This window comes from Halomonas lysinitropha, from assembly GCF_902500215.1.
Lineage (GTDB): Bacteria > Pseudomonadota > Gammaproteobacteria > Pseudomonadales > Halomonadaceae > Halomonas > Halomonas lysinitropha.
Genome location: NZ_CABVOU010000036.1, coordinates 1 through 57,671, shown reverse-complemented (window position 1 = coordinate 57,671; position 57,671 = coordinate 1). Strand labels below are relative to the sequence as shown.

The 57,671-nt window shown below is 64.4% G+C and carries 48 protein-coding genes and 5 tRNA genes (1 of these 53 running past the window's edge); 22 read left to right on the top strand and 31 right to left on the bottom strand.

Features of this window, described 5'->3' with window-relative positions; translation table 11 throughout:
* From HALO32_RS10790 to HALO32_RS10750, 9 genes are all read right to left on the bottom strand, one after another.
* The coding region annotated (locus HALO32_RS10790; protein ID WP_151443878.1) for a DUF444 family protein crosses the window boundary (this coding region is incomplete at its 3' end): on the bottom strand, positions 1–226 show 226 of its 306 nt. 80 nt of the annotated region lie to the left of the window's left edge.
* Positions 227–256: 30 nt separating this feature from the next.
* The gene (locus HALO32_RS10785) at positions 257–2,179 is read right to left on the bottom strand and encodes a PrkA family serine protein kinase (protein WP_151443877.1); all 1,923 of its coding nucleotides are present in this window, start codon (positions 2,177–2,179) and stop codon (positions 257–259) included.
* A 266-nt stretch (positions 2,180–2,445) separates the two neighbouring features.
* Positions 2,446–4,458, bottom strand: a complete 2,013-nt coding sequence (locus tag HALO32_RS10780; protein ID WP_151443876.1) for an NADPH-dependent 2,4-dienoyl-CoA reductase — start codon at positions 4,456–4,458, stop codon at positions 2,446–2,448.
* A gap of 182 nt (positions 4,459–4,640) precedes the next feature.
* A tRNA-Asp gene (locus HALO32_RS10775) sits at positions 4,641–4,717 on the bottom strand.
* A 3-nt stretch (positions 4,718–4,720) separates the two neighbouring features.
* Positions 4,721–4,797, bottom strand: a tRNA-Val gene (locus tag HALO32_RS10770).
* A 39-nt stretch (positions 4,798–4,836) separates the two neighbouring features.
* A tRNA-Asp gene (locus HALO32_RS10765) sits at positions 4,837–4,913 on the bottom strand.
* A gap of 27 nt (positions 4,914–4,940) precedes the next feature.
* Positions 4,941–5,017, bottom strand: a tRNA-Asp gene (locus tag HALO32_RS10760).
* Between the two features lie 46 nt (positions 5,018–5,063).
* Positions 5,064–5,139 (bottom strand) — tRNA-Val (locus HALO32_RS10755).
* 137 nt (positions 5,140–5,276) lie between these two features.
* Positions 5,277–5,966: an alpha/beta family hydrolase gene (locus HALO32_RS10750; protein WP_192576488.1), complete on the bottom strand. Its 690-nt coding sequence runs from the start codon at positions 5,964–5,966 to the stop codon at positions 5,277–5,279.
* Between the two features lie 196 nt (positions 5,967–6,162).
* On the opposite strand from HALO32_RS10750, the gene ccoN reads away from it, so the two are divergent.
* The 11 genes from ccoN (at position 6,163) to fnr (ending at position 17,180) form a co-directional block, all read left to right on the top strand.
* Complete coding sequence (gene ccoN, locus HALO32_RS10745; RefSeq protein WP_151443875.1) at positions 6,163–7,587, top strand: cytochrome-c oxidase, cbb3-type subunit I; 1,425 nt, start codon at positions 6,163–6,165, stop codon at positions 7,585–7,587.
* Between the two features lie 23 nt (positions 7,588–7,610).
* On the top strand, positions 7,611–8,219 hold the full coding sequence (gene ccoO / locus HALO32_RS10740; RefSeq protein WP_151443874.1) for a cytochrome-c oxidase, cbb3-type subunit II: 609 nt from the start codon (positions 7,611–7,613) through the stop codon (positions 8,217–8,219).
* Between the two features lie 2 nt (positions 8,220–8,221).
* Positions 8,222–8,437: a cbb3-type cytochrome oxidase subunit 3 gene (locus HALO32_RS10735; protein ID WP_151443873.1), complete on the top strand. Its 216-nt coding sequence runs from the start codon at positions 8,222–8,224 to the stop codon at positions 8,435–8,437.
* The gene (ccoP, locus tag HALO32_RS10730; RefSeq protein WP_151443872.1) at positions 8,434–9,363 is read left to right on the top strand and encodes a cytochrome-c oxidase, cbb3-type subunit III; all 930 of its coding nucleotides are present in this window, start codon (positions 8,434–8,436) and stop codon (positions 9,361–9,363) included. The genes HALO32_RS10735 and ccoP overlap by 4 nt, the downstream gene beginning before the upstream one ends.
* Before the next feature lie 139 nt (positions 9,364–9,502).
* Positions 9,503–10,936, top strand: a complete 1,434-nt coding sequence (gene ccoG / locus HALO32_RS10725) for a cytochrome c oxidase accessory protein CcoG (protein ID WP_225809941.1) — start codon at positions 9,503–9,505, stop codon at positions 10,934–10,936.
* Positions 10,936–11,448: a FixH family protein gene (locus HALO32_RS10720; RefSeq protein ID WP_151443871.1), complete on the top strand. Its 513-nt coding sequence runs from the start codon at positions 10,936–10,938 to the stop codon at positions 11,446–11,448. The genes ccoG and HALO32_RS10720 overlap by 1 nt, the downstream gene beginning before the upstream one ends.
* A 3-nt stretch (positions 11,449–11,451) precedes the next feature.
* Positions 11,452–13,938 (top strand): heavy metal translocating P-type ATPase, encoded by a 2,487-nt coding sequence (locus HALO32_RS10715; RefSeq protein ID WP_151443870.1) that lies wholly within the window; start codon positions 11,452–11,454, stop codon positions 13,936–13,938.
* On the top strand, positions 13,935–14,150 hold the full coding sequence (ccoS, locus tag HALO32_RS10710) for a cbb3-type cytochrome oxidase assembly protein CcoS (protein ID WP_151443869.1): 216 nt from the start codon (positions 13,935–13,937) through the stop codon (positions 14,148–14,150). Before HALO32_RS10715 ends, ccoS begins: the two co-directional genes overlap by 4 nt.
* Positions 14,150–14,848: a sulfite exporter TauE/SafE family protein gene (locus HALO32_RS10705; protein ID WP_151443868.1), complete on the top strand. Its 699-nt coding sequence runs from the start codon at positions 14,150–14,152 to the stop codon at positions 14,846–14,848. Before ccoS ends, HALO32_RS10705 begins: the two co-directional genes overlap by 1 nt.
* Before the next feature lie 96 nt (positions 14,849–14,944).
* Entirely contained in the window at positions 14,945–16,321 is a 1,377-nt protein-coding gene (gene hemN / locus HALO32_RS10700) for an oxygen-independent coproporphyrinogen III oxidase (RefSeq protein ID WP_151443867.1), read from the top strand.
* 115 nt (positions 16,322–16,436) lie between these two features.
* On the top strand, positions 16,437–17,180 hold the full coding sequence (gene fnr / locus HALO32_RS10695; RefSeq protein ID WP_151443866.1) for a fumarate/nitrate reduction transcriptional regulator Fnr: 744 nt from the start codon (positions 16,437–16,439) through the stop codon (positions 17,178–17,180).
* A gap of 135 nt (positions 17,181–17,315) precedes the next feature.
* Here fnr and ttcA read toward each other — a convergent pair whose 3' ends face one another.
* The 3 genes from ttcA to HALO32_RS10680 form a co-directional block, all read right to left on the bottom strand.
* Positions 17,316–18,236: a tRNA 2-thiocytidine(32) synthetase TtcA gene (ttcA, locus tag HALO32_RS10690; protein WP_151443865.1), complete on the bottom strand. Its 921-nt coding sequence runs from the start codon at positions 18,234–18,236 to the stop codon at positions 17,316–17,318.
* Between the two features lie 81 nt (positions 18,237–18,317).
* Positions 18,318–18,944 (bottom strand): 3'-5' exonuclease, encoded by a 627-nt coding sequence (locus HALO32_RS10685; protein ID WP_151443864.1) that lies wholly within the window; start codon positions 18,942–18,944, stop codon positions 18,318–18,320.
* Between the two features lie 42 nt (positions 18,945–18,986).
* Positions 18,987–20,810, bottom strand: a complete 1,824-nt coding sequence (locus HALO32_RS10680) for a putative nucleotidyltransferase substrate binding domain-containing protein (RefSeq protein WP_151443863.1) — start codon at positions 20,808–20,810, stop codon at positions 18,987–18,989.
* 530 nt (positions 20,811–21,340) lie between these two features.
* On the opposite strand from HALO32_RS10680, the gene HALO32_RS10675 reads away from it, so the two are divergent.
* From HALO32_RS10675 to HALO32_RS10660, 4 genes are all read left to right on the top strand, one after another.
* On the top strand, positions 21,341–21,601 hold the full coding sequence (locus HALO32_RS10675; protein WP_040185430.1) for a DUF4212 domain-containing protein: 261 nt from the start codon (positions 21,341–21,343) through the stop codon (positions 21,599–21,601).
* A 6-nt stretch (positions 21,602–21,607) separates the two neighbouring features.
* Positions 21,608–23,404 (top strand): sodium:solute symporter family protein, encoded by a 1,797-nt coding sequence (locus tag HALO32_RS10670; RefSeq protein ID WP_151443862.1) that lies wholly within the window; start codon positions 21,608–21,610, stop codon positions 23,402–23,404.
* Positions 23,405–23,501: 97 nt separating this feature from the next.
* Positions 23,502–24,017, top strand: coding sequence for a hypothetical protein (locus HALO32_RS10665; RefSeq protein WP_151443861.1), 516 nt, complete (start codon positions 23,502–23,504; stop codon positions 24,015–24,017).
* A 92-nt stretch (positions 24,018–24,109) separates the two neighbouring features.
* Positions 24,110–28,051 carry a hybrid sensor histidine kinase/response regulator gene (locus tag HALO32_RS10660; RefSeq protein ID WP_151443860.1) on the top strand — a complete coding sequence of 1,314 codons (3,942 nt, stop codon included), beginning with the start codon at positions 24,110–24,112 and terminating at the stop codon, positions 28,049–28,051.
* Positions 28,052–28,310: 259 nt separating this feature from the next.
* On the opposite strand, the gene HALO32_RS10655 is transcribed toward HALO32_RS10660, so the two are convergent.
* The 3 genes from HALO32_RS10655 to HALO32_RS10645 form a co-directional block, all read right to left on the bottom strand.
* A complete protein-coding gene (locus tag HALO32_RS10655; protein WP_151443859.1) occupies positions 28,311–28,973 on the bottom strand; it encodes a LuxR C-terminal-related transcriptional regulator in 663 nt (220 codons plus the stop codon).
* A gap of 227 nt (positions 28,974–29,200) precedes the next feature.
* Positions 29,201–31,150: an acetate--CoA ligase gene (gene acs / locus HALO32_RS10650; protein WP_151443858.1), complete on the bottom strand. Its 1,950-nt coding sequence runs from the start codon at positions 31,148–31,150 to the stop codon at positions 29,201–29,203.
* A 176-nt stretch (positions 31,151–31,326) separates the two neighbouring features.
* Entirely contained in the window at positions 31,327–31,875 is a 549-nt protein-coding gene (locus tag HALO32_RS10645) for a SprT family zinc-dependent metalloprotease (RefSeq protein WP_151443857.1), read from the bottom strand.
* A 76-nt stretch (positions 31,876–31,951) separates the two neighbouring features.
* On the opposite strand from HALO32_RS10645, the gene HALO32_RS10640 reads away from it, so the two are divergent.
* A complete protein-coding gene (locus tag HALO32_RS10640; protein WP_151443856.1) occupies positions 31,952–32,602 on the top strand; it encodes a YecA/YgfB family protein in 651 nt (216 codons plus the stop codon).
* 106 nt (positions 32,603–32,708) lie between these two features.
* Here HALO32_RS10640 and HALO32_RS10635 read toward each other — a convergent pair whose 3' ends face one another.
* Positions 32,709–33,830 (bottom strand): phospholipase D-like domain-containing protein, encoded by a 1,122-nt coding sequence (locus tag HALO32_RS10635; RefSeq protein ID WP_151443855.1) that lies wholly within the window; start codon positions 33,828–33,830, stop codon positions 32,709–32,711.
* A gap of 128 nt (positions 33,831–33,958) precedes the next feature.
* On the opposite strand from HALO32_RS10635, the gene plsB reads away from it, so the two are divergent.
* Positions 33,959–36,412: a glycerol-3-phosphate 1-O-acyltransferase PlsB gene (gene plsB, locus HALO32_RS10630; RefSeq protein WP_225809937.1), complete on the top strand. Its 2,454-nt coding sequence runs from the start codon at positions 33,959–33,961 to the stop codon at positions 36,410–36,412.
* Positions 36,413–36,414: 2 nt separating this feature from the next.
* On the opposite strand, the gene HALO32_RS10625 is transcribed toward plsB, so the two are convergent.
* The 6 genes from HALO32_RS10625 to ampD form a co-directional block, all read right to left on the bottom strand.
* Complete coding sequence (locus HALO32_RS10625; RefSeq protein WP_151443854.1) at positions 36,415–37,173, bottom strand: class I SAM-dependent methyltransferase; 759 nt, start codon at positions 37,171–37,173, stop codon at positions 36,415–36,417.
* Entirely contained in the window at positions 37,170–37,874 is a 705-nt protein-coding gene (tsaB, locus tag HALO32_RS10620; protein ID WP_151443853.1) for a tRNA (adenosine(37)-N6)-threonylcarbamoyltransferase complex dimerization subunit type 1 TsaB, read from the bottom strand. The genes HALO32_RS10625 and tsaB overlap by 4 nt, the downstream gene beginning before the upstream one ends.
* 105 nt (positions 37,875–37,979) lie before the next feature.
* Entirely contained in the window at positions 37,980–38,636 is a 657-nt protein-coding gene (adk, locus tag HALO32_RS10615; protein WP_151443852.1) for an adenylate kinase, read from the bottom strand.
* A 236-nt stretch (positions 38,637–38,872) separates the two neighbouring features.
* Positions 38,873–40,879, bottom strand: coding sequence for a pyruvate dehydrogenase complex dihydrolipoyllysine-residue acetyltransferase (gene aceF / locus HALO32_RS10610; RefSeq protein WP_151443851.1), 2,007 nt, complete (start codon positions 40,877–40,879; stop codon positions 38,873–38,875).
* Between the two features lie 76 nt (positions 40,880–40,955).
* Positions 40,956–43,628: a pyruvate dehydrogenase (acetyl-transferring), homodimeric type gene (gene aceE, locus HALO32_RS10605; protein WP_151443850.1), complete on the bottom strand. Its 2,673-nt coding sequence runs from the start codon at positions 43,626–43,628 to the stop codon at positions 40,956–40,958.
* Positions 43,629–43,962: 334 nt separating this feature from the next.
* Positions 43,963–44,526: a 1,6-anhydro-N-acetylmuramyl-L-alanine amidase AmpD gene (gene ampD, locus HALO32_RS10600; RefSeq protein ID WP_151443849.1), complete on the bottom strand. Its 564-nt coding sequence runs from the start codon at positions 44,524–44,526 to the stop codon at positions 43,963–43,965.
* Positions 44,527–44,602: 76 nt separating this feature from the next.
* On the opposite strand from ampD, the gene nadC reads away from it, so the two are divergent.
* On the top strand, positions 44,603–45,454 hold the full coding sequence (gene nadC / locus HALO32_RS10595) for a carboxylating nicotinate-nucleotide diphosphorylase (protein ID WP_151443848.1): 852 nt from the start codon (positions 44,603–44,605) through the stop codon (positions 45,452–45,454).
* A gap of 9 nt (positions 45,455–45,463) precedes the next feature.
* Here nadC and HALO32_RS10590 read toward each other — a convergent pair whose 3' ends face one another.
* Positions 45,464–46,021 carry a GNAT family N-acetyltransferase gene (locus tag HALO32_RS10590; protein WP_151443847.1) on the bottom strand — a complete coding sequence of 186 codons (558 nt, stop codon included), beginning with the start codon at positions 46,019–46,021 and terminating at the stop codon, positions 45,464–45,466.
* Between the two features lie 93 nt (positions 46,022–46,114).
* On the opposite strand from HALO32_RS10590, the gene tsaA reads away from it, so the two are divergent.
* Positions 46,115–46,861: a tRNA (N6-threonylcarbamoyladenosine(37)-N6)-methyltransferase TrmO gene (tsaA, locus tag HALO32_RS10585; protein ID WP_151443846.1), complete on the top strand. Its 747-nt coding sequence runs from the start codon at positions 46,115–46,117 to the stop codon at positions 46,859–46,861.
* A gap of 42 nt (positions 46,862–46,903) precedes the next feature.
* Here tsaA and purC read toward each other — a convergent pair whose 3' ends face one another.
* The 4 genes from purC to dapA are packed head-to-tail and all read right to left on the bottom strand — an operon-like array spanning position 46,904 to position 50,352.
* Positions 46,904–47,617, bottom strand: coding sequence for a phosphoribosylaminoimidazolesuccinocarboxamide synthase (gene purC, locus HALO32_RS10580; protein ID WP_151443845.1), 714 nt, complete (start codon positions 47,615–47,617; stop codon positions 46,904–46,906).
* 41 nt (positions 47,618–47,658) lie between these two features.
* Positions 47,659–48,441: an MBL fold metallo-hydrolase gene (locus HALO32_RS10575; RefSeq protein ID WP_225809935.1), complete on the bottom strand. Its 783-nt coding sequence runs from the start codon at positions 48,439–48,441 to the stop codon at positions 47,659–47,661.
* 11 nt (positions 48,442–48,452) lie between these two features.
* Positions 48,453–49,421: an outer membrane protein assembly factor BamC gene (locus HALO32_RS10570; RefSeq protein ID WP_225809934.1), complete on the bottom strand. Its 969-nt coding sequence runs from the start codon at positions 49,419–49,421 to the stop codon at positions 48,453–48,455.
* Positions 49,422–49,467: 46 nt separating this feature from the next.
* The gene (dapA, locus tag HALO32_RS10565) at positions 49,468–50,352 is read right to left on the bottom strand and encodes a 4-hydroxy-tetrahydrodipicolinate synthase (protein WP_151443843.1); all 885 of its coding nucleotides are present in this window, start codon (positions 50,350–50,352) and stop codon (positions 49,468–49,470) included.
* Positions 50,353–50,541: 189 nt separating this feature from the next.
* On the opposite strand from dapA, the gene HALO32_RS10560 reads away from it, so the two are divergent.
* Positions 50,542–51,015, top strand: a complete 474-nt coding sequence (locus tag HALO32_RS10560; protein ID WP_151443842.1) for a peroxiredoxin — start codon at positions 50,542–50,544, stop codon at positions 51,013–51,015.
* 55 nt (positions 51,016–51,070) lie between these two features.
* On the opposite strand, the gene HALO32_RS10555 is transcribed toward HALO32_RS10560, so the two are convergent.
* Together HALO32_RS10555 and HALO32_RS10550 are read right to left on the bottom strand one after the other, a co-directional pair.
* Positions 51,071–52,171: an AI-2E family transporter gene (locus tag HALO32_RS10555; protein WP_151443841.1), complete on the bottom strand. Its 1,101-nt coding sequence runs from the start codon at positions 52,169–52,171 to the stop codon at positions 51,071–51,073.
* Entirely contained in the window at positions 52,168–52,416 is a 249-nt protein-coding gene (locus HALO32_RS10550; RefSeq protein ID WP_151443840.1) for a sulfurtransferase TusA family protein, read from the bottom strand. The genes HALO32_RS10555 and HALO32_RS10550 overlap by 4 nt, the downstream gene beginning before the upstream one ends.
* Before the next feature lie 144 nt (positions 52,417–52,560).
* Between HALO32_RS10550 and HALO32_RS10545 the strand changes: the two genes are divergently transcribed.
* The gene (locus HALO32_RS10545) at positions 52,561–54,066 is read left to right on the top strand and encodes a M48 family metalloprotease (protein WP_407646848.1); all 1,506 of its coding nucleotides are present in this window, start codon (positions 52,561–52,563) and stop codon (positions 54,064–54,066) included.
* A 124-nt stretch (positions 54,067–54,190) separates the two neighbouring features.
* On the opposite strand, the gene nadA is transcribed toward HALO32_RS10545, so the two are convergent.
* Positions 54,191–55,219 carry a quinolinate synthase NadA gene (nadA, locus tag HALO32_RS10540; RefSeq protein ID WP_151443838.1) on the bottom strand — a complete coding sequence of 343 codons (1,029 nt, stop codon included), beginning with the start codon at positions 55,217–55,219 and terminating at the stop codon, positions 54,191–54,193.
* Between the two features lie 353 nt (positions 55,220–55,572).
* On the opposite strand from nadA, the gene HALO32_RS10535 reads away from it, so the two are divergent.
* Positions 55,573–55,818 carry a hypothetical protein gene (locus HALO32_RS10535; RefSeq protein ID WP_151443837.1) on the top strand — a complete coding sequence of 82 codons (246 nt, stop codon included), beginning with the start codon at positions 55,573–55,575 and terminating at the stop codon, positions 55,816–55,818.
* Between the two features lie 40 nt (positions 55,819–55,858).
* On the opposite strand, the gene HALO32_RS10530 is transcribed toward HALO32_RS10535, so the two are convergent.
* Positions 55,859–56,998: an AI-2E family transporter gene (locus HALO32_RS10530; RefSeq protein ID WP_225809932.1), complete on the bottom strand. Its 1,140-nt coding sequence runs from the start codon at positions 56,996–56,998 to the stop codon at positions 55,859–55,861.
* Positions 56,999–57,671 lie beyond the last annotated feature (673 nt).

Sequence of the window (57,671 nt, the reverse complement as noted above, 5' to 3'; positions counted from 1 at the left end):
CGACGATGGCGCGCCTGCCCCCCGGGCCATGCTGGAAGACCGGCTCGGAGATATCCCGGGCGGGAATCGAGACCTTCTCGCCACGCTCCATGTCGGTGATCGAACGGCGGTTGACCGCCTCCTCGACCGACCGCTTGATATGGGTGCGGTAGCGGTCGAGGAAGCGCTGGCGGTTGACCGCGCTCTTGTGCTTGGCATTGGCTCGGCGATCGATGAAATAGGTCATGCAGACCTCCCGGCTCTTGGCAAAGCCTCGTCACTGCGACTTGCGAACCCGCAGGTACCATTCGGAGAGCAGGCGCACCTGCTTCTCGGTGTAGCCGCGGTCGACCATGCGCGCCACGAAGTCCTCGTGCTTCTTCTGGTCCGCCGTCGAAGCCTTGGCGTTGAAGGAGATCACCGGGAGCAGCTCCTCGGTATTGGCGAACATCTTATGCTCGATCACCCCACGCAGCTTCTCGTAGGACTGCCAGCTGGGGTTCATGCCGTTGTTCTGGGCCCGCGCCCTCAGCACGAAGTTGACCACCTCGTGGCGGAAGTCCTTGGGGTTGGAGATGCCGGCCGGCTTCTCGATCTTCTCCAGCTCCTCGTTGAGGGCCTGGCGGTCGAGAAACTCGCCGGTCTCGGGATCCCGGTACTCCTGATCCTGGATCCAGAAGTCGGCGTAGGTGACATAGCGGTCGAAGATGTTCTGGCCGTACTCGGAATAGGACTCTAGGTAGGCGGTCTGGATCTCCTTGCCGATGAAGTCGACGTAGCGCGGGGCCAGGAACTCCTTGATGAAGCGCAGGTAGCGCTCGAAGGTCTCCCGCGGGAGCTGCTCCTGTTCCAGGCGCTGCTCGAGCACGTAGAGCAGGTGGACCGGGTTGGCCGCCACCTCATGGTTGTCGAAGTTGAAGACCTTGGAGAGGATCTTGAAGGCAAAGCGCGTCGACAGCCCCTCCATGCCCTCGTCGACCCCGGCGGCATCGCGATACTCCTGGATCGACTTGGCCTTGGGATCGGTGTCCTTGAGGTTCTCGCCGTCATAGACCCGCATCTTGGAGTAGATGCTCGAGTTTTCCGGCTCCTTGAGGCGTGAGAGCACCGAGAACTGGGCGAGCATGCGCAGGGTATCCGGCGCGCAGGGCGCCTCGGCCAGCGAGGAGTGCTCGAGCAGCTTCTTGTAGATGTTGATCTCCTCGGTGACCCGCAGGCAGTAGGGCACCTTGACGATGTAGACCCGGTCGAGGAAAGCCTCGTTGTTGCGGTTGTTGCGGAAGGTCTGCCATTCGCTCTCGTTGGAGTGAGCCAGCACCACGCCGTCGAAGGGGATCGCCCCCATGCCCTCGGTGGGGTTGTAGTTGCCCTCCTGGGTCGCCGTCAGCAGCGGATGCAGCACCTTGATCGGCGCCTTGAACATCTCGACGAACTCCATCAGCCCCTGGTTGGCCCGGCACAGTCCGCCTGAGAAACTGTAGGCGTCCGGGTCATCCTGGGAATAGAGCTCGAGCTGGCGGATGTCCACCTTGCCCACCAGCGAGGAGATGTCCTGGTTGTTCTCGTCGCCGGGCTCGGTCTTGGAGATGGCGACCTGGTTGAGCCGCGAGGGGTAGAGGCGCACCACCCGGAACTGGGAGATATCGCCGCCGTACTCCTTGAGACGCTTGGCGGCCCAGGGTGACATCACGCTCTTGAGGTAGCGCTGGGGAATGCCGTACTCCTCCTCCAGCAGTTCACCGTCCTCCTCCGGGGAGAACAAGCCCAGCGGCGACTCGTAGACCGGGGAGTCCTTGATGGCATAGAAGGGGACCTTCTCCATCAGCAGCTTGAGCCGCTCGGCCAGGGATGACTTGCCGCCACCCACCGGGCCGAGCAGGTAGAGGATCTGCTTGCGCTCTTCGAGGCCCTGGGCGGCATGACGGAAGTAGGCCACGATCTGCTCGATGGCCTCTTCCATGCCGTAGAACTCGGCGAAGGCCGGATAGCGGCGGATCACCTTGTTGGAAAAGATGCGGGACAGCCGCGGATCCTTCGCGGTATCGATCACCTCTGGCTCGCCGATGGCCTCCAGCATCCGCTCGGCCGCCGAGGCATAGGCCACGGGCTCCCGACGGCAGAGTTCCAGATATTCCTGCAGGCTCATCTCTTCCTGCTGGACGCGAGCGAAGCGGTTCTGCACATGATCGAAGATGCTCATCGGTGCCTCCTGTATGCCCGAATCCCCGGCCACTCGACATGGCAGTGACAGGCCAGGGTGGGGTCTCATCAGCGTAGACAGCATCAGCGGATAACGGTTTGCCTTATCAATCAACGCACCCGAGCCCTCACCTGATAAGAGTTCGGCGAACGTCACTCGGTTCATAAGGAATCACGAAGGATTAAACGCTAACACAACGCCGCCCCAACGGAGCAGGATAGCGAGTCGTCAGCGGCAGCAAGGCGCAAGTGATCGAGCCACGGACCTCAGAGACCTGCGGCCACCCGAGTTCCCTGCTCGATGGCCCGACGGGCATCGAGTTCTGCCGCCTCGTCGGCACCGCCGATGACATGAACGGCGGTACCGGCTGCCTGGAGCGGCGCAAGCAGCTCACGGATTGACTCCTGGCCGGCGCAGACCACGATGGTATCGACTGCGAGACAGCGCGGCTCGCCATCGAGGCGGATATGCAGCCCCTCGTCGTCGATGCCGAGATACTCGCAGCCGACCAGCGTCTCGACTCCGCGGTGCCTGAGTGAAGCCCGGTGCACCCAGCCGGTGGTCTTGCCGAGCCCCTTGCCCGGCTTGCTGGCCTTGCGCTGCAGCAGGGTGACCTGCCGGGGGCTCACGGGGCGCTCGACCGCCTTGAGGCCGCCACGCTGCGCCACCCCCAGGTCCACTCCCCACTCGTCGCACCAGGTCGCGACCGACGGGGCGGCGTCGCCGGCATGGGTCAGGAGTTCTGCCACGTCGAAGCCGATGCCCCCGGCGCCGATGATCGCCACTCGCCGGCCGACCCGCTCGGGATGGGTGATCGCCGTCGGGTAGCCGATGACCTTCGGATGGTCGATGCCCGGCAGCGCGAGCCGGCGCGGCCGCACGCCGGTGGCCAGCACCACCGCATCGAAGTCGCGCAGGGCCTGGACATCCGCCTCGGCCCCCAGGCGCAGCGTGACGCCCAGCCTGTCGAGTCTCACCCGGTAGTAGCGCAGCGTCTCCTCGAACTCCTCCTTGCCGGGAATCCGCCGAGCATGGTTGAACTGGCCGCCCAGTTCGTTGCCGCGCTCGAACAGGGTCACGGCATGACCGCACTCGGCCGCGGTGACCGCGGCCGCAAGGCCGGCTGGGCCGCCCCCTACCACCGCGATGACCTTCGGCTCAGCGGCTGGAGCGATCTCCAGTTCCGTCTCGTGACAGGCCCGGGGATTGACCAGACAGGAAGACACCTGCCCCTGGAAGATCTGGTCCAGACACGCCTGATTGCAGGCGATGCAGGTATTGATCTCCTTGCTGCGTCCTTCCGCTGCCTTGCTCACCCAGGACGGATCGGCCAGGAAAGGGCGTGCCATGGACACCATGTCGGCGTGCCCCTCGGCGAGCACCCGCTCCGCGACCTCCGGCATGTTGATCCGGTTGGTGGTGATTAGAGGGACCGAGAGTTCGGCCTTCATCCGCCGAGTGACCTCGGTGAAGGCGGCCCGCGGCACACTGGTGACGATCGTGGGGACCCGCGCCTCATGCCAGCCGATGCCGGTGTTGATCATGTCCACGCCGGCAGCCTCGAGGGCTCGACCCAGGGTGACGACCTCCTCGAAGGTGCTGCCCTCCTCCACCAGGTCGATCATCGACAGCCTGAAAATAAGCAGGAAATCGTCTCCCACTGCCTCACGGATGCGCCGCACGATCTCCACCGGGAAGCGAAGGCGGTTCTCTAGACTGCCGCCCCAGCCATCGTCGCGATGGTTAGTGCGAGGACAGATGAACTGGTTGATCAGATAGCCCTCCGATCCCATCACTTCGACGCCGTCGTAGCCGGCCTCCCGGGCGAGTTTTGCGCAGCGCACGTAAACCTCGATGCGTTCCTCGACCTCGTCGCCGGCGAGTTTCCGAGGCGTAAAGGGATTGATAGGGGCCTGGAGCGCCGAGGGTGCCACCAGCTCCGGCGTATAGGCGTAGCGCCCGGCGTGCAGAATCTGCAGGCAGATGCGACCGCCGGCCTCATGCACGGCCTCGACCACGCCACGATGATCCGCTACCTGTTCGGGTCGCTCCAGCGTCGCCGCCCCCTGGAACACGGCGCCCTCGGGATGGGGCGCGATGCCGCCGGTGACGATCAACCCGACCCCTTCCCGGGCCCGCTCGGCGTAGAAGGCCGCCAGCCGTTCAAAACCGCCCGGCGCCTCCTCGAGATTGGTGTGCATCGAGCCCATCAGCACCCGGTTGGGCAGTGTCAGGTGGCCGACCCTCAGGGGTCGAAACAGCTGGGGATAAGCACTCACGGCAGGCTCCTCACGGTCGGAACGGCGGTCGATTCAAACAACTGTATGATAATCGCACCGGATGATGCAAAGCATCATCGACCAAGTCCAAGAATAGCGGAGAGCGCGCAAGGAAAAGCCTGGAACCAACGAGACAACCCCGAGACCTGGAAGGCCTCGGGGCTGAAGAATTCTTGTGCAGATGGCGGACCGGACGGGACTCGAACCCGCGACCTCCGGCGTGACAGGCCGGCATTCTAACCAACTGAACTACCGGTCCGCGTGGTGGGTGATACCGGACTCGAACCAGTGACCCCCAGCATGTGAGGCTGGTGCTCTAACCAACTGAGCTAATCACCCACGCGTTACTGCTGTTTAGCTGCTGTCGTGCTGCCATCATGGCGGACCGGACGGGACTCGAACCCGCGACCTCCGGCGTGACAGGCCGGCATTCTAACCAACTGAACTACCGGTCCGCAAGATGACCTGCGACGAGAAGATGTTGGCGGACCGGACGGGACTCGAACCCGCGACCTCCGGCGTGACAGGCCGGCATTCTAACCAACTGAACTACCGGTCCGCTGCTATCTTCTTTCCTGCGACATGATCGGACATCGCCGAAGCGATGGTGGGTGGTACAGGGTTCGAACCTGTGACCCCCAGCTTGTAAGGCTGGTGCTCTCCCAGCTGAGCTAACCACCCTCGGTCACGTGGCGCTGCATTCTACAGGGGCCCGGATCAATGTCAACGCTTTTCATATCGACGCGAAGCGAGATCCCTGAGCAAAGAACCGCCGCCCTTTCATCGACTTGCTCGCATCAGCCGCATGAGGGGGGGGGTCAGGAGTGGGCCGTCATGAAGTCGGCGATCACCGCCGCTCCCTCGTCGATCAGTTGCGGCTGGGTCTTGCCCGAGGCGCGACGCGGCTTCCAGTCGTGGTCGCCATCCTCGAGCCAGTGCAGCCGTGCCGAAACGGGAAGCTCGTAACTCGCCACTTCGTCAAGCGTCCCGAAGGGATCTCGGCTGCCCTGCACCACCAGGGTCGGGCACTCCAGCAAGGGCCAATGACTGAGCCGCAGGCTTTCGGGTTTGCCGGGAGGATGGAAGGGATAGCCGCATAGCACCAGGCCCGGCGCACCGTCGCGAGCCGCCAGCAGACTGGCGACACGCCCGCCCATCGACTTTCCCCCGAGCCAGAGTGGCGAAAGGTCGCGATGCGACATGCCGTCGCACCAGCGAGCCATCTCATCGACCAGACGCTCGACCCTTGGCGGCGGTCGTCGCCGCCCTTCAGAACGCATCTGCTGGAGATAAGTGAACTCGATGGCCAGCGTCTGGACACCCCTCTCAGCCAGTGCATCACGCAACCGTTGCAGAAAGGTTGAATCCTGCCCCACACCGGCACCGTGGGCCATAAGTAGCCGTCCCACCCGGCACTTTCCACGCACTTCCAGGGGGCCGAGCCCCTCGATATTCCAGCAGCCCGAATCACCATCCCGCAGCAATCGATGCAGGATATCGCGCCCCATGGAAGGCAAAACCTGATGAAAATAGTCTGACAATTTCAGCCGCTCCGCGTTCATGAATCAACACTTTGGAGTGTTCAGCTTGTCGCACGCCTGCGCTAGAATCATGATTGGTTAAAGACCTGCATCATCCTGCGGAGGTCACCCCGAGGCAGAATGCCGCGGGACACCCCCTAACCGCGTTCGATGGGAACCTGACATGAGCACAGCACTTGAACACCCGACCTACAACTACAAGGTAGTTCGGCAGTTCGCGATCATGACGGTGGTGTGGGGCATCGTGGGCATGGCCCTCGGTGTCATCCTCGCTGCGCAGCTGGTATGGCCGGAACTGAACCTGGGACTGCCGTGGACGAGCTTCGGCCGCCTGCGCCCCCTTCACACCAACGCCGTCATCTTCGCCTTCGGCGGTTCGGCACTGTTTGCCACCTCCTACTACGTGGTGCAGCGAACCTGCCAGACCCGGCTGTTCGGCGACAAGCTGGCGGCCTTCACCTTCTGGGGCTGGCAGGCAGTGATCGTCTCCGCGGTGATCTCCCTGCCGCTGGGCATGACGACCACCAAGGAGTACGCCGAGCTGGAGTGGCCGATCAACATCCTGATCGCCGTGGTCTGGGTCAGCTACGCCATCGTTTTCCTGATGACCCTGAAACAGCGCAAGACCTCCCACATCTACGTGGCCAACTGGTTCTTCGCCGCCTTCATCCTGACCGTGGCAGTGCTGCATATCGTCAACAACGCCGCCATACCGGTCACTGCCATGTACTCCACCTCCATCTATGCCGGCACCATCGACGCCATGGTGCAGTGGTGGTATGGCCACAACGCGGTGGGCTTCTTCCTGACCGCCGGCTTCCTGGGGATGATGTACTACTTCGTGCCCAAGCAGGCCGAACGTCCGGTCTACTCCTACCGCCTGTCCATCGTCCACTTCTGGGCGCTGATCATGGTCTACATGTGGGCCGGCCCGCACCACCTGCACTACACCGCCCTGCCCAACTGGGCCCAGTCGCTGGGCATGATCATGTCGATCATCCTGCTGGCCCCCTCCTGGGGCGGCATGATCAACGGCATGATGACGCTCTCCGGCGCCTGGCATAAGCTGCGCACCGACCCGACCCTGCGCTTTCTGGTGGTGGCCCTCTCCTTCTACGGCATGTCCACCTTCGAGGGGCCGATGATGGCCGTCAAGACCGTCAATGCCCTCTCCCACTATACCGACTGGACCATCGGCCACGTGCATGCCGGCGCCCTGGGCTGGGTGGCCATGATCACCATCGGCTCCATGTACCATCTGATCCCGCGCCTGTTCGGCCGCACCGAGATGCACTCGGTAAACCTGATTGCCGTGCACTTCTGGCTTGCCACCATCGGTACCGTGCTCTACATCGCCTCCATGTGGGTCAATGGCATCCTGCAGGGCCTGATGTGGCGCGCCATCAACCCGGACGGCACCCTGATGTACACCTTCGTGGAATCCGTGGAGGCCAGCGGCCCGGGCTACATCGTGCGCCTGATCGGCGGCCTGTGCTGGGTGGCTGGCATGCTGATCATGGCCTTCAACGTCTACATGACCGTCCGGCGCGGCGAAGGCGCCCGTCAGCCGATTCCGCAGACTGCCTGAGCTAACCGGGGAAACCGACACCAATGAGACACGAGATCGTCGAAAAGAACGTCGGCCTGCTTGCCGTACTGATCCTGGTGGTGATCAGTTTCGGCGGCCTGGCCGAGGTCGTGCCGCTGTTCTTTCAGAAGCAGACAACCGAACCCGTCGAGGGACTCGAGCCGCTCTCCGCGCTGGAACTGGAAGGCCGAGGCATCTACCGTCGCGAGGGGTGCGTCGGCTGCCATTCGCAGATGGTCCGCCCGTTCCGCGCCGAGACGGAGCGCTATGGCCACTACAGCGTGGCCGGTGAATCGGTCTACGACCACAACTTCCTGTGGGGCTCCAAGCGCACCGGGCCGGACCTGGCCCGCGTCGGCGGCCGTTACAGCGACGACTGGCATCGCGCGCACATGTACAACCCGCGTGACGTGGTGCCGGAGTCGATCATGCCTGCTTATCCGTGGTTGTTCGAGAACACCCTGGATGGCGAGGACACGCCGAAGAAGATGCGCGCCCTTCGGGCCCTGGGCGTGCCCTATACCGACGAGCAGATCGAGAACGCTGGCAGCGAGGTGCGCGGCGAGCAGGAGATCACGGCACTGGTCGCCTATCTGCAACAGCTTGGCACCGTGCTCGAGGGCACACGCTGACTATGGATACCGGAACCTTTCGCGGCATCATCACGGGCATCCTGATCATCGCCTTCATCGGGCTCACTCTGTGGGCCTACTCGAAGCGACGCCACAAGGACTTCGAGGAAGCGAAGAATCTGCCCTTCGCCGACGAGGATGATGCAGCGGCGAACCGTGACACGAGCGCCTCGCGCGAGACCGATTCCCGCCATGACAGGGGAGACAGAAACACATGAATAATCTTTGGGGTGACTCCCTTTCCGGCTTCTGGAGTGCCTGGATCATCGTCATCACGCTGGGCTCCATCGGGATTGCCTTCTGGCTGCTCTATGCCAACCGCAAGACCGACAAGACCCCGGATGCCGAGGGCAACGTCGAAACCACCGGCCATGCGGCGGACGAGATCGAGGAGTACGACAACCCGCTGCCACGCTGGTGGTTGCAGCTATATGTCGGCACCATCATCTTTTCGCTCGGCTATCTGCTGCTCTACCCCGGACTCGGCAACTTCGCCGGCCTGCTGGGCTGGACCCAGGAAGGCCAGTGGGAAGAGGAGGTAGCGCGTGCCGAGGAGCGCTTTGCGCCGATCTTCGCCCAGTACGAGGAGATACCCATTCCGGAGCTGGCCAAGGACGGCGAGGCCATGCAGGTCGCCGAGCGCATCTACCTCAACAACTGCGCGGTGTGTCACGGTTCGGGCGCCCAGGGCGGTTACGGCTTCCCCAACCTGACAGACGACGCCTGGCTGTATGGAAACGAGCCCGAGCAGATCGTTCACAGCATTGCCAACGGCCGCAATGGCCTGATGCCCTCCTGGCAGCAGTTGGGCGGCGAGAACATCGAGAACGTGACCCAGTTCGTGCTCTCGCTCTCCGGTCTCGAGCATGATGCCGACAGAGCCGAGAGCGGTGCTGCCACCTACGCATCGGTGTGTGCCGCCTGCCATATGCCCGACGGCACCGGCAACCAGGGGCTCGGGGCACCCAACCTGACCGACGATGCCTGGCTCTACCAGGCGCCAGGCCAGAGCGTGGCCGACTCCGTGCGCCAGACCCTGCGCAACGGCCGTAACGGTCACATGCCGGCCCAGGCCGCCTATATTGGTGAGAACAAGGTCCACCTCGTTGCCGCCTATGTCTACGGCCTGAGCCAGGAAGACTGAGGCGACGACCTGCGGTATGACTAAGGGTGCGGCCTCCGGTCGCACCCTTTCTCGTTATGTGGCCACACCGATACAATAGACGCATCACCAAGCGGCCCCTATACCGGCCCTGACCCTCCTTGCCAGCCGTGAGCCTGCCATGAGCGAGAAGATCCCGACCCACGATGTCACCCCGGATCCCGTGGAGCATCACACGCCGCAGGAAGCGGTCACCCAGCACATGTACGCCAGCCGAAGGCACATCTACGTGCGGGAGATCAAGGGCTTCTTCCAGCGCCTGCGGCGTGCCTCCAACTGGGCCCTGATGCTGGGCTTCTTCCTGCTGCCCTGGGTGCCCTGGGGAGACCGGCCGGCCATCTGGTTCGACCTCCCCGGCCGGGAGTTCCATATCTTCTCGGCGACCTTCTACCCCCAGGAATTCATGCTGCTCTCCTGGCTGCTGATCATCTGCGCCTTCGGCCTGTTCTTCATCACGGTGTTCGCCGGTCGCGTCTGGTGCGGCTATACCTGCCCGCAGAGCGTCTGGACCTTCCTCTTCATCTGGGTCGAGCACCGCCTTGAGGGGTCGCGGAACCGCCGCATCAAGCTCGACAAGCAGCCGATGACCACCGACAAGTTGAGACGCAAGTCGGCCAAACATGCCATCTGGCTGCTGATTGCGCTGGCCACCGGAGTCACCTTCGTCGGCTATTTCACCCCGATCCGCGACCTTGTGATGGAACTGCCCACCCTCCAGGCTCACGGCTGGTCCTACTTCTGGGTCGGCTTCTTTACTGTCTTCACCTACCTCAACGCCGGCTGGCTGCGCGAGCAAGTGTGCATCTACATGTGCCCCTATGCGCGCTTCCAGTCGGTAATGTTCGACCGCGACACCCTGATCGTCTCCTATGATGCGGCACGCGGCGAGCCACGGGGCCCGAGGAAGAAGAATCTCAGTCACGAAGAAGCGCGTGCCGCCGGCTACGGCGACTGCATCGACTGCGATCTCTGCGTGCAGGTATGCCCCACCGGCATCGACATCCGGGACGGCCTGCAGTACGAGTGCATCACCTGCGCGGCCTGCATCGACGCCTGCGACAGCGTAATGGACAAGATGGGCTATCCCCGCGGCCTGATCCGCTACACTACCGAGAACGCCCTGGAGGGCAAGCCGACCCATATCCTGCGACCCCGCCTGATGGGCTACCTGGCTGCCCTGGTGGTGATGATCGGTGTCTTCGCCTGGACGGTGGCGGACCGCACGCCTCTGGATTTTGACGTGGAACGTGATCGCAATCGGATGTTCCAGACGAGCGCCGACGGACGCATCAGCAACGTCTATACCCTGACGGTGCGCAACCTCGACAACCAGGCGCATGTTTACCGCCTGGAGGCTTCCGGCCTACCCGGTCTGATCCTGGACACCCGTGAAGTCAGCGTGCCCGCCAGCGACTCTCGCCAACTGGTGATCCGGGTCAGCGTACCTCCCGAGTCCATCGACCGGCCCAGCGCCGAGATCATCATGCGACTGGAAGCGCAGAACTCCGATATCGCCGTCGAACGCGATATCCGTTTCATAGGAGAGACCCGCTGATGAATGCGGAACACGAAAGTATCCCGCCCTGGTACAAGCAATTCTGGCCCTGGTTCCTGATCGGCCTGCTGGCCTCCTCGATCATCTTCAGCCTGGTCTATCTGACGCTTTCGATCCGCTACTACGACGGCTCGGTGGGCAGTGACTACTACGAGCAGGGCCTGGCCATCAACGAGCAGTTGGCCAAGCAGGAGCACGCGCAGGCGCTGGGCCTCGAGGCGGTCATGCGCGCCGACACCCGCACCGGTGACATCGTCGTCGACCTGCAGGGCGAGCGCCGTCCTGAACGCCTCCACCTGGCCCTTATCTTTCCCACCGACAGCGACCGTGACCGCTCGCTTACCCTGGAGCATGTCCGGGAAGGTCGCTACGTGGGGATGGTCGACGAGCGGCTGAACTACCGGTGGTACCTGCAACTGCAACCCGCTGAGGGTCAGGATGCCGAATGGCGCCTCACCGGCGAGGCCCACTTCCCCAGCGACGATGAGATCGCTCTGGTTCCCGGGCTCTAAGGTTTGCCAACGAGACCCCACGAGCCAGCGTCCACGGTCGCACCCGGCTGCTATCACTGTGGCAGCAGGGTGCCGGCAGAGGCCCCCTGGTCGATCACCCTCGACGAAGCACGCCACCCCCTCTGCTGCCCTGGCTGCGAGGCCGTGGCCCATGCCATCGTCGATGGCGGCCTGGCGAGCTACTACCGTTTCCGCACCGAATTACCCGAGCGGCCGGACGACCGCCAGACTGCCCGCGCCGAGACCTGGGCGGTCTTCGATGACCCCGGCCTGCAGGCACGCTTCGTGCACCCCGGAGACGACGGAACGGTGCATGTCACCCTGGCCGTGGACGGCATCACCTGTGCGGCCTGTGCCTGGCTGATCGAGCATCGACTCAATGCCCTGGACGGGATCGCGACCAGCGCCGTCAATCTCTCCCACCATCGCCTGCGGGTCAGCTGGGACCCCGAACGGGTCTCTCTGTCGCGGATCCTGGCCGAAATGGCCGCCATCGGCTATCCGGCCCAGCCCTGGGAGCCCGATGAAGCCCAGCAGCGACTGCAGCACGAGGAACGCATGAACGTGCGCCGCCTGATCGTCGCCGCCGTGGGCATGATGCAGGTACTGATGTTCTCCATCCCCATCTACGTGTCCGGCCCCGATGACATCAGCGCCGACTTCCTCGCCCTCTTCCACTGGCTCTCCTTTGCCCTGGCAACCCCCGTGGTGCTCTTCTCGGCCCTGCCTTTCTTTCGCAACGCCCTGCGCGACCTGCAGACCCGGGTGCTGGGCATGGACGTGACGGTGTCGCTGGCCATCGGCGGCGCCTACCTGGCCAGCGGCTATGCGGTGATCGCCGGCCATGGCGACGTCTATTTCGACTCGGTGGCCATGTTCACCTTCTTCCTGCTCTTCGGCCGCTACGTGGAGGGACGCGCCCGGCGCCGCAGCGGGCACAGCGGCAACGCCCTTGCCGGGGCCCTGCCCCTCTCGGCGACCCGCCTCACCGAGGCAGGCGAGGAGCGCATCCTCCCCGCCAGCGAGCTCAATGTCGGCGACCGGGTGCTGGTCAAGCCCGGTCATGGCGTGCCGGCCGACGGAGTGATCGAGTCCGGCGAGTCGAGCCTCGACGAGTCCATGCTCACCGGGGAGTACCTGCCGGTGACCCGCGGGGTCGGCGAGCGCGTGACCGGCGGCAGTCAGAACATCGAGAGCCCCTTGACGGTGCAGGTCACCCATGCCGGTTCCGATGCCCGGGTGGCCAGCATCGTCGACCTCACCGACCGTGCCTTTGCCAGCCGACCACGCGTCGCCCAACTGGCGGCGCGCATGGCTCATCACTTTGTGCTGCAGGTACTGCTGATCTCTCTCGGTGTCGCCGTCGCCTGGTGGTTCATCGACCCCGACAGGATGCTCTGGGTCACCCTTTCGGTGCTGGTGGTCACCTGTCCCTGTGCCCTGGCACTGGCCACACCCACGGCTCTCACCGCCGGCCATGGCCGCCTGCATCGCCGTGGCGTGCTGATCACCCGCGCCGATGCCATGGAAACGCTGTCGCAGCTCGATCGGGTGATCTTCGACAAGACCGGCACCCTGACCAGCGGGGAGATGAGCCTGGTCGAGACCCGCGCGATCGGCAACCCGGAAGACGCCCTCGCTGAGGATCGCGCACGCAATGTGGCGGCCGCCCTGGAAGCCCAGTCAGAACATCCCATTGCGCGGGCCTTCCGCCCCTATCGCGACACCACCCTGACGGCCAGCGAAGTGCTCAGCCGACCCGGCCAGGGCCTGGAGGGCCGGATCGACGGTCGCCGCTGGCGGCTCGGCAGGCCCGAGTTTGCCGCCCCCGAAGCGCCACCGGCACTGCCCGGCGAAGGGCAGTGGCTACTGCTGACCGAGGCGGGCCAGCCGCGGGCCTGGTTCTCTCTCCACGATCGCCTCCGAGGGGATGCCCGAGAGACCGTCATTGCCCTGCAGGAACGGGGCCTGGCGGTAGAACTGCTTTCCGGCGACACCGCTTCCGCAGTCGCGGAGATGGCCCGGCGCCTGGGAATCGATACCTGGCAGGCGGCAGCCACCCCCGAGGACAAGCTGGAACGACTCCAGGCCCTGCAGGCCCGCGGGGAGCGGGTGGCGATGGTCGGTGACGGCATCAACGACGTGCCGGTCCTGGCCGGCGCCGACGTGGCCATCGCCATGAACGGGGCCACCGACCTGGCGCGCACGCGGGCCGACGCCGTCTTGCTCAGCCCACGCCTGGGGCGTATCGTCGAAGCCATCGAGACCGGTCGGGCCACCCGGCGGATCATCCGCCAGAATCTGACCTGGTCGCTGATCTACAATATCTCGGCACTGCCCCTGGCCGCCATGGGCTTCGTGCCGCCCTGGCTGGCGGCCATCGGCATGTCGGCGAGCTCCCTGGTCGTCGTCGGCAATGCCCTGCGTCTGACCCGCGACACTCCCTCACGGCAGACCGATCGCGACGCGCCACGGCTGGTGAACGCATGAGCATCCTCTACCTGCTGATTCCCCTCTCGCTGATCCTGCTGGGGCTGGCTGTCTGGGCCTTTTTCTGGGCCGTCAAGCACGACCAGTTCGAGGACCTGGAGGGGCCCGCCTATCGCATCCTCTTCGACGAGGACGACAACGACCGCCCGAAGCAAGACCGGCAAGCCGCTGAGCACGATGCTCCCTCCGACGACGAAGAACGCCGCGGCTGATGGACCCTACCGGCCTCGACCTGCCGCCTCTAGCCGCCGCCTTCATCTTCGGACTGCTCGGCGGCGCCCACTGCATCGGCATGTGCGGCGGCATCATGAGTGCCCTGACCTTCGCCGTTCCGCCCAGCATGCGCAACCCGGCGCGGCTTTCGGGGCTGCTGCTGGGGTATAACCTGGGGCGGATCGCCAGCTACATGGTGGCGGGCGCCCTGGTAGCGGGCCTCGGTACCCTGGTCGCCATCACGCCCCAGGTACGCCTGGCCCTCCAGGCCCTCGCCGCGGTGATGCTGATCCTGATGGCCCTCTATATTGCCGACTGGTGGAAGGGACTGCTGCGCGTCGAGGCCGTGGGCCGCCGGCTCTGGAAGCACCTCGAGCCGCTGGGCAGGCGCCTGATGCCGGTGGTAAACCTCCCCCAGGCGGTAGCCTTGGGGGCGATCTGGGGGTGGCTGCCCTGCGGCCTCGTCTACTCGATGCTCGCCTGGAGCCTGGCCATTGCCGAGCCCTGGCGCGGCGCTGCCCTGATGGGCGCCTTTGGTCTCGGCACCCTGCCGGCACTGCTGGCCACCGGATTCGCGGCTCGTCAGCTCGGTGCCCTGATCCGCCACCCGGCGACTCGGACGCTGGCCGCACTGTCGATCATTGCCTTTGCTCTATGGCAACTGTGGGCGCTGCTACCCGTTTCGGCAGGCCACTGACCCCCGGGCGAATTTCACTTCGTTTGACGCAGCTCAACGCGGTCACCGGCGCTCACCGCTAGCATGAAGGCACGTTAAACCTCCGGAGTGCCGTTCATGACTGCTCGAGCCATCATCGACGACCATCCTCAGGGCATCGCCTTGATCCGCGATGCGGGGTTGCTGCGCCGATATGGTTCCGGCTCGCGCTATGCGAGCTACCCCACCGCCGAAAGCCTCACGACAGGCTTCTCCGATACTGAACTCGCGACAGCTCTGGCGCACAGCAACGCCAGCGGGCGGGACCTGTCAGTCTATATGCACCTGCCCTTCTGCCGCCAAAACTGCCACCACTGTGCCAATAGCCGAATCACCGCGTCGAACCCTCGTCGCGTCGAACCCTACATTTCGCGGCTCGACCGGGAAATGGTCCTTGTCTCGCGCCACCTGGATAGCAAGCGAGAAATTTCGCAACTCCACTGGGGCGGAACGCCGACCTTCCTGACCCTGGGCCAGATGAGCGACCTGATCGACCGGCTCGACGCGCGCTTCGGTCTCTCGAACTCGCGCCACCGGGACTACAGCATCAAGATCGATCCCCGGGAAGCCGATGTCTTTACCCTGCGCCACCTCCAGGCGCTGGGCTTCAACCGGCTAAGCCTGTCGGTACTGGAGCTGGATCCGCGGGTCCAACGCGCCATCAATCGCTACCAGCCTCAAGTACTCACTGAACAGCTTGTCGACGAAGCCCACCGGCTGGGCTTCCACTCGCTGGGGCTGGAATTGATGCATGGCCTTCCCGGTCAGACGCGCGAGAGCTTTGCCGAAACCCTCGAGCAGGTGATTGCCATGGCGCCGGCCCGCCTGTCGTTATTCCACTATACGCACCAACCCGAGCGCTTCACGGCTCAGCGGCGGATTCGGGCCGAGGATCTACCGCAAGCCGATGAGCAACTCGCCATCCTCAACACCGCCCTTGCGATGCTTGCCGATGCCGGCTATGTCCATATCGGCATGGAAGTCTTCGCCCGGCCCGAGGATCCACTGGCCATTGCTCAGGCCCGAGGCAAGCTGTCGCGCTGCCTGAACGGCTACAGCGCATTCCCGCCATGCGACCATCTGGGCTTGGGCGTCGGGGCCCTTAGCCGACTGGGTGACAGCGTCACCCGCAATCCCATGACACTCGGCGAGTACGAGGCACGCCTGGATGCCGGCCGACTTCCCGTGGAACGAGGCCTGCGACTGACCGACGACGACCACCTGCGGGCTCGCGCCATCGAGCGCCTGATGTGCGACATGTGTCTGGACCTGACCACCCTCGGGCAGGAATTCGGGCTGGATGCCGGCAGACACTTGGGCGATGCCCTCGCACGGCTGGCACCGGCCGAGCGTGACGGCCTGGTGCGGCGACGCGAACAGCGTATCGAGGTCACGCCGACGGGGAGACTGCTGATCCACCGCCTGGCAGCGGTCTTCGATGCTCGTGCCGGCTGACCAGACGGACACACGGCATCTCAAATGTGCGCAGAGAGGTACCTCCTAAGAGATGCTTTGCCGGTAGTCGACTATCCTCCATACTGTCTCCGAGACATCATCGATGGAGGAGAGCATGCCCGATACCGCGACCGGCAGGCGCCGAACACTGCTGAACGAGACCCGCTGCCAGACATGCAGTCTGAGTTCGCTTTGCCTGCCCCTCGCGCTCGAGGTTCAGGACATGGACCAGTTCGACGCCATCATCCGGCGTCGGGCGCCGCTCAAGAAGGGCGAGTCGCTGTTCCGCCAGGGCAGTCCCTTCACCTGCGTTTTCGCGGTACGCTCCGGCAGCCTGAAGCAGGTGACCACCGAGGGCAGCGGCGAGGACCAGCTGACCAACTTCTACCTGCCCAGCGAGCTGGTGGGACTGGACGGTATCGACGGGGAGCGCTATCCCGGCACGGTCATCGCCCTGGAGACCACCACGGTGTGCGAGATCCCCTTCGACCGCCTCGACACCCTCTCCGAGTCACTACCCGAACTTCGCGGGCAACTCTACCGCAGCATGAGCAAGGAGATGCGTGACGATCGCCGCATGATGCGTCTGCTCTCGCGCAAGACCGCTGACCAGCGCCTGGCCACCTTCTTCACCAGCCTCTCTGACCGCTTCCGCCGTCGCGGCTACTCCCCCTACAGCTTCCGACTCTCCATGTCCCGAGCCGACATCGGAAATTATCTGGGGCTTGCCGTGGAAACCGTCAGCCGGATTCTAGGGCGTTTCCAGTCGCAGGGGCTGGTGGCCGTCTCGGGTCGCGAAGTGAACATACTCGACCTGGATACGCTGATCGAGGTCGCCGAGGAAGAGGGCACGCACTAAAGCTGCAAGCTGCAAGCTGCAAGCTGCAAGCTGCAAGCCAGAGTCTGTCTGGCCTTCGGCCGAAAATGAAGAACCCCATCGTGCAAAAGCTCGATGGGGTTCCTTGTTTCTTGAGCCTTGCTGTTTGTGGCTGGATTACTCATTCAGGATATCGATGCGGTCGGCCTGCATCCGTGCCTGCTTCGCCTCGAGGCCGGCGAAATCGAAGAGCTCGCGGTCGGCCAACTGAGAGGGCGCCACCTTGGTGACCGCCTTGAACATGCTCTCGAGACGACCGGGATGTGTCTTCTCCCACTCGGCCAGCATCTCCTTGACCACCTGGCGCTGCAGGTTGGGCTGGGAACCGCAGAGGTTGCAGGGAATGATCGGGAAGTCCATCAGCCGGGCGAACTCGGCAATCTCCGCCTCCCTGCTGTAGGCCAGCGGCCGGATGACCATGTTCCTGCCATCGTCGGAAAGCAACTTGGGCGGCATCGCCTTCAGGCTGCCGCCGAAGAACATGTTGAGGAACAGCGTTTCGAGTATATCCTCGCGGTGGTGGCCCAGCGCCACCTTGGTGGCGCCGATCTCCTCGGCGAAGCCATAGAGCGAGCCCCGCCGAAGTCGCGAACAGAGGGCGCAGGTGGTCTTGCCTTCGGGGGTCTTCTCCTTGACGACCGAGTAGGTATCACGCTCGAGGATATGGTACTCGACGCCGATGGCCTCCAGGTAGGCTGGCAGTATGTGCTCCGGAAAGCCGGGCTGCTTCTGATCGAGATTCACCGCCACCAGCGAGAATGTCACCGGGGCATTGCGCTGCAGGTTGCGCAGAATCTCCAGCAGCGTATAGCTGTCCTTGCCCCCGGACAGACAGACCATCACCCGATCCCCTTCGTGGATCATCCCGTAATCGATGATCGCCTTGCCCACCTGGCGACGAAGGCGCTTCTGCAGCTTGTTGAACTCGCGCTTGCCTCTGGCGTCGAGACCCTCGCGGGTCGACGCGGGCTTACCAGCGGTCAGGCCTTCGGGGGCGGTGGTGTCGTCACGGGGATCGAACATAAGGGCGTCTTGCATGGTCTCGGGCGCTGCCTGGGCGGCTGGAAATGACGGACGCTATCCTAACACCCTCGCCATGGCCAGGCGAAGCGCACCCGATCAGCAGAACCGCGCCGCCAGCATGGGACCCCGCTTCAGTCGAAGGTGGATCAGGGCCGTGGTGACGGCATCGCCCAGGGCCGTGTGACGCCCCATGACCGGCACGCCCAGGCGCTCGGCCACCTGCTCGAAGCGCGGCCGGACATCCACCTCCGGATGGCTGAGACGTAGCTGGCGCCGATAGGCCTGTGCCACATCGATGCCGGCGTTGGGCAGCTCAAAGCCAAAGAGAGGACGCAGGTAGCGATTGAGCATCGCCAGATCGAAGTCCAGACGCCAGCCGACCAGCGGGCGATTGCCGATGAAGTCCAGGAGTCGTGCCAGCGCTTCCTCGACGTCCGCCCCATCGGCCAGGTCAATGCCACGCAGGCCGTGGATGCGGATCGAGTCGCCGGAGAGACTCGCCGGCCTCGCCAGGCGCAGATAGAGCGAATCGCTGGTCAGGACGCGGTCACCACGAATCCGCACCGCCGCCACCGAGACCAGTTCGGCGCGGCGGGTATTGAGGCCGGTAGCCTCGCACTTGATCGCAATCATCTCGTCCCCGGTGTAAGGGGAGAAGAGCCAGCCATAGTCACCGTGAGCCTGTCGTCGGCGATCGGCGGCGCGCCGCAGTGCCTTGAGCATGAATAAACTCCTGTTGTTGTCGCTCCCTGGCCACCTCGTGTCTCAGGAATACTCGAGGTGAAAGCGGTGCGACAGCCGCTGCTTGAAGTCCTTGACGATATGCAGCGCCTCACGCAGCAGGTCCCGCTCCAGCGATGAGAGCTCCTGGACGACCACCCGATCGGGCTCCTCGCCACGCCCTTGTGAGCCGTCGAGGCGTTCGAGCTGCTGGCGCAGTCGTAACTCGGTGAACAGCGAGAGCGCCTCCCCCAGATCCTCGGCGAAACGCTCTTCCAGACGACCATCGGCCACCAGCGCCTCGAGCCTCTCCAGAGTGGAGGTCGCGGTGATGCGACGCTCCAGTGCCAGGGTGCGCACCCCGTGAACGATGGGAAAGATTCCCCCCTTCTTGATATCGACGCCGTGCTGCGGCTTCTTGAGCGACCCGAAAAGGGTCAACGGCGTGGAGAAGCGCAACGCCGTACGCGCGAAGTAGGAGAGCAGGATCTCGTCACGGCTGCAGCGCTCGAAAAGCTCCTCGCGCAGCCGCTCGAGCAGGGCTGGATTGCCGGCCACGGCGTGGGAATCGAGCATGATGGCCAGCCGCATCAGGCTATCGCCATCACGACTCCCCGCCCACTGCGCGATGCGCCCGCGCCATTGGGTCTCGGTGCCGACCCACTCCGGGTTGGAGACCATGATGTCGCCCGGACAGGGGGGATAGCCCAGCTCGATCAACGTCTCGGTGAGACGCTGCATTTGCTCGTGGCAGTCGGGCCATTCCAGATCGTCGGCGAGTATCAGGCCATTGTCCTGGTCGGTCTTGAGAATCTGCTCGCCACGCCCTTCACTGCCCATCACGATCAGGCAGCTATCGGCGTGGTAGCGCTCATCGATCAGAAAGCCCCAGGCCTTGTTCATGATGCGCCCATTGAGGGCCGCCAGCAGCCCCATGGCGAAACGCAGCTTGACACCCTGGGCCATCAGGGCCTGCACCAGCTCCGGCGTCCGGCGGCTGGCGGCGGCCAGCGCCTCGAGGCTGTTGGCCTGCTCCACCTGCAGGCTGACCACGTAGCTGCGGCTGGAGAAATAGCTGAGCACGTCGGTCAACTCCACTACCCCTACCGGCGCGCCATCTTCCATCACCACCACCCGCTCCACCTTGAAGCGGGTCATCTGGACCAGCACCTCGAACAGGTACTGGCCCGGCGTCGCCGTGATCAGCTCAAAATGGGCAACCGCCTGCACCGGCCTATCCTGGGCCAATTCCTCGAGCACCAGGGCATTGAGCAGATCGGTCTTGGTGACCATGCCCGGTCCGGCCTCGCCCTTCACCAACAGGCTGTCGGCATGACTGTCGTTCAGAGTATGGACCGCCTGAGAAATGCTGGTCGTATCTTCGACGAGCAGTGGATCGCGCATGCATTCGCTGACCCGAGCGAGCATGAAACCGGCCATGGTCACCCCACCCTCGGCGCGGTGTTCGGTGAGCAGCCGTGTCTTCTGAGCCAAGCGCTGGCGGAAGAATTCCGAGAAGGCCGGATACGCCTCGCAGAGCTGCTTGAACAACCCCTTGGGCAACAGGTAGCAGAGACTCTCCTGCTCGGCCCGGAAGCGATAGCGGCTCTTGCCGTTGAGGATACTGATGGCCCCGAAGAGGTCACCGGCGGTGTAATGGCCGATGCGTGACTGGGCGCCGGGCAGGGTCGGGTCCAACTCGGCGACCTCGCCCTTGTGGATCAGGAAAACGTACTCGCCGGGCTGGCCGGCATCGAGGATGATCTCGTCACGATCGAAATAGGCCAGATCGATGCCGCTACGAACGCGCTCCCGTCCTTCCTCGTCGAGCAAGGTGAAAGGGGGCTGTGAAAGTTCTACATCGACCATGGGATTGTCCTCGTAGCGCTGCGGTCATCACACCACTGGCTTGGTTGCGCTTCGCCTCCAGAGATGATCCAAGATAGCAAAGTCGGGTTTCCGTGAATAACCTAGACAATCGTCCTATCCTGGCGGCCTTAGACCATCGTCAAAGATCATCAGGAACCAAGGTTTAACTGCTATGGAATTTGAGGCTATACCATCGTCCTATGCGCGCTTCCTTGGCATCGAAACATTACTCACAAGATAAGTTTAGGTTACTGATAAAAAAGAGTTTTTTTGGAAGACCTTCCATCGGTATCTTTTCATGATACGAAAGTCTGGGATTTATTTTAGGCGTTTGCTGCCCACTATTGGCGGTGAGCCATGCAGGACAATCCCGCGTCGATAGTGCACTTCGACTAGGAGCGGGCAACCTGATGACAGGCTGAACCAGCCTGCGCAGGCCAAGGCTGGCTCCGCCGACACGACTGTCCTGATGAGTAACCTCAACGCTCTGGGCAACTTCCCAATCTGAACAACTAGTGGAGAGCAACACTATGGCAGACGACAAAGCCAATGCCGCTGCTTACTGGAAGGCCAACGTACGCCTGATCACGGGGTGCCTGATCGTCTGGGCCCTGGTCTCCTACGGCTTCGCCATCCTTCTTCGCCCGCTGCTGGCCGGCATTCCCGTGGGTGGAACGGACCTGGGGTTCTGGTTCGCCCAGCAGGGTTCGATCCTCACCTTCATCGGCATCATCTTCTTCTACGCCTGGAAGATGAACCGGCTCGATAAACAGTTCGGACTCGGGGAGTAAGCCAGCATGAGTCAGTTTGCAATCAACCTGCTGTTCGTAGGGGCCTCCTTCGCCCTCTACATCGGCATCGCGATCTGGGCCCGCGCGGGCTCGACCAAGGACTTCTACGTCGCCGGCGGTGGCGTGCATCCGATCACCAACGGCATGGCCACCGCCGCCGACTGGATGTCCGCGGCTTCCTTCATCTCCATGGCCGGCCTGCTGGCCTCCGGGGGCTATGCCAACTCCAGCTTCCTGATGGGCTGGACCGGTGGCTATGTCATCCTGGCCATGCTGCTGGCGCCTTACCTGCGCAAGTTCGGCAAGTTCACGGTACCCGACTTCATCGGTGACCGCTTCTACAGCAACACCGCTCGCCTGGTCGCCGTGATCTGCCTGGTGGTCGCCTCGATCACCTACGTCATCGGCCAGATGACCGGTGCCGGCGTAGCCTTCTCCCGCTTCCTGGAAGTCTCCAACACCTGGGGCATCTGGATCGCGGCCGCCATCGTGTTCCTGTATGCGGTCTTCGGCGGCATGAAGGGCATCACCTACACCCAGGTGGCCCAGTACATCGTGCTGATCATCGCCTACACCATTCCGGCGGTGTTCATCGCGATGCAGCTGACCGGCAACCCCATTCCCATGTTCGGCATGTTCAGCACTCACTCCGAATCCGGTGTGCCGCTGCTGGTCAAGCTCAATGAAGTGCTGAACGAGCTGGGCTTCCGGGACTACACCGCCGACGTCAGCAACAAGCTCAACATGGTGCTCTTCACCCTGTCGCTGATGGTGGGTACCGCGGGCCTGCCCCACGTCATCATCCGCTTCTTCACGGTTCCCAAGGTGGCGGATGCACGCTGGTCGGCCGGCTGGGCCCTGGTGTTCATCGCGCTGCTGTACCTGACCGCGCCTGCGGTGGCTTCCATGGCACGCCTGAACCTGATGACCACGGTCTATCCCGAGGCGGCCGGCCAGGTGGAAAGCTATGAAGACGCCATGACCAACCCGCTGGCCTACGAGCAGCGCCCAGAGTGGATCAGGACCTGGGAAGAGACCGGCCTGATCACCTACACCGACAGAAACGACGACGGGCGCATTCAGCTCTACAACGACGGCAATGAAGACTTCGCCGAGACCGCTGCAGAGCGTGGCTGGGAAGGCAGCGAACTGGAGGTCAACAACGACATCCTGGTACTGGCCAACCCGGAGATCGCCAACCTGCCGGGCTGGGTCATCGGCCTGATCGCCGCGGGTGGTATCGCGGCTGCCCTGTCCACGGCGGCGGGCCTGCTACTGGCCATCTCCTCGGCCATCAGCCATGACCTGATCAAGACCATGATCAACCCGAAGATCACGGAGAAGGGCGAGATGCTGGCGGCGCGGATCTCCATGGCGGGTGCCATCCTGCTGGCGACCTACCTGGGCCTGAATCCCCCGGGCTTCGCGGCGCAGACGGTGGCCCTGGCCTTCGGTATCGCCGGCGCCTCGCTGTTCCCGGCGCTGATGATGGGCATCTTCTCCAAGCGGGTGAACAACAAGGGCGCGGTTGCCGGCATGCTGACTGGCCTGCTGCTGACCCTGCTGTACATCTTCACCTACCTGGGCTGGCTGTTCATTCCGGGCACCAACATGTTGCCCAATACGCCGGATAACTGGATCCTGGGCGTCTCGCCGCTCTCCTTCGGTGCGGTCGGTGCGATCTTCAACTTTGCCGTGGCCTTCCTCGTCTCCAACGCAACCGAGGAACCTCCGCAGGAGATCCAGGACCTGGTGGAAAGCGTGCGCTATCCCAAGGGTGCTGGTGTCGCAACCGGGCACTAAGCCATAATGGCTACCTGGCCCGGCTAGCCGGGCCAGTCAAACCACTACCGATCGGGCTTCCTCAGGGAAGCCCGATCGCTTTAAGGACGCATGATTCATGATATGGCACCTGATAGCAGCGGTCTTCGCCGGTCTCGGCGCCGCCGGAATCGGCCTGATCCTGCGGCTGGCCAGTGGCAAGCGACTGCCGCGCTGGTTTATCCCGGCATGTGGCGGCCTGGGAATGCTCGGCTACCAGATCCACACCGAATACACCTGGCTCGAGCACAAGCAGCAACAGCTGCCCGAATCGGCAGAAGTCATTTCCGTGGAGGAAGGCCAGATGTTCTTTCGTCCATGGACCTTCGCCTTTCCCATGACCACGGCCTTCACCATCGTGGACCTGGACAATCTTTCAGTGAGCCAGGGAGATGACGGCCGTCTGGTCGAGTTCATTCTCTATCGCTTCGAGAAGGAGTATGTGGACCAGGTCAACCACCAGGCCTACCTGATGAACTGTGCAACCCGGGAAATGCTGCCCCTGGAAGGCGAATCGCGGACACCCCGCACTGAACAGATGCGCCGGGTCGAGGCCTCCAGCCAGCTCTACCGCGCTATCTGCAAGGAAGGCTGACGCTCGATCCTTCAACACTTGATCCTTCAACAACGGCTGTCCCGCGGCCGGCCATGCCCTAGAATGGGCGAATCCGGAAGGGAGAAGAGTGCATGTTCGCTGGCTGGCTGCTGATTGCCGTTTCACTGCTGTATATCAGCGTGCTGTTCGCCATCGCCTGGCGGGGCGATCGTCATGCCCGGGAACATGGAGCAAGCCGGCGACGTCCGGTGATCTACAGCCTGGCGCTGGCCATCTACTGCACCTCCTGGACCTTCCATGGCGCCGTGGGTCAGGCGGCCACCGCGGGCTGGTCCTTCGCCAGCATCTTCGTCGGCCCCATCCTCACCCTGCTGCTGTTCTGGCCGGTGCTGGCCAAGATGATTCGCGTCGCCAAGCATCAGAACGTCACCTCCATCGCCGACTTCATCGCCTCGCGCTACGGCAAGACCCAGTCGCTGGCCGCCTTTGCCAGTCTGGTGGCGCTGATCGGCACCCTGCCCTACATCGCGCTGCAGCTGAAGGCAGTATCCACCTCCTTCAGCGTGATCACCGATGCCGGCGACATCACCCGGGCGCCGCTGTTCGGTGACACGGCTTTCTACGTGGCGGTGGTAATGGCCGCTTTCGCCATTCTCTTCGGTACCCGCCATACCGATGCCACCGAGCACCACGAGGGCCTGATTCATGCCGTGGCCTTCGAGTCGCTGGTCAAGCTTGTCGCCTTCCTGGCACTCGGGGCCTACGTCACCTGGGGCATGTTCGATGGCCTGGGCGACCTGCTGGGCCATGCCGAGACCCAGCTAGGCCTTCAGCGTCAACTGGCCGATCAGGACTTCGGCCAGAGTTTCTGGGCGCAGACCCTGCTGGCCATGCTGGCCATTCTCTGTCTGCCCCGCCAGTTCCACGTGGCCGTGGTGGAGAACATCCACCGTGATGATGCCACCAAGGCCCGCTGGCTCTTCCCGATCTACTTGCTGGCCTTCGCCTTCTTCGTGATCCCCATCGCGGCGGCCGGCCTGACCATCTTCGCCGACAGCGGCATCGAGCCGGACACCTACGTGCTGGCCCTGCCCATGGCCGCAGGCAACGAATGGCTGACGCTGCTGACCTTCATCGGCGGCTTCTCGGCGGCCACCGGAATGGTCATCGTTGCCGCGGTGGCGGTCTCGATCATGATCTCCAACGAGATCGTCATCCCCGCCCTGTTCCGACTACGCTGGTTCGATACCAAGCCGCGCGACTATGGCCAACTGGTGCTGCGGGCGCGGCGCGTCACGATTGCCGTGATCCTGGCCATGGCCTACGGCTTCTACCAGCTGATCGGCGAGTTCAGTTCCCTGGCCAACACCGGCATGCTCTCCTTCGCCGCCGCGGCCCAGTTCGCCCCGGCACTGATCGGCGGCCTCTACTGGAAGCGGGGCAACCGCCTCGGCGTGATCGTCGGCATGAATGCCGGCTTTGCCATCTGGGCCTACAGCCTGCTGATGCCCACTTTGATCGGTGCCGGCGTACTGCCGGGGAGCTGGCTCGATGGCGGCCCGCTGAATGTTGCCTGGCTGACCCCCACCTCACTGTTCGGTCTCAACGTCGGCGACAGCTTCACCCATGGCGTGATGCTCTCGCTGGGGGTGAACCTGTTCTGCTATATCTTCGTCTCCCAGGTTACCGCCCAGCGCGTCGTCGAGCGCATCCAGGCCTCGCTGTTCGTCGACAGCGTCGAGACCCGCCAGACCTCGGTGAACCGCCCCTGGACCGGTGCCACTACCGTGGGCGACCTCAAGGTGCTCTGCGAGCGCTTCCTGGGCGCCAACCAGGTGAACCGCGCCTTCGAGGATTATTCCCGGCGCACCGGCACCCCCCTGGAGGACAACACCCGGGCTTCCATCGACGTCATCCAGTTCACCGAGCGCTTCCTGGCCTCGGTACTCGGCGCCTCCTCGGCCCGGATCGTCGTCAACTCGGCCCTCCAGGGACGCGGCATCGGCATCTCGGACGTGATTTCCATCGTCGACGAGGCCTCCCAGGTGCTGGAGTTCAACCGCGCCCTGCTTCAGGCCACCATCGAGAACATCAGCCAGGGCATCAGCGTGGTCGACCAGAACCTGCGGCTGGTGGTGTGGAACCAGCGCTACCTGGAGCTGTTCCGCTTCCCCGACCACCTGATCCGCGTCGGCGCCCCGATGGACAAGATCTTCCGCTACAACGCTCACAACGGCGAATACGGCCCCGGCGATCCCGAGGAGCACGTACGACTGCTGATCGACAACATCCGCGAGGGCCATCCCCACCGCTACGTGCGCTACCGCCAGGACGGCAGCGTACTGGAGGTGCAGGGCAATCCCATGCCCGGCGGCGGCTTCGTCTACACCTACCAGGACATCACCCAGCAGAAGCGCATCGAGGAAGCGCTGATCCGCTCCGAGAACAACATCCGCATCTATACCGACAACGTACCGGCGCTGATCGCCTATTTCGACAAGGAGTGCCGCTACCTCTTCACCAACCGCGCCTACGAGCAAGCCTTCGGCATCGACCGCAACGCGGTGATCGGCAAGCGCGTGGAAGAAGTGATGGACCCCCGCATGGCCCGCGAGCGGACGCCGTGGATCGAGCGCGCCCTGGCCGGTGAGCGGGTCAACTTCGAGGTCTCGTTACCCCTCGGCGACGAACGGCGCTATATGCTGGTCACCTATACCCCGCATTTCGGCGACAGCGGGTCGATACTCGGCTTCTTCGCCCTCTACCAGGACATCACCGAGCGACGCCTGGCCGAGATTGCCCTCAAGGAAACCAACGAGACGCTGGAAGAGCGGGTGCGCGAGCGCACTCAGGCCCTCTCCGAGGCCAACGCCGCCCTGCGCCAGGAGAACCGGGTGCGCGCCGAGGCCGAACTCGCCCTGCGCCAGGCCAAGCAGCTGGCCGAGGATGCCAATGCCTCCAAGACACGCTTCCTGGCCGCCGCCAGCCACGATCTCCTGCAGCCGCTCAATGCCGCGAGATTGTTCACCTCGGCCCTCGCCCAAGAGATGGCGGCGGAGGACATGAAGCGCACCATCGGCCATATCGACAACTCGCTACAGGCCGCCGAGGAGCTGCTGAGCACCCTGCTCGACATTTCAAAGCTGGATGCCGGCGCCCTCACCCCGCGACGCAGCCACTTCGCCCTCGCGGATATCATCCGCCCGCTGCGCGCCGAGTTCCAAGTGATGGCCGAGGAGCGCGGCCTGGACCTGGTGGTGGTGTCGACCCGCCAGTGGGTCGACAGCGATCCCCAGATGCTGCGCCGGATCATCCAGAACTTCCTCTCCAACGCCATCCGCTACACTCAGGCCGGTCGGGTTCTGCTGGGCTGCCGACGCCATGGCGAACGCATCACCATCGAAGTCTGGGACTCGGGCCCGGGGATCCCCGAAGCCAAGCAGCTCGAGATCTTTCAGGAATTCCGGCGCCTCGATCAGGCCACGCGTCACAAGGAGAGCGAGAAGGGCCTGGGCCTCGGGCTGTCCATCGCCGACCGCATGGCCCGGGTGCTGGATCATCCCATCCGGGTACGCTCGAAGGAGGGGTTCGGCACCATGTTCTCCGTCAGCGTGCCGGTGGTCGCGCCTCGCACCGCGACACAGCAGGCCGAGGAGGCCTCGCCGAAACGCGCCGGTAACAAGCTCGCCGACACCCGCATCCTCTGTATCGACAACGAGTCGCTGATCCTCGAAGGCATGAAGGCGATGCTCTCGGGCTGGGGCTGCGAGGTATTCACGGCTACCACCATCGGCGGAGCCAAGTCGGTGATGCGCCACCTGGACGGCGCTCCGGACGCGATACTCGCAGACTACCACCTGGACAACGAAGTCACCGGACTGATGGCCCTCGAGGCACTCGGCGAACGGCTGGAGGGTGCGGTGCCCGGCATCGTCATCACCGCCGACCGCACCGAGGAGGTGGCCGAGGAGGTCAAGCGCGCCGGCTATCAGCTGCTGCTCAAGCCGGTGCGCCCCGCCGCCCTGCGCGCCCTGCTCACCCGCACCCTGCAGGCCAGCCGCGCGGCTCAGTAGCACCGGTATGACAGAACGAGGCTGGGCGACTCGGGGCTGATCTGGCGGCAACCCTGCGAGGAGGCGCTGTGAATACTTCCTTGTACGCTACCGGCGCCATCCCTGGCGCAGGACCTCCTCTGCGGCTTGCCCCCAGCGCCCCTCGTCGCGCCGCCGCCTTGCTACCTCGCTTCCGCACAGCCGTTAACGCAAGAAACCCACCAGACGGTGGGTTTCTGCATTTCCTTGAAGCTTGTGCCTTGGCGCTTGTAGCTCGGCGCTACGACTCCACCTTCGGCGGCTCGACCTCGAGCTTCTGGGCGGCGATCACCGCCTGAGTGCGGGAGTGCACGCCGAGCTTGCGCAGGATGGCGGTGACATGCGCCTTGATGGTGGCCTCGGAGACGCTTAGTTCATAGGCGATCTGCTTGTTGAGCAGCCCCTCGGTAAGCATGTTGAGCACCCGGAACTGCTGAGGCGTCAGCGAGGCGATGGCCTCGGCAAACTTCGTCTCCTCCTCGTTGGACTCGCCCATCGCCTCGGCCATCTCGGCCGGCAGCCAGACCTCGCCATCGAGGATCTCGCCCACCGCCTCGGCGATCAGCGCCAGCGAAGAAGACTTGGGAATGAAGCCCGAAGCCCCGTAGTCGATGGCGCGGCGCACCACATAGACCTCATCGCTGCCGGAGACCACTGCGACCGGGATATCCGGCGTCTGGCCACGTAGCTGAATCAGGCCGGAGAAGCCGTGGGCACCTGGCATGTGCAGATCCAGCAGAATCAGGTCAGCATCGGGATGTCGGGTGACTACCTCGGTGGTCGCTTCCATCGTATCGGATTCGACGATCTCGGCCTGGGGGGCGAGCTGACGCAGCGCCTGGGTCAGAGCCGCACGGAACAGCGGATGGTCATCGGCAACGATGAATTTCTGGGCAAAGGCCATGGATCTTCCTCCGGTTCCTCGAGCAGCGGACCGAGGCCGCCACGCTGGGCTCTACAAATTGTCGACTGTATGGTACCCCATGGCCAAGGCGATTCCCAAGGGCTCTCGAGTATCGTCGACACTGCGTCTGCCATGGATGAAAAAGCCGACCCCTCGAGGGTCGGCTTTCGACGTGCCATGAAGCGACGCGACAGGCGATGGTCGCCTGCCATGGAGGGCCAGCGCCCTCAGCGGTTGGCGCGATGCTCGATCAGCTCATCGACCACCGACGGATCCGCCAGGGTGCTGGTATCGCCCAGGCCATCAACCTCGTTGGCGGCGATCTTGCGCAGGATGCGGCGCATGATCTTGCCCGAGCGGGTCTTGGGCAGACCCTGCGCCCACTGGATGACATCAGGCGAGGCGATGGGGCCGATGTCCTTGCGCACCCACTGAGTCAGCTCCTTCTTGAGCTCGTCACTCTCTTCGAAGCCATCCGCCAGGGTCACATAGATATAGATGCCCTGCCCCTTGATGTCGTGGGGGAAGCCGACCACGGCCGCCTCGGCCACGGCTTCGTGAGCCACCAGGGAGGATTCGATCTCCGCGGTGCCCATGCGGTGGCCGGAGACGTTGAGCACGTCATCGACACGACCGGTGATCCAGTAGTAGCCGTCTTCGTCACGACGGCAGCCGTCACCGGTGAAATACACGCCCTTGAACGCCGAGAAGTAGGTCTGAACGAAGCGGTCGTGGTCGCCCCAGATGGAGCGCGCCTGGCCCGGCCAGGAATCCAGGATCACCAGGTTACCCTCGGTGGCCCCCTTGAGCTCGTTGCCCTCGTTATCGACCAGCGCAGGCACAACGCCGAAGAACGGCAGGGTGGCGGAACCCGGCTTGAGATCGATGGCGCCGGGCAGCGGCGCGATCATGATGCCGCCGGTCTCGGTCTGCCACCAGGTATCGACGATGGGGCACTTCCCGTTGCCGATCACCTGATGGAACCACTCCCACGCCTGAGGGTTGATAGGTTCGCCCACCGAACCGAGCACGCGCAGACTGTCGCGCTTGCTGGAATCCATGACGTCGTCGCCATGGGCCATCAGCGCGCGCACCGCGGTAGGCGCGGTATACAGGATGTTGACATTATGCTTGTCGACGATCTCGCCCATGCGGCCATGGGTCGGATAGCTGGGCACGCCCTCGAACATCAGGGTGGTGCCGCCGTTGGCCAGCGGGCCATAGACGATATAGCTGTGGCCGGTGACCCAGCCCACGTCGGCAGTGCACCAGTAGACTTCGCCGTCCTGATAGTCGAAGACATACTGGTGGGTCAAGGCGGCATGCAGCAGATAGCCACCGGTGGTGTGCTTCAAGCCCTTGGGCGCCCCGGTCGAACCGGAGGTGTAGAGAATGAACAGCGGATCCTCGGCCCCCATCTCCTCGGCCGGGCAATCGGTGGACTGCTTGGCGACGATATCGTCGTACCAGACGTCGCGCCCCTCCTTCCAGTCGATCTCACCACCGGTACGCTTGACCACCAGCACCTTCTCGCAGACCTCGGTACCGTCGCGGGTCAGGGCGGCATCGACGTTGTCCTTGAGCGGCACCTGCTTACCGCCGCGCACGGACTCGTCGGCGGTGATGATCAACTTGGAATTGGCTCCGATCACGCGCTGGGCCACGGCATCCGGGGAGAAGCCGCCGAACACGACCGAGTGCACGGCACCGATGCGGGCACAGGCCAGCATCGCCATGGCGGCCTCGGGAATCATCGGCATGTAGAGCGTGACGACGTCACCCTTGCCGACACCCAGCTCCTTGAGGCCGTTGGCCATCTGGCATGTCTGCTCGTAGAGCTCGCGATAGCTGAGCGTCTTGTCATCCTTGGGATCGTCACCTTCCCAGATGATCGCCGGCTGGTCGCCGCGCGTCTCGAGATGGCGATCGAGGCAGTTGACGCTGGCATTGAGGGTACCATCCTCGAACCAGCGGATATCCACGTTGTGCGAGTCGAAGGAGGTATGCTTGATCTTGGTCGGCGCCTTCATCCAGTCGAGGCGCTTGGCCTGCTCACCCCAGAAACCCTTGGGGTCATCAACCGACTGCTGGTACATGGCCTCATAGGTGGCCTTGTCGGCGTGGGCCTTGGCGGCAAACTCTTCGCTTACGGGATGGACTTTCTGGTGTTCGGTCATGGATATGCCTCTGTCCAGGGGTGGGGACACCCTCCAGGTGGATGTTGCCGACACGTTGCTCTTGGACGCGCCGGCCCCATAAAGCCAAATAACAGCATATACGTCAGGAAGCGGCCTTCCCTTTAGACATTGGTAGAAACATTTTTCCTATAATTCACAATGACTTACAAGGGAATTCAGGAAGCGGAACAGCCGAGATAGACCAAGGTCTGAGCACAGTGCCGGCACCGGTACCCTTGCCCCCGCCGTGCCAGGCGGTGCCGCCGGGCAGAAAATCCGTGTTCTCGGCAACCACAGCGATAGCGATACGGCGTGGGACTGGCTCGCTGGGTATCGAAACGATGAGTGGTCCGGGGCTCCACGCCGAAAAGGCGACGCATCACGGTCTGCCATTCGTGGCCATGGGGCCGCGCCCGGTGGCCGTCCTCCAGATGATGCACCAGCCAGTGGGCCATCTCATGAGGCACCACCTCGACCAGGAAGGCGAGGCGATTCTCCTCCAGGAGCAACGGATTGAAGCGCAGCCCGCCGCGCCCGAAGTGCGCCTGGCCGGCACACTTGCCGCGCAGGTCCAGCCATACTGCAGGACGCGGCAGCCCCGGGTGCAACTCGCGACATAGCCGGAAAGCCGATTCGACCCGTTGGCTGACGGAACGGTGGAGGGCCGGCCGGTCGAGGGTCTCGAGCCAGGCGGTGTCGGGGGCGGGAAGCGCGGGTATCGTCATGGGATGATAGAATGGCGACTTCGCGTCGAGGCGTAAAGCCTTCCCCCCTGCCCACGTTTTCCCTGCGAGAGCCGTCATGTCCGATGCCGAAGCGCCCATCCCGCAGCCGCTCCTCGAAGACGAGGAGCTCGACCTGCTTGACGACTTCCTTGATTCCGAACGGGTCGACGCCGACGCCCTGGACCTGATCGGCGCCCACGGCTTCCTCATGGCCCTGGCCGTGGCCCCGCGCGACCTGCCGGCGGCGGCCTGGGTCGCCGAACTGTTCCATGGCGAACCGGCCTTCGCGGACGACGCCGAGCGCGAGATGATCCTGGGGTTATTCGAGCGCCTCAGGTGCAACGCCATCGAGATACTGGAAGCGGGCGGCCTACCGGAACTCCCCTTCGAGCTCGAACTGGACGACAGCGCCCCCGAGGAGACGCCAATCGGCGACTGGTGCGCTGGCTTCATGGAAGGGGTCTTCCTCGATGAAGCCGCCTGGTTCACCGATGACGAAGAGGCCGCCGCTACCCTGCTGCTGCCCTTCATGCTGCTTTCCGGGCTATTCAATGATGAGCCTGACATGGCGGAGCTGGCCGGCGATACGACACGACTCGAGGGCCTCGTCACTCAGCTGCCGGAGCTGGTACTGGACCTCTACCTGCACTATCGCGTCCCCCCGGAGACGCCAAAGCCCAAGCCACGTCGCAAGCAGCCTGCCGGGCGCGGCAAGGGCCGGCGATAGGCGGCCAAGAGGCCAAGAGGCCAAGAGGCCAAGAGGCCAAGCGAAGCGAGTCACAAGGAGACAAGGGATCAAGGCTGATCCCTTCCTTGCAGCTTGCAGCTCGTAGCTACCTTAACCGCGTCAGCATCCCGTCCAGGATCCCATAGAGCCACTCGCGCAGGCGCTGCAAGCGTGGCCGCCTTGACCAGGCCTCGGGGTCGATCTCCCGGCTCGACGCGAAGTTACGCTCGAAGAGCCCGGCGACCTCGGTGGCGAAGCGGCGGTCTTCCACCTCCTGATTGGCCTCCAGGTTCCATTGCAGGCTCCAGTGGTCGAAGTTGCACGAGCCAAGGCTGACCCAGTCATCGGCCAGCGAGAACTTGGCATGGATGAAGGTGGGCTGGAACTCGAAGATGCGCACCCCCGCCCGCAGCAGGCGGCCATAGAAGCGCTGCCCGGCGTAGCGCACGCCGGGATGGTCGTGAACCTCGCCGGGAAGCAGCAGGCGCACGTCGACGCCGCGTCGGGCGGCCTGGGCCAGGCGCCTGCGCAGGGTGAAGGTGGGTACGAAGTAGGGGGTACAGATCCACAGCCGCTGCGAGGCCGTCGAAACCCGGTGATGCAGCGAGTGGCGGATCGCCTGGTAGCGATAGCCCTGCCCCCATACTACCCGACCCCGCATGCCGCGGTAGCCCTTGCGATGGCGCGCGGCAAGCTCCAGCCCCCGCACCAGCGAAGCCCTGCCCGGCCCGCGACTCATGGGGGAATCCCAGAGCCGGCAAAACAGCCGGACCCAGTCGGCCACCACCGGCCCCTCGATGCGCATCGCCACCTCATACCAGGCATCCAGGAACTCGTCCACTGCCCCGAAGCCCCCGGTGAAGGCCTCTTCACCGTCGACCACCACCAGCTTACGGTGGTCCCGGGTCAGGTTTCGCACCAGCGACTGCATCCCCAGCGGATTGAAGAAGCGCAGCGCCACTCCCCCTTCCTCGAGACGCTGGCGATCGGCACTGGCCAGCCCCATGGCCCCGTAGCCGTCGAGCAGCAGCAGTACCGACACCCCACGCTCGACAGCGCGCAACAGCGACCCGATCATTGCCGTGGCCAGCCGGCCGGATTCCATCAGGTAGAGCTCGATCAGCACGGAGTGGCGCGCCCGATCGACGGCCTGGAACATCGTGGGCAGGAAGAGGGCCGCCTCGGGAAGCAGTTCGAAGTGATTGCCGTCTCGCCACATGCCGTGCATGGCACCGTCCCTGTCACATACCGTTACAGCATTGACGCATGTTTGCCGCCCCGGGAAAAGCCCTGCCCCCTGACCGCCGGGAGACGGGCCGCTATACTGACGGCTCACCCCCGGGCAAAGGCGACAGGATGGGCCTTGCACGCATGCTGGCCGGTGCGCTGCGCGCGCCGCTAGAGCGACTGATGGCGCGCTGGGCCCGGATCCGGCTGATCGAGCCCGAGCCCGAGGCGCTCCCCCTCGAGCCGACGCTCCCGACCCTCTATGTGCTCCCGCACCCGGCGCTCTCCGACACCCTGCTGCTGGCATCGCTGACCCGTGCCCATGGCCTGCCGGCGGCCGTCGGACGACACACCATCGGCGCGGTCAGCGTGCCCGCCAGCCTGCCGCTACCCGCCCCGAGCCGACGCCTTGGACGCCGCACGCGGCGACCGGAAGCCCCCTTCCGGTCGCTGATCGAGCAGTGCCAGCGTGACCCCGCCCGCGATGTTCAGCTGGTGCCGGTCAGCATCTTCTGGGGGCGCGCCCCGGACAAGCGCTTCGGCTTCTGGCAACTGCTTGCCGCGGACAGCTGGCAGCTCACCGGGCGGCTTCGCCGCCTGCTGTCGGTGGTGATCAACGGCAAGGACGTGGAGATCCATCTCGGCACCCCGCTCAGGCTCAGCGACCTCCTGGACGAGCGAGAGGCCCGCCTCACCAATCGCAAGGTCGCGCGGCTGCTGCGGGTGCACTTCCGCCGCCTGCGCACCCGGGTTCTGGGCCCGGACCTCTCCCACCGACGCACCCTGATCGAGGGGGTCGCGGCGAGCTCCGAGGTGCGCCGCGTCATCCAGGAAGTGGCCACCGCGGAGCAACGCTCACCGGCGCGCCTCGAGAAGCGGGCGCGCCGCTACGGCCGCGAGATCGCTTCGAACATGACCTACCCGGTGCTGCGCTTCATGGACGGCTTGCTGCGGCGTCTCTGGAACCGTCTCTATGACGGCGTGGCGGTGCACGGCCTGGAGCGGGTCAAGGCCATCGCCGGCGACCACACCCTGGTCTACGTTCCCTGCCATCGCAGCCATATCGACTACCTGCTGCTCTCCTATGTGCTGTATCGCGACGGTTTGATGCCCCCGCACATCGCCGCCGGACGCAACCTCGACATGCCCCTGGTCGGCCCACTGCTGCGTCGCGGCGGGGCCTTCTTCATGCGCCGCAGCTTCCGCGACAACCGCCTCTATGCCACGGTCTTCAACGAGTACCTGCACCGCCTTATCTCCCGCGGCCACCCGCTGGAGTACTTCATCGAGGGGGGACGTTCGCGCAGTGGCCGCATGCTGCCCGCCCGGCCCGGCATGCTCTCGATGACCCTGCGCTCCTACCTGCGCGGCGCACGCGGCGGTGGCCAGCCGCTGGTCTTCGTACCGGTCTACATCGGCTACGAGCGCATCCTCGAGAGCGGCAGCTACCAGCGCGAGCTGCATGGCGGCAGGAAGCGCAAGGAGAGCCCGTGGGGCCTGCTCCGGGTACTCGGCCGGCTGCGCCAGCCCTTCGGCCAGGTCACCGTGAACATCGGCGAGCCCCTGTCGCTCCCGGCCTTCCTCGACGCGGAGGTGCCCGGCTGGCGTCGACGGCTCGACGAGCCGCGCCCGCCCTGGCTCGCCCGAGTCGTTCCCCGCCTGGGCGAGTCCCTCTCGCAGCGCATCAACGCCGCCGCCGCTCTCAACCCGGTCAACCTGGTGGCCCTGGCCCTGCTGGCCACTCCGCATCATGCCATCGAGGCCAGTCTGCTCAGGCGCCAGCTGGGGTTGCTGGTAACCCTGCAACAACGCTTCCCGGGTGGACGCCATGCCAGCCTCCCGGAAGGTACACCTGACGCCTGGCTCGAGCGCGTGCTCGCCCTGGGGATGGTCGAGCGCCGACCGCACCCGCTGGGCGACATCATCGTCGCCGATGATCGCCAAGCCGGAGAGCTGGGCTGGTATCGCAACAACGTGCTGCACCTCTTCGCGCTGGCCGGACTCTCCGCCTTCGCCTTCCGCCACCAGGCCTACCATGACCTGGATGCCCTGGAGGCCCTGCTCTCCCCCGGCTGGCCGATCCTGACCCGAGAGCTGATGGTCCCGCCGTCGGCATCGCTGCGCGAGGACCTGGCCTCCATGCTCGAGGCCCTGGTCGACGCAGGGCTGCTGGAACGAGACGCCGAAGGCTGGCGACGGCCTGGCGAGTCGCTGGAGGCCGGAGAGCAGCTGCGCATGCTCGGGGGCCTGATGCAGCCCTCCCTGGAACGCGGCTATCTGCTGCTGTCGGTGCTGCTGAGCGAGCCCGCCGGGCACTTCACGGCCGACGAGCTGACCGCACGCAGCCGCGAGCTCGCCGAACGGCTGGCCCTGCTTTCGGGGCTGGATGCGCCGGAGTTCTTCGATACCCGGCTGTTCTCCGGCCTGGTGGAGAGCCTGGAGGCACAGGGATGGCTGTGCACCGAGAACGGCCGCCTGGTGTTCGACGACCGCCTGCGCGAGGCGGCCCAGCGAAGCCGGGCGCTGTTCGACCCGGCGCTGCGCCACCGGCTGCAGCTGGTCAGTCGCCAGGGCGAGAGCTGAGGTCAGGCATCCAGGCGGCGGTGGACATAGAGGTCATAGCGGCTGGTCCTGTCCTCGATGACGTGGCGGGGCGGCGGTCCCGAGATGGGCGGGGCCTTGCGGGGCCGCTTGACCACCACCCGATGAGTGGCTACGTCCAGTGCCGCCTCCAGCAGCCGCGGAGCATCCGGGTCATCCCCGGCCAGTGTACGGAAGAGCCGCATCTCCTTCTTGACCAGCGCGGACTTGTCGCGGTGGGGGAACATGGGGTCCAGGTGGATGACCTGGGGTGCCACTGCCCCCCTCGCCACCAGCGCCTCCAGCCCGCGGGCGGCGTCACCATGGACAAGCGCCATGCGCGCGGCGATATCGCGAGTCTCCGGATCGAGCCGCGCTCGCGCCAGGCCGTCCTCGAGCAGCGCGAAGATCGCTGCGACCCGCTCGATCAACAGCACCTCCGCCCCCAGGCTCGCCAGCACGAAGGCATCGCGCCCGAGACCCGCGGTGGCATCCACCACCGAGGGCGTGACGCCCCTGGCCAGGCCGCAGGCGCGGGCCACCAGCTGGCCACGCCCGCCGCCGAAGCGACGCCGATGGGCAGCACGCCCGGCGACGAAATCCACCGCCAGCGGATGGCCATGGCGCTTCGGGTCGCCGGCCAGCACCAGACGATCGCCCTGGTGGCGCAACAGCAGCTCGGCCTCGCCTTCCCCGCTCCGAGGCAGGCCGAGGCGCACCGCAAGAGCCGGGTCCTCCACCCCCACCGGCACGGCCTGCCTCATCGGCTCTTCTGCCAGGCGACCCGATCGCGCAGGTAGATCGGCTGGGCGAGATGGGCGGGCTGGCCTCCTCCGGCTTCCAGCTCGTTCATCGCCAGCAGGGCCATATCGGCGGCCTCGGCCTCGGGCTCGGTCAGGCAAAGCCCCATCTCGGCCTGCACCTCGGCGGACATCTGGTCCCACAGGGTCCAGCCGGAGCCGATGCCGACCCAGTCGTGGTCATCATGGCCGTCAGGCAGGCGCAACCGTCCCGGTGGCATCACCGCCTCCTCGGTCAACGCCGCGGGCGCGCCATCGCGGCACTGCCAGGCTGCCACATAGATCTCGCCCATGCGGGCATCCAGGGCGGTGATCAGCCAGCGGTAATGGTGGCGGCGATGGGCGCCCAGCGCCAGTGCCTCGAGGGTCGAGACACCGACCAGCGGCCGGTCGAGGCCGAAGGCAAGCCCCTGGGCGACGCCGGCGGCGATGCGCAGGCCAGTGAAGGAGCCCGGCCCTCGGCCATAAGCCACGGCATCCAGTGCCGAAGCCGGCAGGCCGGCCTCGGCGAGCACCTCATCGACCATCGGCAGCAGTCGCCGGGTGTGCTCCCGCGGGGTCAGGGCGAAGCGTGAGATCAGTTCGTCATCGAGCCCTTCGCGGCGGTGCAGCAGGGCGGCGGAACAGGCGCTCGAAGAGGCATCCAGGGCCAGCAGGGTCGGCATGGGCAAGCGGTCACGGCGAGAAGTGTCGGGGCATTATACGTGCACCACCGCCAACGACGAAGGCCCGCGCATGGCGGGCCTTCGGTAACGAGAGGTGACAGTCGCTCAGCCCTCCAGCGCCTCGATCACCTGAGCGGTGATGTCGTCGATGCTGCCTACCCCTTCGACGCGATGATATTCCGGCGCCGCCTCGGGATCCTCCTTGGCCCACTGCCGGTAGTAGTCGACAAGCGGCGCCGTCTGCTCATGGTAGACCGCCAGGCGGTTGCGCACCGTGGACTCGCGGTCGTCGTCGCGCTGGATCAACGCCTCGCCGGTAACGTCATCCTTGCCCTCTTCCTTGGGCGGCTGGTACCGGACATGATAGACGCGGCCAGAGCCCGGGTGCACACGCCGACCGGCCAGACGCTGGACGATCTCCTCGTCGTCCACGGCGATTTCCAGCACATGGTCGATCTTGACCTCGGCGTCCTTCATGGCCTGAGCCTGGGGGATGGTGCGCGGGAAACCGTCGAACAGGAAGCCGTTGGCGCAGTCGGGCTGGCTGATGCGCTCCTTGACCAGGGCGATGATGATGTCATCGGACACCAGGCCCCCGCTGTTCATGATTTCCTTAACCTTGAGCCCCAGGTCGCTGCCTTCATTCACCGCGGCACGCAACATGTCACCGGTAGAGATCTGCGGGATATCGAACCGCTCGCAGATGAACTGGGCCTGAGTGCCCTTGCCGGCACCGGGGGCGCCCAACAGGATCAAACGCATCTGACTGCTCCTTGAAGTGTGACTCTCGTACACGAAGAAAAGGGGAGAACCGAACGATAACCGTGCCGTCAGGCCCAGACAAGCGACGGGGCCATCAGCCGACCTTCGAAATCAGAGAAAAGCACCGCGTATCAGGCGACTGGAACCGAATAGCACTTTGGTCTGCCCTGCTCGATAGCACCCACAGGAAAGATAACGGCGCCGGGTGGCGCCGTTATATCCCCCTGGGAGCCGTGCTATAGCAGCAGCCGACGAATATCCGTCAGCACCTGGTCCAGGAAGGCGGTGAAGCGCGCCGCATCGGCACCATTGACCGCCCGGTGGTCATAGGAGAGACACAGCGGCATCATCAGCCGCGGCTGGAAGGCCTGGCCATCCCACACCGGCTTCATCTGTGCCTTGGAGATGCCCAGGATGGCCACCTCCGGGGCATTGACGATCGGTGTGAAGGCGGTGCCCCCGATGGAGCCCAGGCTGGAGATGGTGAAGCAGCCACCCGTCATCTCCTCGCGCTTGAGCTTCTTCGACTGCGCCTTGCCGGCCAGTTCCACGGACTCCTTGGCCAGATCGATCAGCGACTTCTGATCGGCATCGCGGATCACCGGCACCATCAGACCGTCCGGGGTGTCCACGGCAACGCCGATATGCACGTACTTCTTGTGCACGACCGTCTCGCCGTCGCTCTTCAGACTGACGTTGAACTGCGGGAACTTGCGCAGCGCATAGGCACAGGCCTTGATCAGGAAGGGCAGCGGCGTGAGCTTGGCGCCCTGGGCCTCGGCCTCGGCCTTCATCGACTTGCGGAAGGCTTCAAGCTCGGTGATGTCCGCCTCGTCGAACTGGGTGACGTGGGGCAGGTTGACCCAGCTGCGATGCAGGTTGGTGGCGCCCATCTTCATCAGGCGGCCCATGGGCTTCTCTTCCACCTCGCCGAACTGGCTGAAGTCCTGATCCGGGATCGGCGGGATGCCACTACCGCCAGCGGACGGCGCCGCCGCAGCAGGTGCCTGCGTCTTGCCGGCCATCACCTGCTTGACGTAGGCATGGACGTCTTCTTTCAGGACGCGATCCTTCGGCCCGCTGGGCTTGACCAGCCCCAGATCGACACCCAACTCTCGCGCCAGCATGCGCACCGCCGGGCCAGCGTGAACCAGCTTGCCGTCGCGCGGCTTGTGCGCAGCCATCTGAGCCTCGGGGCTCGGCGACCCGGCTGGCGTTGCCGTCGGTGCCTCGGCCTTCGGCGCCGCCTTCTGCTCGGGCGGCTTCGCCGCCGGCTTGGCGGCGGGCTTGCTGCCAGCCACCTCGATATAACCGATCAGGTCGCCCTCGGAGACGGTATCACCCTCCTTGACGGTCAGCTCGACCAGCTTGCCCTTGTAGGGACTGGGGACGTCCATGGAGGCCTTGTCGGACTCCAGGGTGATCAGCGGGTCCTCCTCGTCGACCTCGTCGCCGGCGCTGGCGGCGATCTCGATGATCGGCACATCGGCAGAGCCGGAGAGGTCCGGGACACGCACCTCCTTGCGCTCGGGCTGACCACTGCCGCCATCCTCCTCCTCGGCCGGTGCTTCGTCCCGCGTGGTGCTGGCCTGAGGCGCAGGAGAACTCTCGGCGGCGGGCTCGGCGGCGCCGTCCCCCTCACTGGCGCCCGCGTCCGCGACTTCCATGGTACCGATCACGTCACCCTCTGAGACGGTGTCACCCTCCTTGACGGTGAGCGAGACCAGCGTTCCGGCATGGGGGCTCGGCACGTCCATGGAGGCCTTGTCGGACTCCAGGGTGATCAGCGTATCCTCGGCGGCCACCTCGTCGCCCTCGGCCACCGCTACCTCGATGATCTCGACATCCGCGGAACCGCCGAGGTCAGGGACCTTGACCTCCACGGTGCGCTTGCCACCGCCCCCGCTCTTGGCGGCGGGCTTCTCCGCGGCCGGTTCGGGTGCCGGATCGGGCGCCTTCTTGGTCTCGGAGACCTCGCTCTCCCCCTCCTCGGGGTCGCCGCCACCCTCGGCCTCGATCTCGACGATCCCGTCGCCTTCGGAGACGGTGTCGCCCTCCTTGACCAGCACCTTGACCACCTTGCCGCCCTTCGGCGCCGGCACGTCCATGCTGGCCTTGTCGGACTCCAGCGTGATCAGGGTGTCCTCCGGAGCGATGACATCGCCCTCGGCCACCGCGATCTCGATGATTTCCACATCGGTATCGCCACCGATGTCCGGAACTTTGATGATTTCGCTACTCAAGGTCGCGCTCCTTCAAACTCTTGACGGGAGCGGGCCGCGTGGGCCCGCCATGCCAACGTTTCACTCGATCGTCGCCTCACACCTCAAGGGGGTTGGGCTTGGCAGGATCGATGCCGTATTTCTTGAGCGCCTCGCCGACGACCTTGCGATCCAGCTCGCCACAGTCGGCCAGCGCCTTGAGTGCAGCCACGGTCACGAAGCGGCGGTCGACCTCGAAGAAGGCGCGCAGCTTCTCGCGGGTATCGGAGCGACCGAAGCCGTCGGTCCCCAATACATGGTAGTTGGTCGGCACCCAGGCGCGGACCTGGTCGGCGAACAACTTCATGTAGTCGGTAGCAGCGATCGCCGGCCCCTTCCGGTCCTCCAGGCAGGCAGTAACGTGAGGCTTGCCCGGCGCGGCGTCGGGATTGATGAAGGCCTGACGATCGATCTCCAGGGCCTCGCGGCGCAGCTCGTTGAAGCTGGTGACGCTCCAGATGTCGGCGCCCACGCCCCACTCGTCGGCCAGCATCTCGGCGGCAGCCTCGACCTCGCGAAGGATGGTGCCCGAGCCCATCAACTGCACGCGACCCTTGTCGCCCGAGGTCTCGCGCAGCAGATACATGCCCTTGATGATGTCCTCCGCAGGCACCGTTTCGAGCTCGGGATGCTCGTAGTTCTCGTTCATCACCGTCAGGTAGTAGAAGCAGTTCTCCTTGTCGGTGAACATGCGCTTCAGACCGTCCTGGACGATGACCGCTACCTCATGGGCATAGGTGGGGTCGTAGCAGCGGCAGTTGGGGATGGTCGAAGCCAGGATGTGCGAATGACCATCCTGGTGCTGGAGCCCTTCCCCGTTGAGGGTAGTGCGTCCAGCGGTACCGCCGATCAAGAAGCCTCGGGCCTGCATGTCACCGGCCGACCAGGCGAGATCGCCGATGCGCTGAAAGCCGAACATCGAGTAATACACGTAGAAGGGCAGCAACGTGAGGTTGTTGTTGGAATACGAGGTCGCCGCAGCGATCCACGCCGACATGGCGCCGGCCTCGGTGATCCCCTCCTCGAGGATCTGACCCTTCTGATCCTCGCGGTAGAACATGATCTGGCCCTTGTCGACCGGCTCGTATTTCTGCCCCTCGGAGGTGTAGATGCCGAGCTGGCGGAACATGCCCTCCATGCCGAAGGTGCGTGCCTCGTCGGGAACGATCGGCACGACTCTTGAACCCAGCTGCTTGTGCTTGACCAGACCATTCAGCACGCGCACGAAGGCCATGGTGGTGGACACTTCACGGCCCTTGGAGCCGCCGGTCTGCGAGGCAAAGATCTTGTCATCCAGTGGCGGAATATCCAGCGCCTCGAAGTCGCTGCGCCGACTCGGCACATAGCCACCCAGCCGCTCGCGCTGGAGGTGCATGTACTTGAGCTCGGGAGAATCATCCTCGGGCTTGTAGTAAGGCACTTCCTTGAGCTGTTCGTCGTTCAATGGAATGCCGAAGCGGTCGCGGAATGTCTTGAGCGCCTCGTACTCCATGGTCTTGACCTGGTGGGCCTCGTTGGCCGCTTCACCGTCACCGCTACCCATGCCGTAGCCCTTGACGGTGTGCGCCAGAATCACGGTGGGACGGCCGTTGGCGTTCTGGGTCGCCTCGTGATAGGCCGCATACACCTTGAAGGGGTCATGGCCGCCCCGGTTGAGCTTCCAGATATCCTCGTCCGACAGATCCTTGACCATCTCCTCGGTTTCGGGATATTTGCCGAAGAAATGCTCCCGGGTATAGGCGCCGCCGTTGGCCTTGTAGTTCTGGTACTCGCCGTCGACTGCCTCGTCCATGCGCTTCTGCAGGATCCCCTTCTTGTCCTTCTCGAACAGCGGGTCCCAGAGGCGGCCCCAGACGACCTTCAGCACGTTCCAGCCGGCACCGCGGAAGACCCCTTCCAGCTCGTCCATGATGCGGCCATTGCCGCGAACCGGGCCATCCAGGCGCTGCAGGTTGCAGTTGATGACGAAGATCAGGTTGTCGAGCTTCTCGCGGCTGGCCAGGTGGATGGCGCCCAGCGATTCCGGCTCGTCGCATTCGCCATCGCCCATGAAGCACCAGATCTTGCGATCATGCATGTCCTTGAGCTCACGGGCATCCAGGTACTTCATCACGTGGGCCTGGTAGATGGCCTGAATCGGCCCGAGGCCCATGGATACCGTGGGGAACTGCCAGAAGTCCGGCATCAGCCAGGGGTGGGGATAGGATGACAGGCCGTCACCATCGACCTCCTGGCGGAACTTGTCCATCTGGTCTTCGGTAAGGCGGCCCAGCAGATAGGAACGCGCGTAAACGCCCGGCGCCACATGTCCCTGGATGTAGACCAGGTCGCCCTCGAAGTCGCCGTTCGGGGCGCGGAAGAAGTGGTTGAAGCCCACATCATAGAGCGTCGCTGCCGACATGAAGCTGGCGATGTGACCACCCAGTCCCGGGTTCGCGCGATTGTTGCGAATCACCTGGGCGATCGCGTTGTAACGGACCAGCGAACGAATCCGCCGCTCCATGAAGATGTCGCCGGGCAGCGGCGCTTCGCGATGTACCGGGATGGAGTTGCGATGTGGGGTAGTCACCGAGAAGGGTACCTGCATGCCATCGCGACGGACGCGGTCAACCAGGCGTGTCATCAGGTACCGGGCACGATCTTCGCCCTCGCGATCCAGGACCGACTCCAGGGAATCCAGCCATTCCGTGGTTTCGACCGGATCGAGATCTTCTCTTGTTTCCAGACTCATAGACGTCTCTCCGAATGACGGTAAGGACTACAACCCCCGTAGAGGGGCGAGTGGAGCTCATGTACATTAATGGGGGCCGAATGCGTCAGGCCTGTAGTTATTTTACAAGAAGTTTGCGATGCCGCTGCCATTGGCGCGAAGATACCGTAAACACCGGCTCCTGCCAATTCAAGATAGAATGGAAAAACATTCCATAAAATCATATTGCACCGCAACACAGGGGATTAGATCCCCCTGCCCATCGAAACTCGCCCCTCTCAGGCAGTTGTAGTTAAACTACCGTATGAAGCAAGCGTGCCTTTCAGCTCGATCATTCCCTTCTCCTTGGCATCCTTCAGGAACGTATTCTTTCTATTTCCTGGCGAAAGTAGGCCCAGTCAAAGGCGGGGCCCGGGTCGTTCTTGCGCAATGGCGCCACTCGGGCATGACTGGTGATGCGTCTCTCGTCGAGGGACGGGTAGGCATCGAGCAGTGCGCGGGTAACGGCTGCAAGCACCCGGTACTGGGCCCCGGTATAGGGGCTGACCTCGTCACCCTCCAACTCGATGCCCAGGGCGAAATCGTTCAGTGCCCGGCGCTCGACCCCTCCGTCCCGCCACCGCGAGCGGCCGGCATGCCAGGCCCGCGCCTCGAAGGGCACGAACTGCACGCACTCGCCGTCCCGCCGAATCAGCAGGTGGGCCGAGACACGCAGGTCGGCGATGGTCGCGAAGAAGGGGTGTGCCTGAGGATCCAGCCGGTTGGTGAACAGCCGCTCGATATGCTCGCCGCCGAAGACCCCGGGCGGCAGGCTGATGGCGTGCAGCAGCAACAGCGAGACCTCCCCGGCCGGTCGTGCGTCCTGGTTGGGCGAGGGCACCCTGCGAGCTCGCTGTAGCCAGCCGTTGTCGATGTGCATGGTTTTCCCTGACGTCGATGCATGGGTTTCCCTATAATGACCGTCTCACGCTTCACCGAACAGAGATGAGCCCGCCATGCATTACCAGGACGCCCTTGCCGAAGAGATCCGTGAAAGTGCCGCTCGGCTGCTGGCCGAGGATGTCGGCCCCGGCGACATCACCGCTCAGCTGATCCCCGACAAGAAGATAACCTGGGCGCGGGTGATCACCCGCCAGGCCGCGGTGCTGTGCGGCGTGGCCTGGGTCGACGAACTGTACCGACGTCTCGATGCCCGGGTTGCGCTGCACTGGCAGGCCGCCGACGGCGATCGCCTGGCGCCCGGCCAGACCTTCCTCGAGCTGGAGGGCCCCGCACGCAGCCTGCTTACCGGGGAGCGGGCCGCGCTCAACCTGCTGCAGACCCTCTCCGCCACGGCGACCCGCACCCGCCACTTCGTGGACCTGCTCGAGGGGACCGGGGTGCGCATGCTGGACACCCGCAAGACCCTGCCCGGCCTGAGGCTCGCCCAGAAGTACGCGGTGACCTGTGGCGGCGGTCACAATCACCGCATCGGTCTCTATGACGCCTTCCTGATCAAGGAGAATCACATCGCCGCCTGCGGCGGCATTGCGGCGACGGTGCGCGAGGCGCGCAACATCGCCAGCGACCTGCCTGTGGAGGTGGAGGTGGAGACCTTCGAGGAGCTGGACCTGGCACTCGAGGCCGGCGCCGACGTGATCATGCTCGACAACTTCAGCCTCGACGACATGCGCGAAGCGGTGCGGCGCAGCGCCAGGCGTGCCACCCTGGAGGCCTCGGGCAACGTCGACGAGAGCACCCTGCGCGCCATCGCCGAGACCGGCGTGGATTGCATTTCCAGCGGCGCCCTGACCAAGGATATCGAGGCCATCGACCTGTCGATGCGTATCGTCGAACAGCAGGCCTGAGAGACGCCGTCAGGTCTCGACGGCGAGGAGCCGCTTCTCGAGCCGCTGGCGATAGAGCCGCTCGCCACCGCGCTCGACCCAGTCGTCGCCCCGCCGCTGCCAGCCTCGGCGCACCAGGCCATCGACCAGCATGGCGCTGGACTCGATGGTCGCCCGCGTCATGCCCTGCTCCAGCAAGAGACGCTCGGCATGCACCAGCAGCGTCGAGCCGATCCCGCGCCGGCCAAGGGACGGCCAGACATAGAGGGTCTCGATCCGCCCACGGGGGATATCCAGTTCCAGGAACCCCACACAGCGACCTTCGCAGTCGGCGACCAGGGTCGTATAGAGCGCTTGACGCGCTGCCCAGGCGCAGCCCTCACGCGGCAGCACCATCGCCCAGGCCTCGCGTTCGGCCAGCGAATAGTATCCCGCCGCGCCCTGCATCACGGCATGGTGGAAAACCTCGGCCTGGTCGGCGGCGTCGCGTGCCCGGGCCGTGCGATAGACAATTCGCGGTCCACGACGATGCCCGGATGGCGGCGGCTCGGCCGGCGCGGACCCTTTATCGAGTTCGGCAAGATGCATGCGAGACCTTCCTGAAATGATGACCCGCCCCGCAGACTACCCAAGCCACGCCACCAGGCCAAGCCCGGGGGCTGGACACCGAAAGGATAGGCCATGAACGAATCGTCCGACGTCTTCCATTTAAGGACCATCGGCGTCATCGAAAGCGACTTCCCGGACAAGTTCGGTATCCCGCGCCAGCCCGGGCTGGCCACGGCGGCCCGGGCCTCCCTGGTGATGGTCCCGCCCTTTGCTGACCCCCTGGCGGTGCGCGGCCTGGAAGCCTTCAGCCATCTCTGGCTGACCTTCGTCTTCCACCTCAGTCCGACGCCGCACGACCCGTCAGACTGGACCCCGCTGGTGCGCCCGCCTCGCCTGGGCGGCAACACTCGGATGGGCGTCTTCGCCAGCCGCAGTACCCACCGACCCAACCGCCTGGGACTGTCGCTGGTGGAGCTGGTCGAGATCGACACCTCCCGCGGCGTGCGCCTGGGGCTTCGCGGCGCCGACCTGGTCGACGGCACCCCGGTGCTCGACATCAAGCCCTACCTGCCCTGGGCGGAGTCCCGCCCCGAGGCCCGCGCCGGGTTCGCCCCCGAGCCGCCGCCGACCCTGGCGGTCAGCCTCTCGCCCGAGGCGGAGGCCGTTGTCGACCAGCGCTCGGACGCTGACTCGCTGCGCGACCTGATCCATCAGGTGCTGGCCCAGGACCCGCGCCCTGCCTATCGCAGCGGCGCCGAGGCGCGGATCTACGGCGTCCGACTGCGCGACCTGGACGTGCGCTTCCAGGTACTGCAGGAGCGGGCCGGCGCCGCGACCCTGAGGGTGGTCGAGATCCTGCCGGCCGACGGCCGGACATGACGAAGGGCCCCGCGGGGCCCTTCTCGCGACGCGCCTGTGGTCTCAGTCGAAGTCAATACCGATGCGCCGCCCGACCTCCTCGTAGGCCTCGATCACGCCGCCCAGCCCCTGGCGAAAGCGGTCCTTGTCGAGCTTCTCGCGGGTCTCGGCGTCCCACAGGCGACAGCCATCCGGAGAGAACTCGTCGCCCAGCACGATCTCGCCCTTGAACAGACCGAACTCCAGCTTGTAGTCCACCAGCAGCAGGCCACCCGCGGCGAACAGCTGCTTGAGCACCCCGTTGACCCGAAAGGTGAGCGCCTTCATCTCGGCCAGCTGTTCGGGGGTCGCCCAGCCGAAAGTCTCGGCCAGCGACTCGTTGATCATCGGGTCGTGCAGGGCATCGTTCTTGAGGAACAGCTCGAAGGTGGGCGGGTCGAGGGCCTGGCCCTCCTCCACGCCGAGACGCTTGACCAGGCCGCCGGCCGCGATGTTGCGCACCACGCACTCCACCGGGATCATATCGAGCTTCTTGACCAGGCTCTCGGTGTCGGAGAGGCGCCGGTCGAAATGGGTGGGGATTCCCGCCGCCTGAAGCGTCTCCATGATGAAGGCATTGAAGCGGTTGTTGACCATGCCCTTGCGGGCCAGCGACTCCATGCGCTCGCCATCGAAGGCGCTGGTGTCGTCGCGGAAGGTGAGGATCAGGCGATCGGCGTCGTCGGTGGCATGGACCGACTTGGCCTTGCCGGCATAGAGTTCTTGGCGCTTTTCCATGGGGAGCCTCCAGAGGCGCGGATACGAATCGGGGTGGTCGGTCAGCCGAGGGTCTGCCACGCCAGGCCAGTGTCCTGGGCGGCGACTCTCAACCGGGATTCATCGCCGTCGAGCAGCGGCAGCAGGGCCTCCAGGGCCAGCTCGGGGCGATTGTTTTGATCGGAAAGATGGGAACAGACGATGCGCTGAAGGCGGTCGAGCCCCAGCCGCTGAAGCAGCCAGGCTGCCTGGCTATTGGCCAGGTGTCCCCAGTCGCCGCCGACCCGACGCCTCAGGCTCGCGGGATAGGGTCCCTCGGCAAGCAAGCGCGGGTCGTGGTTACACTCCAGCACCAGGCCATCGCAGCCGGCAAAGGCCTCGACCACATGCGCACTGGGATGTCCCAGGTCGGTCAGAAGTCCGAGACACCGCTCGCCGGCCAGGATGCGAAACTGCACCGGCTCTCGGGCGTCGTGGGGCACGGTAACAGGGTCGATGGTCAGCCCCTTGACCGCAAAACGGGCCTGGGGGGTGATCCAGTGACGATGGGGCAGTTCGCCAAACCGACCCGACAGCCAGGTACCCGGTGTCAGGTGGACCGGCACGCCGTATCGGCGAGCCAGAGGCCCGACGCCCCGCACATGGTCGCCGTGTTCGTGGGTGACCAGCAGGGCATCGAGCTGACGAGGATGCAGCCCCAGGCGGGCCAGGCGTCGCTCGGTATCGCGCAGGGTGAAGCCACAGTCGACCAGCAGGTGCGTCTCGCCGTCACTGACCAGGGTGGCGTTGCCCTTGCTTCCGCTGCCCAGTGAAGCGAAGGAGAGGCGCCCATGGGCGCCTCGCACCGTGCCACTCATCAGCGCAACAGACCCGCCACCCGCTCGAGCAGTTCGCGCTCGTCATCAGCGGAAAGGGCTTCCTCGCCGGCAGGCTCTGCCTTGAGCACGGTCTGCTCGGGTCCACGCGCTTCCAGGACAAGACGGACCTGTTGCGTCGACTCGCCCAGATTCAGGGTCGCCAGCGACTGCAACAGGCCTCGCTGCCGTTCACTGAGCGTCAGGTAACGCACCAGGAAACTACGCGACGCAGGATCGCGCTCGAGCAGTTCGCGTCGATCCTCGACGGCGAAGGCGAGTTCCAGCTGGTGGCTGAGTTCCGCCCAGACACGGTCTGCCTCAAAGGGCAAGACGACCTGCCAGTTGTCGCCACGCTGCTCGAACCTCGCACGATCCTGGGCATCGGGACGCTGCACGGCCAGCGATGAAGCGCTCGACGACAGGCTGAGTGCCTCGAAGTGACGCTCCAGGGCCGTCAAGCAGGCTGCCTGGGTGGTACCCCCCTGCTCACAGCGTATCTCGCTATCGCCGCTGCGCAGCGCCGGACGGACGCTGAGCCTGGCCTGTTCGGTTTCCAGGATACCGCGGCGGGAGTCGCTGGCCGTGACGGTCAGGCCGCGACTGCGCACGAAGCGCTCGAGCTCTGGCCAGACCGTTGCCGGTTCCGCGCCCACCACCAGCCAACGCTCGTCGCCGATGGCGCGACGCTCCACATAGCCTCGCTCCCTACTGCGCCCGGGCGACAGGGCCTGGGGGAGCGGTGCCTCCACGACGCCATTCTCGGCGGGGCGCGCATCACCGACCTCGGGAACCGGCATGGCATCCCGATAGCGCTGTGTGTTGCGGCCGTCCGGCAGCTCCAGGGGGGCACTCTCCTCAGCCTCGTCATAGTCGAGGTTGCGGTCATGATAGAAGCCATCACGGGCACAGCCGGACATGACCAGGACAATGACCGCCGCCAGCGGCATTCCTTTCAGCGCAGAGTTCATGCATCCACCTTGCCTAATGTTTGCGGGGTGCGGTATCGAGCACCGCTCAGTCGTCGATCAGGCCTGCCAGCTGCAGGGCCTCGCTGACGGTGGAGTGGTACTTCTCGGAGAGCCAGGTCAGGGGCAATCGGATGCCGGGCTCGATGTGACCCATGCGATACAACGCCCACTTGACCGGAATCGGGTTGGACTCGATCCCCAGGTTGGTATGCAGCGGCATCAAACGGGTGTTGATCTGGTGGGCCTTGTCGGCATTCCCGGCCACGGCGGCGCTGGACAGATCGTGCATGGCCCGCGGGGCCACGTTGGCGGTCACCGAGATGTCGCCATGGCCCCCCATCAGCATGAAGTCGCAGGCGGTGGCGTCATCGCCGGAATATAGCATGAAGCCGCTGCCCTCGAGGCGTGCGATCAAGTCCTCGGCACGCTCCAGGTTGCCGGTGGCGTCCTTGAGCCCGATGATCTTGTCGACGTCGGCCAGGCGCAGCACGGTCTCGTTGTAGATGTCCGAACAGGTGCGCCCCGGCACGTTGTAGAGAATAACCGGCAGGTCGCTGCTCTCGGCGATGGCCTTGAAGTGCCGGTAGAGCCCTTCCTGGGTGGGCTTGTTGTAATAGGGCGCCACGGTCAGGCAGCAGTCCGCCCCAACCTCACTGGCATAGCGGGCCAGCTCCACCGCCTCGGTGGTATTGTTGGAGCCGGTGCCGGCAATCACCGGGATGCGCCCGTTCACCTCCTCAACGACAGTACGAATGACATCGAAATGCTCGGCGAACGACATGGTGGTCGGCTCGCCGGTGGTGCCGGCCGCCACGATCGCATCGGTGCCGTTGTCGAGATGAAAGTGGACCAGGCGGCGCAGGGCCTCCCAGTCGATATCGCCGTTGACCTTCATCGGCGTCGCCAGCGCGACGATACTGCCAGTGATCATCCTCTCGATTCCTCTCGATTCGCCTGCATTCGCGCCTCTCGGGCCTCGGGCAACGCCCCGGAAGCTGCCCCGGTATCAGGGGCCAGATGGTACTCAGGCCTCGGGAGTCTGTACAGCCACGGCTTTACAGTTCGCCGCGGGTTGCGTGTAATCGGAGTTCATTTTCACAACCACGACAGGAGCACGACCATGAGCGTCAGTCTAGGCGAGCCCGTTCCGGACTTCACCGCCACCGCCACCGGTGATACCACCGTCACCCTCTCCGAGCTGAAAGGACAGCAGGTCGTGGTCTACTTCTACCCCAAGGCCAGCACACCCGGATGCACCACCGAGGGCGGCGACTTCCGCGACCGCAAGGAGGCCTTCGATGCCGCCAACACCGTGATTCTCGGGGTCTCCCGAGACGGCATTCGAGCCCAGGAGAACTTCAAGGCCAAGCAGGACTTCAACTTTGCGCTGATCTCCGACAAGGACGAATCGCTCTGCCGACTGTTCGACGTGATCAAGCTGAAGAAGCTCTACGGCAAGGAGCATCTGGGCATCGAGCGCAGCACCTTCCTGATCGATGCCGACGGCAAGCTTGCCCGCGAGTGGCGTGGTGTCAAGGTCAAGGGCCATGCTCAGGAGGTGCTGGAAGCCGCCCAGACACTGCACGATAACTGACCCTTCCCACCTCTTGGCTTGCTTCGCGCAAATGACCTTCCGCGCCTCGCCACGTTTACCGCTCGGCGGGCGTCTCGGCCGCTTCCTGCAGGTGACGCTGCTTGATGCCCCGTGGCCAGGCGTAGACCAGTGCCTTGATCAGGGTCGCCAGCGGGATGGCGAAGAAGACCCCCCAGAAGCCCCAGATGCCGCCGAAGAAGAGGATCGCCAGAATGATCGATACCGGATGGATGTTGACCGCCTCGGAGAACAGGATCGGCGACAGGACATTGCCATCCAGTGCCTGCAGCACACCATAGGCGACCAGCACATAGACAAACTCATCCGTCAGGCCAAAGTGAAAGCCGGCAACCGCCGCCACCGGCAGGGTGGTTACCGCCGCCCCGATATACGGCACCAGCACCGACAGGCCCACCACCACCGCCAGCAGCGCCGTGTAGGGAAGCCCGAAATAGGCGAAGGTGAAGAAGGCCACGCTGCCGACGATGATGATCTCGATGACCTTTCCGCGCACGTAGTTGGCGATCTGGTCGTCCATCTCCTCCCAGATACGCGTCATCAGCTCGCGCCGCTGGGGCAGCAACGAAGTGGTAAAGCCCACCAGGAGATCGCGATCCTTGAGCATGAACAACACCAGGATCGGCACCAGGATCAGGTAGACGATCAGTGTCAGGACGTTGCCCAGCGAGGCCAGTGACAGGGTCAGGGCGCGCTGGCCAAGTTGCGTCACCTCGCGGCCGGCCACGTCTATCCAGTTCTGCATCTGGTCGGGGGTGATCAGATTGGGATAGCGCTCCTGGAGATCGTCCAGCAACCGCTGACCGCTGGCGAACATGCGCGGCGCCTCCTGGACCAGCCCCACCAGCTGATTCCAGATCAGCGGCATCAGGATGAAGGCCAGCGCCAGCAGTACCCCGATAAAAGCGAGGAACACCACGAAGACCGCCAGCAGGCGAGGCATCCTGCGCCGTTCCATCCAGCTCACCGGCCCCTGCAGCAGGAAGGCGATTACCAGGGCAGTAAGAAAGGGCGCCAGCATGCGTCCGAACAGGATCACAGCCGCGAATCCCAGCACCAGCACCACCAGCAGGATCACCGCCTCCTCGTCCGAGAAATAATGGTCGATCCAGCTCTTGAAGACCGACCTCAAAGTCATGAATCTGGCTCCCCACCCTTGCGGATCCAGTAATGGTAGACGTCACCTCGCTCTTCCCTGGCCGGCATTTCGTGCACACTCTGCGCCACGAAGGTCTCGAAGTCGCGCCAGGAGCCCGCATCGGTGGCCATCACCTCCAGCAGTTGGCCAGGCGAGAGGCGTACCAGGGACTGCTTCGCCTTGAGCAGTGGAAGGGGGCAGGGAAGACCGCGGGCATCGAGCAGGTCATCGGGTTGCAGCGCCATGGTGTCTCCCGGGAAAAAACAAGTCAGGACATGCCGGCTCATTGGCCCGCACGCAAGTCCCTGCGATTTAAAGGCACTTTGCAGGCCGAATCAATGTCAGTACAGGGTACCTGCCACTGCTTTCGCCCCTTGACGAGGATGGCCATGCTGCGTCGAACCGGATATTGTCTACCCGCCTGCGCCCTGAGCCTGGTACTGGCTCTCCCCTCACAGGCCCAGTCGCCCGACCGCTACGAGGCGCCTGGCCTGTCCCGCAGCCCGGCGATCACGTCCGGGGGCGATTACGGCCTGCCCAGCCTGTCCGGCAGTGGTAGCCAGGCCATGAGTGGCGAGGAGTACCGACTCGGTCGCGCCTGGCTCCGCCAGTTTCGCGCCCGGGCCCCCGAATGGCAGGATGCCATCGCTCAGGATTACGTAGAGTCACTGGTCGCCCGTCTGCTGCCCCACAGTGGCCTGGGAGACGCCCGCACTGCCATCACCCTGGTGGAGAGCCGTCTGCTCAATGCCTTCGCCGTACCCGGCGGAGTGATCGGCATCAATGCCGGACTGTTCGCCTTCGCCGAACGTGAAGCCGAGCTGGCCTCGGTGGTCGCCCACGAGCTCGGCCATCTTTCTCAGCGCCATTATGCCCGCGGCCAGGCCCGCGCCGAACAGACCCAGATCCCGGCCATGGCGGCCATGCTTGCCGGGATGCTGATCGCCGCCGGAGGCGGCGGCGATGCCGGCATCGCCGCCGCCATGGGCACACAGGCCGCCGTCATCCAGGATCAGCTGAGCTACTCCCGGCGCTTCGAGCAGGAGGCCGACCGTGTAGGCCTGCAGGCCATGGCAAATGCCGGCTACGAACCCGACGCCATGGTGGAAATGTTCCGCGCCATGCAACGCATGGTGAGCCTGCAAGGGGGGAGTCCCCCTGAGTTTCTGCTCACTCATCCGGTGACAGAGTCACGCATCAGCGATACCCAGGACCGCGCCGACCAGATTAGCGTGGCGGTCCCACGTAACAAGGATCCTCACTACCAGCTGGTGAGGGCCCGGGCGCTGCTGACGGTCCACGACCGTGACCCGCAGCAGGCCACCACCCGCCTGGCACAGGACCAGGCGCCGGAGGCGGCCCGACGCTACCTGGCCGCGCTGATCGATGCCCGAGCCGGTCACACCGACCGGGCGCTGAACGAGCTCGACGCCCTGGCACGATCAGAGCCCGACCTGGCGATGCTGCCGGCCTCGGCGGCCCAGGTCGCCTTCGAGGCCGGCCGCATCGACGATGCCATCGACCGCAGCCGGCGCCAGCTGCGACTGATGCCGGACTATGCGCCGGCGAGACGGCTACTGGGAGAAGCGCTGCTGCAGCGCGATCCCAACGAGGCCTATCGCGTGCTGCGCGACCTGGCCGACGCGCGGCCCGAGGACCCGCAAGTGTTCACCCTGCTTGGCGAGGCCGCCGGGCGCAGTGGCCGCGAGGCCTGGGGTCACCTGGCCCGCGCCGAGCAGCTACAGCTCACCGGTCGTATCGACCGCGCCATCCGCCAGCTCGAGGTGGCGAAGGACGTCGCCGAAAGCGAGGGCGATAACGCCGCAGTCAGCCAAATCGAGCGGCGGCGGGAAGCTTTTCTCGGTTACCGGGAGACGCTGGAAGAGTTTCAGTAGTTGGAAACGGCCAAGCGGCCAAGCGGCCAAGCGGCCAGCAGAATGAGCCCCGTTCAGCACAAGCAACTCCCGAAATCATGGCCTCGGGGGTTGCTTGTAGCTCGGCGCTGGTAGCGGGGAGCTATTACTTCTGGAAATTGAGCATCCGCTCGAGGGGCTTGAGGGCCGCTAGGCGCAGGGCGTCATCGACGAAGATCTCTCCCGAGCCGCCACGCAGGCTGCCTGCCAGATTGTCCAGGGCATTCATCGCCATCCAGGGGCAGTGGGCGCAACTCTTGCAGGTCGCACCATTGCCGGCGGTGGGCGCCTCGAAAAGCGTCTTCTCGGGCACTGCCTGCTGCATCTTGAAGAAGATGCCGCGGTCGGTGGCCACGATCAACTTGTCATGAGGTAGTTCCTGGGCCGCCCTTATCAGCTGAGAGGTGGAACCCACCACGTCGGCCAACTCGACCACCGAGGCCGGTGACTCCGGGTGCACCAGCACCGCGGCCTCGGGATACAGCCCCTTGAGGTCCTCGACCCCCTTGGCCTTGAACTCCTCGTGGACGATGCAGGCGCCATCCCAGAGCAGCATGTCGGCACCGGTCTGCTTCTGGATGTAGCCACCCAGGTGCTTGTCGGGCGCCCAGAGGATCTTCTCGCCCCTGGCCTGAAGGTGCTCGATGACATCCACGGCGATCGAGGAAGTCACCACCCAGTCGGCGCGCGCCTTCACCGCCGCGGACGTATTGGCATAGACCACCACGGTACGATCGGGATGAGCATCACAGAAAGCGCTGAACGCGTCGGCCGGACAGCCCACGTCCAGCGAGCAGGTTGCCTCCAGAGTGGGCATCAACACGCGCTTCTCCGGGGAGAGTATCTTGGCGGTCTCCCCCATGAAGCGCACACCGGCCACCACCAGGGTATCGGCCTCGTGGCGGGCGCCGAAACGAGCCATCTCGAGTGAATCGGCAACGCAACCGCCCGTCTCCTCGGCCAACTGCTGGATGGCATCATCAGTATAGTAATGCGCCACCAGCACGGCGTTGTTGGCCTCGAGCAGAGACTTGATCTCCTCGATGCGCGCCTCGTCCTCGGAGGGAATACGGGTGGGGCAATAGGTGCGTGCGAGCTGCTCGCGCAGATCGGCACGGGACGTCATGATTGTCATCGTGTCTACCACCGTGACAGGCAGGGGCTCCCCCTGCGTTACACCAGGTGCCACCGCTCGTGCACTCCGCACGGGGCAACACACCAGAGGGTCAACCGCTGCGTCTCTCGCGATGGCCGACCCAGACACCCATTCTAGACCAGAACGGCGGAATATTGACCAGTCTCGCCCAGAAAAGCGTCTTATGAATAAGATGGGGGCACCAACCTTCCGGATCAAGGGCTCGCCATGCGCTTGACGGTTATCGGGGGCGTTAGTGTCTTGGCGCACCGACGGCGGCCAGCCATTCCGCTAGAATTGCGCTACCGCTGCTTCACGACATCGTGAAGGCCGGTCAATGACGCGAGGTCACCATGCCAATCCCCATCCAGCACAACGCCCCCACCGCCCCCATGTTCACGGCGTTCACACGGCTGCCCGACTGCGCCCTCGGCGAACAGGAGCACGGCTACCCCTTCACGCCACAACGCTTGCCCGAAACACCGCGCGGGACGCCCGTCAGGACAACGACTGAGGAACCCGAAAGACGCGCTGCCGAAGGCGACGAAGACCTGATGAGCCAGGATATCAACGCGACGGTCTCCGACGTTCCTTCATGAGGCTGCGGCTGGGGTGCCTGTCCCGGGTACGCCAGCCGAGTCAAGGCCGTTCATCTCGGTTGCTCAGTGTCCGCTTCAGGCTAATCTTGATCTCGCGCCAGATGGCAACGAAGAATGCCGTCAGGGGTACTGCCAGGATCAGTCCGATCATGCCGCCCAAGGCCGTGCCCCAGAAGAACAGGGAAATGACCACGATGGCAGGGTGAAGCCCGGAACGGTTGGCCATGATTTTCGGTGTCAAGAGCCAGCTTTCGATCAGTTGCACGGCCGCGAACACCAGCCCGGCAAGGACCAGTAATTCAACACCCCCACTCGGTTGTAGATAAGCCATGGGCAGGACCACCAGCAGACCTATCAAGGTACCCAGGAAAGGCACGATATTCATCAGACCCAGCACTAGCCCGACAAGCACGCCAAACTTCAAGCCGATCAACGTGAAGCTCATGGCATACAAGGTTCCCATGCACATGGCTATAATCAACTGCCCCTGAAAAAAGGCAGTGATGTATCCCACGAACACATCGATTAAGTACAGTGCTTTTTTCTGTGTGGTCTTGTGAAAAATGGATAGAAGTTCAGTTACCTGGCTGCGCAGCGAGTCCCCGGAGAGCAGGGTAAAGAACAGGAACAGGGGTACGAAACTGATACTCGCCAACAGCCCGAGATAGGACATGATAGCCTTCCCCGGGTTTTCCATTCCTGGCACCACTGACTTTGTCTCTTCCCCACTGCTGGTCTCCATGCGAGTGGAAATCATGGAGCTGAGTCCTGGAAAATGAGTGGAGAAGTGTTCCTGAAATCTTGCTAACGCATCAGGCAAGATGGTCATCAACTGGACGACCTGACTAGCCAGAATGGGGACGAGCAGGTAAATCAGGCCACCGATACTCACGAAAAAAAGCACCAGCACAACAATGATAGCCAACAAGGCGGGCAAGTGAACCCGTCTCTCGAGAAATTCGACTACAGGATGAAGCACCAGTGCCAGAACACCGGCAAGTGCGAGCGAAAGCAGCAAGTTGTAAAACGCATTAAGTAACCGGCTAAATGTCCACACGGCGATACCGATCAGCGCAGTCAGTACAACCAGAGACAAGAGAATCAGGGTGTAGCGAAACAATCTCAGCTCAACTGCATTGAACAGTCGTTTATCAGGACCTCCCTCCTCATTCTTGTCCATTCGATGGTCTCCACAGGGCCATTTCTTATCCATTTCCTCACATTTTCACATGCAAGGATGTAATGTGGACAGTAGTTGAATTTCAATGCCAGTTCAGTGCGGTATCGTACATAGGTTTCCGGTGGTGTTTCTATCGCCTTGTTTCTATCGTTTTTTACTTAACTCTAAAACGTTCCTGTGTTCGTCATCGCACAGACAAACTAAACAGCCTGACGACAAGCCGTCTAACAATACGGCTCAGCAGACCGACAGCAATACAACTACCATCGATTACATTGACGAAAAAAGGCGCGCAGACGCGTCGCGGCTGAGTGGCAAGCCATCAAGTGCCTTTTACGCCACCGACGTCATCGGCAACAACGTCGATCCCGAGGTTCGGATGAAGACATCGTCGAGACCAATGACCTGGTCATCGGCAAAGATGGCCGTATCGTCGGCGTCGTGGTGACGACCAGTGGATTCCTGGATCTCGGTGGACAGGACGCTGGACTAAGCTACCGGTTCGGAAGGACGATGACGTCACGTGGGTCGACGGTAGCTCAGCAGGCGGTCGTACTCCTTCTTGACGGTCACATAAGTGACTAGGCAGATATTTTCATGCATAGTGCCGATAGGATTTCAGCTTAGGACGGCAGCATGGCAAGTCGCTTCATCTCTCCCCTGGCAGAGGACG

Bases quoted from the DNA above. Each gene is read 5' to 3' on its own strand.
- HALO32_RS10785 (WP_151443877.1), bottom strand. From the start codon at position 2,179: ATGAGCATCTTCGATCATGTGCAGAACCGCTTCGCTCGCGTCCAGCAG.
- HALO32_RS10750 (WP_192576488.1), bottom strand. From the start codon at position 5,966: ATGGGGCGCGATATCCTGCATCGATTGCTGCGGGATGGTGATTCGGGC.
- ccoN (WP_151443875.1), top strand. From the start codon at position 6,163: ATGAGCACAGCACTTGAACACCCGACCTACAACTACAAGGTAGTTCGG.
- ccoO (WP_151443874.1), top strand. From the start codon at position 7,611: ATGAGACACGAGATCGTCGAAAAGAACGTCGGCCTGCTTGCCGTACTG.
- HALO32_RS10735 (WP_151443873.1), top strand. From the start codon at position 8,222: ATGGATACCGGAACCTTTCGCGGCATCATCACGGGCATCCTGATCATC.
- ccoP (WP_151443872.1), top strand. From the start codon at position 8,434: ATGAATAATCTTTGGGGTGACTCCCTTTCCGGCTTCTGGAGTGCCTGG.
- ccoG (WP_225809941.1), top strand. From the start codon at position 9,503: ATGAGCGAGAAGATCCCGACCCACGATGTCACCCCGGATCCCGTGGAG.
- HALO32_RS10720 (WP_151443871.1), top strand. From the start codon at position 10,936: ATGAATGCGGAACACGAAAGTATCCCGCCCTGGTACAAGCAATTCTGG.
- ccoS (WP_151443869.1), top strand. From the start codon at position 13,935: ATGAGCATCCTCTACCTGCTGATTCCCCTCTCGCTGATCCTGCTGGGG.
- HALO32_RS10705 (WP_151443868.1), top strand. From the start codon at position 14,150: ATGGACCCTACCGGCCTCGACCTGCCGCCTCTAGCCGCCGCCTTCATC.
- hemN (WP_151443867.1), top strand. From the start codon at position 14,945: ATGACTGCTCGAGCCATCATCGACGACCATCCTCAGGGCATCGCCTTG.
- fnr (WP_151443866.1), top strand. From the start codon at position 16,437: ATGCCCGATACCGCGACCGGCAGGCGCCGAACACTGCTGAACGAGACC.
- ttcA (WP_151443865.1), bottom strand. From the start codon at position 18,236: ATGCAAGACGCCCTTATGTTCGATCCCCGTGACGACACCACCGCCCCC.
- HALO32_RS10685 (WP_151443864.1), bottom strand. From the start codon at position 18,944: ATGCTCAAGGCACTGCGGCGCGCCGCCGATCGCCGACGACAGGCTCAC.
- HALO32_RS10680 (WP_151443863.1), bottom strand. From the start codon at position 20,810: ATGGTCGATGTAGAACTTTCACAGCCCCCTTTCACCTTGCTCGACGAG.
- HALO32_RS10675 (WP_040185430.1), top strand. From the start codon at position 21,341: ATGGCAGACGACAAAGCCAATGCCGCTGCTTACTGGAAGGCCAACGTA.
- HALO32_RS10670 (WP_151443862.1), top strand. From the start codon at position 21,608: ATGAGTCAGTTTGCAATCAACCTGCTGTTCGTAGGGGCCTCCTTCGCC.
- HALO32_RS10665 (WP_151443861.1), top strand. From the start codon at position 23,502: ATGATATGGCACCTGATAGCAGCGGTCTTCGCCGGTCTCGGCGCCGCC.
- HALO32_RS10660 (WP_151443860.1), top strand. From the start codon at position 24,110: ATGTTCGCTGGCTGGCTGCTGATTGCCGTTTCACTGCTGTATATCAGC.
- HALO32_RS10655 (WP_151443859.1), bottom strand. From the start codon at position 28,973: ATGGCCTTTGCCCAGAAATTCATCGTTGCCGATGACCATCCGCTGTTC.
- acs (WP_151443858.1), bottom strand. From the start codon at position 31,150: ATGACCGAACACCAGAAAGTCCATCCCGTAAGCGAAGAGTTTGCCGCC.
- HALO32_RS10645 (WP_151443857.1), bottom strand. From the start codon at position 31,875: ATGACGATACCCGCGCTTCCCGCCCCCGACACCGCCTGGCTCGAGACC.
- HALO32_RS10640 (WP_151443856.1), top strand. From the start codon at position 31,952: ATGTCCGATGCCGAAGCGCCCATCCCGCAGCCGCTCCTCGAAGACGAG.
- HALO32_RS10635 (WP_151443855.1), bottom strand. From the start codon at position 33,830: ATGCACGGCATGTGGCGAGACGGCAATCACTTCGAACTGCTTCCCGAG.
- plsB (WP_225809937.1), top strand. From the start codon at position 33,959: ATGGGCCTTGCACGCATGCTGGCCGGTGCGCTGCGCGCGCCGCTAGAG.
- HALO32_RS10625 (WP_151443854.1), bottom strand. From the start codon at position 37,173: ATGAGGCAGGCCGTGCCGGTGGGGGTGGAGGACCCGGCTCTTGCGGTG.
- tsaB (WP_151443853.1), bottom strand. From the start codon at position 37,874: ATGCCGACCCTGCTGGCCCTGGATGCCTCTTCGAGCGCCTGTTCCGCC.
- adk (WP_151443852.1), bottom strand. From the start codon at position 38,636: ATGCGTTTGATCCTGTTGGGCGCCCCCGGTGCCGGCAAGGGCACTCAG.
- aceE (WP_151443850.1), bottom strand. From the start codon at position 43,628: ATGAGTCTGGAAACAAGAGAAGATCTCGATCCGGTCGAAACCACGGAA.
- ampD (WP_151443849.1), bottom strand. From the start codon at position 44,526: ATGCACATCGACAACGGCTGGCTACAGCGAGCTCGCAGGGTGCCCTCG.
- nadC (WP_151443848.1), top strand. From the start codon at position 44,603: ATGCATTACCAGGACGCCCTTGCCGAAGAGATCCGTGAAAGTGCCGCT.
- HALO32_RS10590 (WP_151443847.1), bottom strand. From the start codon at position 46,021: ATGCATCTTGCCGAACTCGATAAAGGGTCCGCGCCGGCCGAGCCGCCG.
- tsaA (WP_151443846.1), top strand. From the start codon at position 46,115: ATGAACGAATCGTCCGACGTCTTCCATTTAAGGACCATCGGCGTCATC.
- purC (WP_151443845.1), bottom strand. From the start codon at position 47,617: ATGGAAAAGCGCCAAGAACTCTATGCCGGCAAGGCCAAGTCGGTCCAT.
- HALO32_RS10570 (WP_225809934.1), bottom strand. From the start codon at position 49,421: ATGAACTCTGCGCTGAAAGGAATGCCGCTGGCGGCGGTCATTGTCCTG.
- dapA (WP_151443843.1), bottom strand. From the start codon at position 50,352: ATGATCACTGGCAGTATCGTCGCGCTGGCGACGCCGATGAAGGTCAAC.
- HALO32_RS10560 (WP_151443842.1), top strand. From the start codon at position 50,542: ATGAGCGTCAGTCTAGGCGAGCCCGTTCCGGACTTCACCGCCACCGCC.
- HALO32_RS10555 (WP_151443841.1), bottom strand. From the start codon at position 52,171: ATGACTTTGAGGTCGGTCTTCAAGAGCTGGATCGACCATTATTTCTCG.
- HALO32_RS10550 (WP_151443840.1), bottom strand. From the start codon at position 52,416: ATGGCGCTGCAACCCGATGACCTGCTCGATGCCCGCGGTCTTCCCTGC.
- HALO32_RS10545 (WP_407646848.1), top strand. From the start codon at position 52,561: ATGCTGCGTCGAACCGGATATTGTCTACCCGCCTGCGCCCTGAGCCTG.
- nadA (WP_151443838.1), bottom strand. From the start codon at position 55,219: ATGACAATCATGACGTCCCGTGCCGATCTGCGCGAGCAGCTCGCACGC.
- HALO32_RS10535 (WP_151443837.1), top strand. From the start codon at position 55,573: ATGCCAATCCCCATCCAGCACAACGCCCCCACCGCCCCCATGTTCACG.
- HALO32_RS10530 (WP_225809932.1), bottom strand. From the start codon at position 56,998: ATGGACAAGAATGAGGAGGGAGGTCCTGATAAACGACTGTTCAATGCA.